56 protein-coding genes (1 of these 56 running past the window's edge) are annotated in these 54,968 nt (G+C 62.7%); 19 read left to right on the top strand and 37 right to left on the bottom strand.

What is annotated here, in order from left to right; all coding sequences use genetic code 11:
• Positions 1 to 182: 182 nt before the first annotated feature.
• From nosR to ACZ5KU_RS25700, 3 genes are all read left to right on the top strand, one after another.
• Positions 183 to 1,523, top strand: a complete 1,341-nt coding sequence (gene nosR / locus ACZ5KU_RS25710; RefSeq protein WP_054057449.1) for a response regulator c-di-GMP phosphodiesterase, NosR family — start codon at positions 183 to 185, stop codon at positions 1,521 to 1,523.
• Positions 1,524 to 1,613: 90 nt separating this feature from the next.
• Positions 1,614 to 2,042: an NUDIX hydrolase gene (locus ACZ5KU_RS25705; RefSeq protein WP_054057450.1), complete on the top strand. Its 429-nt coding sequence runs from the start codon at positions 1,614 to 1,616 to the stop codon at positions 2,040 to 2,042.
• 23 nt (positions 2,043 to 2,065) lie between these two features.
• A complete protein-coding gene (locus ACZ5KU_RS25700) occupies positions 2,066 to 2,704 on the top strand; it encodes a LysE family translocator (protein ID WP_054057451.1) in 639 nt (212 codons plus the stop codon).
• 60 nt (positions 2,705 to 2,764) lie between these two features.
• On the opposite strand, the gene metR is transcribed toward ACZ5KU_RS25700, so the two are convergent.
• Entirely contained in the window at positions 2,765 to 3,682 is a 918-nt protein-coding gene (metR, locus tag ACZ5KU_RS25695; protein ID WP_054057452.1) for a transcriptional regulator MetR, read from the bottom strand.
• Between the two features lie 226 nt (positions 3,683 to 3,908).
• Between metR and ACZ5KU_RS25690 the strand changes: the two genes are divergently transcribed.
• Positions 3,909 to 4,916 (top strand): alpha/beta fold hydrolase, encoded by a 1,008-nt coding sequence (locus ACZ5KU_RS25690; protein ID WP_054057453.1) that lies wholly within the window; start codon positions 3,909 to 3,911, stop codon positions 4,914 to 4,916.
• A gap of 135 nt (positions 4,917 to 5,051) precedes the next feature.
• Here ACZ5KU_RS25690 and ACZ5KU_RS25685 read toward each other — a convergent pair whose 3' ends face one another.
• Genes ACZ5KU_RS25685 through ACZ5KU_RS25660 form a run of 6 tightly spaced genes read right to left on the bottom strand, consistent with a single transcriptional unit; the run spans position 5,052 to position 12,328 of the window.
• Entirely contained in the window at positions 5,052 to 6,452 is a 1,401-nt protein-coding gene (locus ACZ5KU_RS25685; protein WP_054057454.1) for a sigma-54-dependent transcriptional regulator, read from the bottom strand.
• A complete protein-coding gene (locus ACZ5KU_RS25680; RefSeq protein ID WP_054057455.1) occupies positions 6,442 to 8,235 on the bottom strand; it encodes a sensor histidine kinase in 1,794 nt (597 codons plus the stop codon). The genes ACZ5KU_RS25685 and ACZ5KU_RS25680 overlap by 11 nt, the downstream gene beginning before the upstream one ends.
• Positions 8,235 to 9,359, bottom strand: a complete 1,125-nt coding sequence (locus ACZ5KU_RS25675; RefSeq protein WP_464736438.1) for a GNAT family N-acetyltransferase — start codon at positions 9,357 to 9,359, stop codon at positions 8,235 to 8,237. The genes ACZ5KU_RS25680 and ACZ5KU_RS25675 overlap by 1 nt, the downstream gene beginning before the upstream one ends.
• 11 nt (positions 9,360 to 9,370) lie before the next feature.
• Positions 9,371 to 10,225 (bottom strand): alpha/beta hydrolase, encoded by an 855-nt coding sequence (locus tag ACZ5KU_RS25670; protein WP_054061673.1) that lies wholly within the window; start codon positions 10,223 to 10,225, stop codon positions 9,371 to 9,373.
• Positions 10,222 to 11,616, bottom strand: coding sequence for an aspartate aminotransferase family protein (locus ACZ5KU_RS25665; protein ID WP_054057458.1), 1,395 nt, complete (start codon positions 11,614 to 11,616; stop codon positions 10,222 to 10,224). Before ACZ5KU_RS25665 ends, ACZ5KU_RS25670 begins: the two co-directional genes overlap by 4 nt.
• Positions 11,609 to 12,328, bottom strand: a complete 720-nt coding sequence (locus ACZ5KU_RS25660; protein WP_054057459.1) for an MtnX-like HAD-IB family phosphatase — start codon at positions 12,326 to 12,328, stop codon at positions 11,609 to 11,611. Before ACZ5KU_RS25660 ends, ACZ5KU_RS25665 begins: the two co-directional genes overlap by 8 nt.
• Positions 12,329 to 12,555: 227 nt before the next feature.
• On the opposite strand from ACZ5KU_RS25660, the gene ACZ5KU_RS25655 reads away from it, so the two are divergent.
• Positions 12,556 to 13,329 (top strand): MipA/OmpV family protein, encoded by a 774-nt coding sequence (locus ACZ5KU_RS25655; protein ID WP_054061671.1) that lies wholly within the window; start codon positions 12,556 to 12,558, stop codon positions 13,327 to 13,329.
• 114 nt (positions 13,330 to 13,443) lie between these two features.
• The gene (locus ACZ5KU_RS25650) at positions 13,444 to 14,304 is read left to right on the top strand and encodes a fatty acid desaturase family protein (RefSeq protein WP_054061670.1); all 861 of its coding nucleotides are present in this window, start codon (positions 13,444 to 13,446) and stop codon (positions 14,302 to 14,304) included.
• A 28-nt stretch (positions 14,305 to 14,332) separates the two neighbouring features.
• Here ACZ5KU_RS25650 and ACZ5KU_RS25645 read toward each other — a convergent pair whose 3' ends face one another.
• The 13 genes from ACZ5KU_RS25645 to ACZ5KU_RS25585 form a co-directional block, all read right to left on the bottom strand.
• Positions 14,333 to 14,734, bottom strand: coding sequence for a DMT family transporter (locus tag ACZ5KU_RS25645; RefSeq protein WP_054057462.1), 402 nt, complete (start codon positions 14,732 to 14,734; stop codon positions 14,333 to 14,335).
• Between the two features lie 19 nt (positions 14,735 to 14,753).
• Positions 14,754 to 15,128, bottom strand: a complete 375-nt coding sequence (locus tag ACZ5KU_RS25640; RefSeq protein ID WP_054061669.1) for a DMT family transporter — start codon at positions 15,126 to 15,128, stop codon at positions 14,754 to 14,756.
• On the bottom strand, positions 15,125 to 16,045 hold the full coding sequence (locus ACZ5KU_RS25635) for an arginase family protein (RefSeq protein ID WP_273820152.1): 921 nt from the start codon (positions 16,043 to 16,045) through the stop codon (positions 15,125 to 15,127). The genes ACZ5KU_RS25640 and ACZ5KU_RS25635 overlap by 4 nt, the downstream gene beginning before the upstream one ends.
• Before the next feature lie 151 nt (positions 16,046 to 16,196).
• Entirely contained in the window at positions 16,197 to 17,474 is a 1,278-nt protein-coding gene (gene aauR, locus ACZ5KU_RS25630) for a two-component response regulator AauR (RefSeq protein ID WP_241494274.1), read from the bottom strand.
• A 44-nt stretch (positions 17,475 to 17,518) separates the two neighbouring features.
• On the bottom strand, positions 17,519 to 19,420 hold the full coding sequence (gene aauS, locus ACZ5KU_RS25625) for a two-component sensor histidine kinase AauS (protein ID WP_464736437.1): 1,902 nt from the start codon (positions 19,418 to 19,420) through the stop codon (positions 17,519 to 17,521).
• A gap of 140 nt (positions 19,421 to 19,560) precedes the next feature.
• A complete protein-coding gene (locus ACZ5KU_RS25620) occupies positions 19,561 to 20,295 on the bottom strand; it encodes an amino acid ABC transporter ATP-binding protein (protein ID WP_054057467.1) in 735 nt (244 codons plus the stop codon).
• On the bottom strand, positions 20,292 to 20,963 hold the full coding sequence (locus ACZ5KU_RS25615) for an amino acid ABC transporter permease (protein WP_054057468.1): 672 nt from the start codon (positions 20,961 to 20,963) through the stop codon (positions 20,292 to 20,294). Before ACZ5KU_RS25615 ends, ACZ5KU_RS25620 begins: the two co-directional genes overlap by 4 nt.
• Positions 20,963 to 21,709 carry an amino acid ABC transporter permease gene (locus ACZ5KU_RS25610; protein WP_054057469.1) on the bottom strand — a complete coding sequence of 249 codons (747 nt, stop codon included), beginning with the start codon at positions 21,707 to 21,709 and terminating at the stop codon, positions 20,963 to 20,965. Before ACZ5KU_RS25610 ends, ACZ5KU_RS25615 begins: the two co-directional genes overlap by 1 nt.
• Positions 21,710 to 21,911: 202 nt before the next feature.
• Positions 21,912 to 22,826: a glutamate/aspartate ABC transporter substrate-binding protein gene (locus ACZ5KU_RS25605; protein ID WP_464736436.1), complete on the bottom strand. Its 915-nt coding sequence runs from the start codon at positions 22,824 to 22,826 to the stop codon at positions 21,912 to 21,914.
• Between the two features lie 420 nt (positions 22,827 to 23,246).
• On the bottom strand, positions 23,247 to 24,785 hold the full coding sequence (gene glpD / locus ACZ5KU_RS25600; RefSeq protein WP_054057494.1) for a glycerol-3-phosphate dehydrogenase: 1,539 nt from the start codon (positions 24,783 to 24,785) through the stop codon (positions 23,247 to 23,249).
• Positions 24,786 to 25,075: 290 nt separating this feature from the next.
• Positions 25,076 to 25,831 carry a DeoR/GlpR family transcriptional regulator gene (locus ACZ5KU_RS25595; RefSeq protein ID WP_054057471.1) on the bottom strand — a complete coding sequence of 252 codons (756 nt, stop codon included), beginning with the start codon at positions 25,829 to 25,831 and terminating at the stop codon, positions 25,076 to 25,078.
• 297 nt (positions 25,832 to 26,128) lie between these two features.
• Positions 26,129 to 27,634: a glycerol kinase GlpK gene (gene glpK, locus ACZ5KU_RS25590; RefSeq protein ID WP_054057472.1), complete on the bottom strand. Its 1,506-nt coding sequence runs from the start codon at positions 27,632 to 27,634 to the stop codon at positions 26,129 to 26,131.
• A 93-nt stretch (positions 27,635 to 27,727) separates the two neighbouring features.
• On the bottom strand, positions 27,728 to 28,576 hold the full coding sequence (locus tag ACZ5KU_RS25585; protein ID WP_054057473.1) for an MIP/aquaporin family protein: 849 nt from the start codon (positions 28,574 to 28,576) through the stop codon (positions 27,728 to 27,730).
• A gap of 372 nt (positions 28,577 to 28,948) precedes the next feature.
• On the opposite strand from ACZ5KU_RS25585, the gene ybaK reads away from it, so the two are divergent.
• Both ybaK and ACZ5KU_RS25575 read left to right on the top strand, forming a co-directional pair.
• Positions 28,949 to 29,419 carry a Cys-tRNA(Pro) deacylase gene (ybaK, locus tag ACZ5KU_RS25580; protein WP_017902750.1) on the top strand — a complete coding sequence of 157 codons (471 nt, stop codon included), beginning with the start codon at positions 28,949 to 28,951 and terminating at the stop codon, positions 29,417 to 29,419.
• Positions 29,420 to 29,512: 93 nt separating this feature from the next.
• On the top strand, positions 29,513 to 30,295 hold the full coding sequence (locus ACZ5KU_RS25575; RefSeq protein WP_054057474.1) for a PhzF family phenazine biosynthesis protein: 783 nt from the start codon (positions 29,513 to 29,515) through the stop codon (positions 30,293 to 30,295).
• A 233-nt stretch (positions 30,296 to 30,528) separates the two neighbouring features.
• Here ACZ5KU_RS25575 and ACZ5KU_RS25570 read toward each other — a convergent pair whose 3' ends face one another.
• From ACZ5KU_RS25570 to ACZ5KU_RS25560, 3 genes are read right to left on the bottom strand one after another with little or no spacing between them, the layout of a single operon-like run.
• Positions 30,529 to 31,572 (bottom strand): ABC transporter ATP-binding protein, encoded by a 1,044-nt coding sequence (locus ACZ5KU_RS25570; protein WP_054057475.1) that lies wholly within the window; start codon positions 31,570 to 31,572, stop codon positions 30,529 to 30,531.
• A complete protein-coding gene (gene argF, locus ACZ5KU_RS25565; RefSeq protein WP_054057476.1) occupies positions 31,569 to 32,489 on the bottom strand; it encodes an ornithine carbamoyltransferase in 921 nt (306 codons plus the stop codon). Before argF ends, ACZ5KU_RS25570 begins: the two co-directional genes overlap by 4 nt.
• On the bottom strand, positions 32,479 to 32,742 hold the full coding sequence (locus ACZ5KU_RS25560; RefSeq protein WP_464736435.1) for a hypothetical protein: 264 nt from the start codon (positions 32,740 to 32,742) through the stop codon (positions 32,479 to 32,481). Before ACZ5KU_RS25560 ends, argF begins: the two co-directional genes overlap by 11 nt.
• Before the next feature lie 177 nt (positions 32,743 to 32,919).
• Between ACZ5KU_RS25560 and ACZ5KU_RS25555 the strand changes: the two genes are divergently transcribed.
• From ACZ5KU_RS25555 to grxD, 3 genes are all read left to right on the top strand, one after another.
• Entirely contained in the window at positions 32,920 to 33,210 is a 291-nt protein-coding gene (locus ACZ5KU_RS25555) for a type 1 glutamine amidotransferase family protein (protein WP_054057477.1), read from the top strand.
• 135 nt (positions 33,211 to 33,345) lie between these two features.
• The gene (locus tag ACZ5KU_RS25550; RefSeq protein ID WP_416770381.1) at positions 33,346 to 35,451 is read left to right on the top strand and encodes a molybdopterin oxidoreductase family protein; all 2,106 of its coding nucleotides are present in this window, start codon (positions 33,346 to 33,348) and stop codon (positions 35,449 to 35,451) included.
• Between the two features lie 135 nt (positions 35,452 to 35,586).
• On the top strand, positions 35,587 to 35,925 hold the full coding sequence (gene grxD / locus ACZ5KU_RS25545) for a Grx4 family monothiol glutaredoxin (protein WP_017902756.1): 339 nt from the start codon (positions 35,587 to 35,589) through the stop codon (positions 35,923 to 35,925).
• 131 nt (positions 35,926 to 36,056) lie between these two features.
• On the opposite strand, the gene bfr is transcribed toward grxD, so the two are convergent.
• Positions 36,057 to 36,530: a bacterioferritin gene (gene bfr / locus ACZ5KU_RS25540; RefSeq protein ID WP_054057479.1), complete on the bottom strand. Its 474-nt coding sequence runs from the start codon at positions 36,528 to 36,530 to the stop codon at positions 36,057 to 36,059.
• A gap of 200 nt (positions 36,531 to 36,730) precedes the next feature.
• Positions 36,731 to 36,949, bottom strand: coding sequence for a bacterioferritin-associated ferredoxin (locus ACZ5KU_RS25535; RefSeq protein WP_054057480.1), 219 nt, complete (start codon positions 36,947 to 36,949; stop codon positions 36,731 to 36,733).
• Between the two features lie 291 nt (positions 36,950 to 37,240).
• On the opposite strand from ACZ5KU_RS25535, the gene ACZ5KU_RS25530 reads away from it, so the two are divergent.
• Positions 37,241 to 37,843 (top strand): peroxiredoxin, encoded by a 603-nt coding sequence (locus tag ACZ5KU_RS25530; protein ID WP_054057481.1) that lies wholly within the window; start codon positions 37,241 to 37,243, stop codon positions 37,841 to 37,843.
• A gap of 72 nt (positions 37,844 to 37,915) precedes the next feature.
• On the opposite strand, the gene rnt is transcribed toward ACZ5KU_RS25530, so the two are convergent.
• Together rnt and pyrC are read right to left on the bottom strand one after the other, a co-directional pair.
• On the bottom strand, positions 37,916 to 38,593 hold the full coding sequence (rnt, locus tag ACZ5KU_RS25525; RefSeq protein ID WP_054057482.1) for a ribonuclease T: 678 nt from the start codon (positions 38,591 to 38,593) through the stop codon (positions 37,916 to 37,918).
• Positions 38,590 to 39,636 carry a dihydroorotase gene (gene pyrC / locus ACZ5KU_RS25520; protein WP_464736434.1) on the bottom strand — a complete coding sequence of 349 codons (1,047 nt, stop codon included), beginning with the start codon at positions 39,634 to 39,636 and terminating at the stop codon, positions 38,590 to 38,592. The genes rnt and pyrC overlap by 4 nt, the downstream gene beginning before the upstream one ends.
• A gap of 156 nt (positions 39,637 to 39,792) precedes the next feature.
• Between pyrC and ACZ5KU_RS25515 the strand changes: the two genes are divergently transcribed.
• Both ACZ5KU_RS25515 and ACZ5KU_RS25510 read left to right on the top strand, forming a co-directional pair.
• Complete coding sequence (locus ACZ5KU_RS25515) at positions 39,793 to 40,758, top strand: flagellar protein MotY (protein ID WP_054057484.1); 966 nt, start codon at positions 39,793 to 39,795, stop codon at positions 40,756 to 40,758.
• Positions 40,759 to 40,887: 129 nt separating this feature from the next.
• Positions 40,888 to 42,105 (top strand): argininosuccinate synthase, encoded by a 1,218-nt coding sequence (locus ACZ5KU_RS25510; RefSeq protein WP_054061663.1) that lies wholly within the window; start codon positions 40,888 to 40,890, stop codon positions 42,103 to 42,105.
• Between the two features lie 164 nt (positions 42,106 to 42,269).
• Here the strand turns inward: ACZ5KU_RS25510 and ACZ5KU_RS25505 are convergent, their stop codons facing one another.
• Entirely contained in the window at positions 42,270 to 42,809 is a 540-nt protein-coding gene (locus tag ACZ5KU_RS25505; protein WP_054057486.1) for a hypothetical protein, read from the bottom strand.
• A gap of 921 nt (positions 42,810 to 43,730) precedes the next feature.
• Here ACZ5KU_RS25505 and ACZ5KU_RS25500 point away from each other — a divergent pair.
• Positions 43,731 to 44,357, top strand: a complete 627-nt coding sequence (locus ACZ5KU_RS25500; protein WP_010445030.1) for a response regulator transcription factor — start codon at positions 43,731 to 43,733, stop codon at positions 44,355 to 44,357.
• A 122-nt stretch (positions 44,358 to 44,479) separates the two neighbouring features.
• Here the strand turns inward: ACZ5KU_RS25500 and ACZ5KU_RS25495 are convergent, their stop codons facing one another.
• The 8 genes from ACZ5KU_RS25495 to metG form a co-directional block, all read right to left on the bottom strand.
• A complete protein-coding gene (locus ACZ5KU_RS25495; RefSeq protein WP_054057487.1) occupies positions 44,480 to 44,659 on the bottom strand; it encodes a PA3496 family putative envelope integrity protein in 180 nt (59 codons plus the stop codon).
• Between the two features lie 107 nt (positions 44,660 to 44,766).
• Positions 44,767 to 45,405, bottom strand: a complete 639-nt coding sequence (gene nth, locus ACZ5KU_RS25490; protein ID WP_054057488.1) for an endonuclease III — start codon at positions 45,403 to 45,405, stop codon at positions 44,767 to 44,769.
• Between the two features lie 7 nt (positions 45,406 to 45,412).
• Positions 45,413 to 46,018, bottom strand: coding sequence for an Rnf-Nqr domain containing protein (locus tag ACZ5KU_RS25485; protein WP_054057489.1), 606 nt, complete (start codon positions 46,016 to 46,018; stop codon positions 45,413 to 45,415).
• Positions 46,015 to 46,611: an RnfABCDGE type electron transport complex subunit G gene (locus ACZ5KU_RS25480; protein ID WP_464736433.1), complete on the bottom strand. Its 597-nt coding sequence runs from the start codon at positions 46,609 to 46,611 to the stop codon at positions 46,015 to 46,017. Before ACZ5KU_RS25480 ends, ACZ5KU_RS25485 begins: the two co-directional genes overlap by 4 nt.
• Positions 46,608 to 47,600 carry an RnfABCDGE type electron transport complex subunit D gene (locus tag ACZ5KU_RS25475; RefSeq protein WP_054061659.1) on the bottom strand — a complete coding sequence of 331 codons (993 nt, stop codon included), beginning with the start codon at positions 47,598 to 47,600 and terminating at the stop codon, positions 46,608 to 46,610. The genes ACZ5KU_RS25480 and ACZ5KU_RS25475 overlap by 4 nt, the downstream gene beginning before the upstream one ends.
• Positions 47,587 to 48,792 carry an electron transport complex subunit RsxB gene (rsxB, locus tag ACZ5KU_RS25470; RefSeq protein WP_416770368.1) on the bottom strand — a complete coding sequence of 402 codons (1,206 nt, stop codon included), beginning with the start codon at positions 48,790 to 48,792 and terminating at the stop codon, positions 47,587 to 47,589. The genes ACZ5KU_RS25475 and rsxB overlap by 14 nt, the downstream gene beginning before the upstream one ends.
• Positions 48,789 to 49,367, bottom strand: coding sequence for an electron transport complex protein RnfA (locus tag ACZ5KU_RS25465; protein ID WP_464736432.1), 579 nt, complete (start codon positions 49,365 to 49,367; stop codon positions 48,789 to 48,791). The genes rsxB and ACZ5KU_RS25465 overlap by 4 nt, the downstream gene beginning before the upstream one ends.
• A gap of 115 nt (positions 49,368 to 49,482) precedes the next feature.
• Positions 49,483 to 51,534 carry a methionine--tRNA ligase gene (gene metG, locus ACZ5KU_RS25460; RefSeq protein WP_054061657.1) on the bottom strand — a complete coding sequence of 684 codons (2,052 nt, stop codon included), beginning with the start codon at positions 51,532 to 51,534 and terminating at the stop codon, positions 49,483 to 49,485.
• 177 nt (positions 51,535 to 51,711) lie between these two features.
• On the opposite strand from metG, the gene apbC reads away from it, so the two are divergent.
• Positions 51,712 to 52,806 carry an iron-sulfur cluster carrier protein ApbC gene (gene apbC, locus ACZ5KU_RS25455; RefSeq protein ID WP_054056611.1) on the top strand — a complete coding sequence of 365 codons (1,095 nt, stop codon included), beginning with the start codon at positions 51,712 to 51,714 and terminating at the stop codon, positions 52,804 to 52,806.
• Between the two features lie 131 nt (positions 52,807 to 52,937).
• Here apbC and ACZ5KU_RS25450 read toward each other — a convergent pair whose 3' ends face one another.
• Positions 52,938 to 53,147 carry a cold-shock protein gene (locus tag ACZ5KU_RS25450; protein WP_054056612.1) on the bottom strand — a complete coding sequence of 70 codons (210 nt, stop codon included), beginning with the start codon at positions 53,145 to 53,147 and terminating at the stop codon, positions 52,938 to 52,940.
• Positions 53,148 to 53,534: 387 nt separating this feature from the next.
• On the opposite strand from ACZ5KU_RS25450, the gene dcd reads away from it, so the two are divergent.
• The 3 genes from dcd to ACZ5KU_RS25435 all read left to right on the top strand — a co-directional run.
• Positions 53,535 to 54,101, top strand: a complete 567-nt coding sequence (gene dcd / locus ACZ5KU_RS25445) for a dCTP deaminase (protein WP_010445012.1) — start codon at positions 53,535 to 53,537, stop codon at positions 54,099 to 54,101.
• A 107-nt stretch (positions 54,102 to 54,208) separates the two neighbouring features.
• The gene (locus tag ACZ5KU_RS25440) at positions 54,209 to 54,415 is read left to right on the top strand and encodes a hypothetical protein (protein ID WP_416770361.1); all 207 of its coding nucleotides are present in this window, start codon (positions 54,209 to 54,211) and stop codon (positions 54,413 to 54,415) included.
• Positions 54,416 to 54,536: 121 nt separating this feature from the next.
• On the top strand, positions 54,537 to 54,968 hold the 5' portion of the coding sequence (locus tag ACZ5KU_RS25435) for a transporter substrate-binding domain-containing protein (protein WP_416770359.1). It continues 405 nt past the right edge of the window; only the first 432 of its 837 coding nucleotides appear in the window; it begins with the start codon at positions 54,537 to 54,539; its stop codon lies off the right edge, out of view.

Below are 54,968 nucleotides of genomic sequence, written 5' to 3'. Positions count from 1 at the left end.
GGCTACACAGCGAATGCGCGCTCGACTGCTTGCAGCATAGATGGAGTTTTGCACCAGTGCTGGCAAAGTTATGTCGCTCACCGTTCATGTGGCGCAAAAGCATCTACCCTTAGGGCGAACACAGGGATCGCCAGCCATTCGGGGTCCCGCAATTTGCAGCCCACGACGACATGAGGTGCGCCATGGATGAATCCGCCGTCAGACCCCGTATCCTGCTGGTCGATGACGAGGAGTCGATTCTCAACAGCCTGCGGCGCCTGCTGCGCAGTCAACCCTATGAACTGGTGCTGGCCGACAGCGGGGCGCGGGCGCTGGAGATCCTGGCCGAGCAGCCCGTCGACCTGGTCATCAGCGATGCGCGCATGCCGAACATGGATGGTGCGACCCTGCTGGCACGCATCCATGATTTGTATCCGTCGACCCTGCGGATCCTGCTGACCGGCTATGCCGACCTGGACATGATCACCAAGGCGATCAACGAAGGGCGGATCTACCGCTATCTCAGCAAACCCTGGAATGACGAGGAACTGACGCTGACGGTACGCCAGGCCCTGGCCTTCCAGCACTCCGAGCGCGAGCGCCAGCGCCTGCAGGCGCTGGCACGGGAGCAGAACAAGCAGTTGCAACAGCTCAACGCCACCCTGGAAAAACGCGTGCTGGCGCGTACCAGCGAAGTCCAGCAGACCGCCGACATGCTCGACCTGGCCTATGAAGAGCTCAAGCGCAGCTACGCGGTGACCGCCGAGGTGTTTTCGCGGATGGTCGAGTGGCGCCTGCCCAAGGACAAGCAGACCAACCGGGCGGTGATCGACCTGGTGCGGGCCTGGTGCAAGGCCACCGGCCAGGACGAGACCGACAGCCGCAACCTGGCCATGGCCGCGGCCCTGCACAATATCGGCAAGATGGGTTGGACGGACGGCATGATGGGCGCACCGGCCGACCAGTTGCACCATACCGAGCGTGAGCGTTATCGCGGTTATCCCAAGCAGAGCGAATCGCTGCTGATGACGCTGGAGCCGATGCAGGACGCGGCCCGGCTGATCCTGCACCATCAGGAACGCTGGGATGGCACCGGTTTTCCCGATCATCTCAAGGGCGAGGCGATTCCCCTGGGCTCCCGGGTGCTGAAGCTGGCGGTCGATTTCGTCGAGCTGCAGCACGGGCTGATTCTCGAGCGGCGGCTGAACAGCGACGAAGCCCTGCTGTTCATCCGCAAGTATGCCGGGCGACTCTACGATCCCGGGCTGGTGGAGGAATTCGTCCGGGTCTGTGCCGAGCACCTGAGCGATGTCACCACCGGCGATCCGACGGTCAAGGTGCTGGGCACACGCGAGTTGGAGGCGGGCATGGTCCTGGCCCGCAACCTCAATGCCGACAACGGCATGCTGTTGCTCAATGCCGGCAAGGTCCTGAGTGCGCCACTGGTGGAGAAACTGATCGGTTTCGAGGCCATGGAGGGCGCCAAGTACAGCGTGTTCGTCAAGGTGCCCGAGGAGGTCTCGCCACTGGAGCAGGCCACCTGAACCCGGCCTGGCAAGCCTGCTTTCGGTGGGCTTGCCAGTTTCCCGCACGGGTGTGATCCTGCCGGCTTTTGCCAGGATCGCGTTGACGCCATGACTGTTTCTGCTGCCTCCAAGACTATCCGTATCGCCGCGGCCCTGCTGATCGGCCCCGATGGCCGTACCCTGCTGGTGCGCAAGCGTGGCACCCAGGCCTTCATGCAGCCGGGTGGCAAGATCGAACCCCATGAGCAGCCGGCGCACGCCCTGGCCCGCGAACTCGAGGAGGAACTGGGGTTGCGGGTCGATCCCGCTGACGCCCGCTACCTCGGCCGGTTTTCCGCTCCCGCGGCCAACGAGCCGGGCTTCGAGGTGCAGGCCGAGCTGTTCCAGTTGCACGTCGCCGAAACCGTGGAACCTGCGGCCGAGATCGAGGAAGTGGTGTGGATCGATCCGGCGGGCGACGGCAACCTGTGCCTGGCGCCATTGACACGGGACCTGATCCTGCCGTTCTATCGGGCTTCGCTGGAACCCACCGCCTGATCGACACCGCACAGGGACTGCCCATGATTGCGCTTCAAGACCTGCTGATCTTCGCTGCCGCTTCGCTGTTGATGGTCCTGACCCCGGGACCGAACATGATCTACCTGATCTCCCGCTCGATCTGCCAGGGGCCCAAGGCCGGGGTGGTGTCGCTGTTGGGCGTGGTGGGCGGCTTCTTCGTTCACCTGTTTGCCGCGGCACTGGGTTTGACCGCAGTGTTCATGGCCGTGCCGCTGGCCTATGAGGTGCTCAAGTGGGCCGGTGCGCTGTACCTGCTGTGGCTGGCCTGGCAGGCGCTCAGGCCCGGCGCGCGCTCGCCGTTCGAGCCGCGCCAGTTGCCGCCGGACTCCCCGTTGCGGTTGATGACCATGGGGTTTCTCACCAGTGCCCTGAACCCGAAGATCGCGGTGTTCTACCTCTCGGTGTTTCCGCAGTTCATCAGCCCGGAGCACGGCTCGGTGTTCGCCCAGAGCCTGATTCTCGGCACCACCCAGATCAGCGTGAGCTTCACGGTCAACCTGCTGATCGCGCTGTTTGCCGGCGGCCTGGCCAGCTGGTTCAAGCACAACCCGCGCTGGCTGGCGCTGCAACGTTATGTCATGGGCTTCGTGCTGGGCGGCCTGGCCGTGCGGCTGATGTTCGAGCAGCGCCGTTCGGCCTGAGCCGGGAAAGCCCGTGGTGGAAAGCGACGGGGTGAGCGCAAGGCTCGCCCCGTTGTCGTTTCAGCGTACCGCGCTGACGCCGTCGAGGGTCGAGAACGAGGTGTCCTTGGCTGTCAGCAGGAAGTCGCGCATGTAGGGCACCTCCAGCATGTCCGTACGAATCGCCGCGTAGAGTGTGGCGAACAGGCCCTTTTCGCCCAGGCGCTTGGCCCTCACGTAGCCGCGCGAGCTGTACTCGTGCAGCGCCCAGTGGGGCATGCCGCAGACGCCTCGGCCACTGGCCACCAACTGCATCATCATCACCGACAGTTCCGAGGTGCGCACCTGCGCCGGCTCGACGTCGGCCGGTTCCAGGAAGCGGGTGAATATGTCCAGCCGATCGCGTTCCACCGGGTAGGTGATCAGGGTTTCCCGGGCCAGGTCCTCGGGGACGATATAGGGCCTGCTCGCCAGGGGGTGCTGGTTGGCGACCGCGAGCATCGCCTCGTAGGTGAACAGCGGCACGTAGGTCAGGCCTGGCAGGTCCAGCGGGTCTGAGGTGACCACCAGGTCCAGGTCGCCGCGGGCCAGGGCGGGCAGCGGGGCGAAGGCGAAGCCGGAGGCCAGGTCCAGCTCGACTTCCGGCCAGGCGTCGCGGAACTGGTCGATGGTCGGCATCAGCCACTGGAAGCAACTGTGGCACTCGATCGCCATGTGCAGGCGCCCCGCGGTGCCGCCGGCCAGCCGGGAAATGTCCCGCTCCGCCGCGCGCAGCAGCGGCAGGGTGGCATCCGCCAGTTGCAGCAGGCGCAGGCCGGCGCTGGTGAAGCGTACCGGCTTGGTCTTGCGCACGAACAACGCCATGCCCAGGCGTTCCTCCAGTTCCTTGAACTGATGGGACAGGGCCGACTGCGTCAGGTGCAGGCGTTCGGCGGCCTCCACCAGGCTGTCGGCCTCACGCAGGGCATGCAGGGTTTTCAAGTGACGGATTTCCAGCACCTGGGGCTCCATGAGAAAACTTTGGTAAGAAGTGCAATGTGAGTGAGTTTGTCTCATGTTGAGCCGGCTGTCGACCGGCGCGCCGAGCAGAAATGCCTTCACCTGCCTGATGGGACGAAGCCGCTGGAGCAATCTTCATCAAACTGTCACCGAACTGTGGCAGCGCGCTTGCACAAATATCATCAGACTCGCGCTCCACTGGGGTTCTGCGTTTCGGTATTTTTTCATGCGTGTACGTTTTCTTTCAGCGGCAGTCCTGCTGGCCGCCTTGCTGTTCGGCTTGCCGGCGTTTGCCGCGGGTCGCTGCGATGTCAATGTTCCCACCGAGCATGTCGACCTGGATCAGGTCAGCCTGGCCTACCAGAGCATCGGTCGTGCCTCGGATCCGGCGCTGCTGCTGATCATGGGCCTGGGTGGCCAGTTGATCCACTGGCCGGACGAGGTGGTGGTTGCCCTGTGCCAGCAGGGCTTCCGGGTGATCCGTTATGACAACCGCGACGTCGGCCTGTCGATCTGGCGCCAGGCGCCGGCGAGCGCCAACCTGACGTTCGAGGTGTTGCGCTACAAGCTCGGCCTGCCGGTGGCGGCGCCCTACAGCCTGAGCGACATGGCCGGCGATGCGCTGGGATTGATGGATGCGCTGCAGGTCGAGCGGTTCCACGTGCTGGGCGCCAGCATGGGCGGGATGATCGCCCAACGGCTGGCGGCCATGGCGCCGCAGCGGGTCGAGAGCCTGACGCTGGTGATGACCAGCTCCGGTGCCGAGGGTTTGCCGGCGCCGAGTGCGGCGCTGGTGCAGTTGCTGTCGCGGCGCAGTGCGCCGAACCGTCAGGTGGCGATCGAGCAGCAGGCCGACCTGCTGGCGGCGCTGGGCAGCCCCGAGGTGAAGGATGATCGGCACAAGCTGCTGCAACAGGCGGCGACGGCCTATGACCGGGCGTTCAATCCGGAAGGGGTAAAGCGCCAGATCATGGCGATCCTGGCCGAACCGAGCCGGGTGCCGCTGCTCAATCAGCTGCGGGTGCCGACCCTGGTGGTGCATGGCACGGCCGATCCGTTGTTGCCGGTGATGCATGGGGTGCACCTGGCGGCGCATATCCAGGGTAGCCAGCTGGTGCTGATTCCGGGGTTGGCCCATCGGTTCCAGGAGGCGTTCAAGGCGCCGTTGCTGGCGGCGGTGTTGCCGTACCTGCGGGCGCAGCAGCAGGATGTCGGCCATGTGGCGCAGCTCTGAGGCGAGCAGGACTGCCCCCCGCTGTAGGAGCGTGACTTGCCCGCAAAGTTTCTATGGCCCTTGAGGTCGCTAAAAGCTTCGCGGGCCAGCCACGCTCCTACAGTTGATGGGGCGCTTCTGAAAACTCCCTGGTGCTCAGCGAATGATTTTTTCCACCTGGATCGCCAGTTTCTTCAGGCGGTACCAGAAGCTGCGCTCGGAAATCCCGATCATCTGCGCGGCGGCGGCCTGGACACCGTTGGCCTCGTGCAGTGCCGCCAGGATGTAGCCCTTTTCCACTTCCGCCAGGGCCGCGTCGAGGTCCTTGGGGATCGCCGGGCCGGCGTGCAGCGCCACGGTCGGGTTGCCCGGCTCCGATGGCTGCGGGGTGAACAGGTAGGCCGGCAGGTCGCTTTCCTCGATCACCGGGCTGGTGGCGACGATGGTCGCCCGTTCCACGCAGTTCTGCAGTTCGCGTATGTTGCCCGGCCAACTGTAGTTGGCCATCGCCTGCAGGGCCTGCGGGCTGAAGCCGGTGATGCGCTTGCCGGCACTGGCGCCCAGGGCGTGGGCGAAATGCCGGGCCAGCGGGGCGATATCCTCGACCCGCTCGCGCAGGGCGGGCAGGGGAATCGGGAAGACGTTCAGGCGGTAGTACAGGTCTTCGCGAAACTCCTTGTTCGCCACCGCTTCGAGCAGGTTCTTGTTGGTCGCGGCAATCACCCGCACATCGACCTTGCGTTCGCGCGGATCGCCCACCGGCTCGATCACCCGCTCCTGCAGCGCGCGCAGGATCTTCGCCTGCAATGCCAGCGGCATGTCGCCGACCTCGTCGAGGAACAGCGTGCCTTTGTCCGCCTGCATGAAGCGCCCGACCCGGTCCGAGACGGCACCGGTGAAGGCACCCTTGCGGTGGCCGAACATTTCGCTTTCCAGCAGGCCCTCGGGAATCGCCGCGCAGTTGACCGCGACGAAGGGTTTGTCGGCGCGGCTGCCGTGCTGGTGGATCGCCCGCGCGACCATCTCCTTGCCGGTGCCGCTTTCGCCGGTCAGCAGGATGGTGGCGCTGCTCTCGCGTACCGAATCGATGGCTTGCAGTACCCGGCGAAACGTCGGGCTGTCGCCCACCAGGCTGTCGATCTGCCGGTGTTCGTCGAGTTCGGCGCGCATCCGCGCGTTGTCGCGCAGGATGTCGCGGAACTGCAGGGCCTTGCTGACGGTGATGTCCAGCTCGTCGATGTCGAACGGCTTGGCGATGTAGTCGAAGGCACCGTTGCGCATGGACTGCACGGCGTTCTTCACCGTGCTGTAGGCGGTCATCACGATCACCGGCAACTGCGGGAAGCGCGACTTGATCTCGGCCAGCAGTTGCGGGCCGTCCATGCCGGGCATGCGCCAGTCGCTGATGACCAGGTCGATCTCTTCCTGGTCCAGCACCACCAGGGCCTGCAGGCCGTTGCCGGCGGTGAACACCTGGATATCGTTCTGGCTCAGGGCCGAGCTGAGCAGGTCGCAGAGCTTGGGTTCGTCATCGACCACCAGGACCTTATGCGTCATCGTCGTGTTCCTCGTCATCTCCGGCGTCCAGGTCTTCGCCATGGGCCGGAATGTACAGCTTGAAGCACGCGCCTGCATCTTTCTCGCTGGTGCATTCGATCCGCCCGTCGTGGTTTTCCATGATCGAGAAGACCTTGGCCAGGCCCAGGCCGGTACCCGAGGCCTTGGTGGTGACGAACGGGGTGAAGATCCGCTCGATCATGTCCGGTTCGATGCCCTGGCCGGTGTCGCTGACGCTGATGATGGTGTAGTCCTGGTCCTTGCCGATGCCCAGGGTCAGGCGCCCGCCGTTGGGCATGGCGTCGATGGCATTGAGGATCAGGTTCAGGCAGGCCTGTTTCAACTGGCCGGCATCGGCGTACAGGGTGACGCCGGGGGCCTGGTCGTCGATCCGCGCGTCGATGTTGTGGGTCGCCAGTTCCGGGGCGCAGAAACCGAGAATCTCCTCGGCCAGGGCCCGGGCCGGCTGAATGGCGCGGATCGGTGCGCTGGGCTTGGCGAAGTCGAGGAACTCGGTGATCAGGTCATTGATCCGCGACACTTCGCTGATCACGTATTCCAGGTGGCGCTTGTCGTTGTCCGGCAGGCTGGCCCGGCGGTGCAACAGTTGGGTGGCGGTCTTGATGATGCCCAGCGGGTTGCGGATTTCGTGGGCCAGGCCCATGGCGACTTCGCCCAGGGCGTGCAGGCGGTCGCGGCGGCGCAACTGGGCTTCCAGGTGATGCAGTTCGCCCAGGCGCTCGGTCATGTGGTTGAAGGTGTGGCTGAGCTCGGCCAGCTCGTCGCTGCCGATCACCGGAATGCGCTTGTTGTAGTTGCCGGAAATGACCGCCCCGACGCCCTCGGCCAGGCCACGCAGTGGCAGGGTCAGGCGTTGCGAGACCAGCCAGCCGACACTCAGGGACAGCGCCGAGCCGACCAGGAAGATCAGGATGAACAGGTTGCTCTGGTTGACCAGCCCGACCAGGCTGGTGTGGCGCAGCAGGCCACTGAAGATCACCCCCTGCAGGTCGCCGGTATCGTTGAAGATCGGCCAGTACAGGCCGCTGTAGCGGCTGGTGAACAGCTCGCTGGGCAGGCGGGTCTCGCGCAGGTTCTTCTCGATTTTCGCCGGTACTTGCAGCGGGTGGTCCTCGAAGCGCTGGGTCGAGAAGATTTCGGCGAAACCCTTGGCGTTCGCCAGGTACAGACGCAGGTCGAGGGAGTGCACGTCGGCCACGCTGTTGAGGAAGCTGCTGTCCAGGTAGGTGGCGATCAGCAACTGATAATCGACCCCTTCCTGGGTGCTCTGGAACGTTGAGACCACCACCCCGGTCGGTACCTCGGCGACCTTGATGGTCTGCAGCACGGCATTGGGCGCGGTGTTGATCTGTTCGACGATGTCTTGCGAAGCGGTGCTGAACACCACCTTGTGATCCTGGGTGCGGATCAGTGCGACGACGTCGATGCCCATCGCGTCGGCGATATCGGCGGTCAGCTTGTCATGCTTGGCCGCCTGGCGTGAGGTCGGCGGGCGGGTGTAGAGCAGGAACAACTGCGCGACCCGCGCGTTGTCGCGCTGGATCTCGCTGATCTCGTCCTTGACGATCTTGGTCGATTCCTGCAGCCAGATGCGCACGTTGCTGTCGAAGATCTGCGACAGGGTGGTCGCCGCCAGCTCGGCGGCGATCATGGTCGGCACGACGCTGACCAGCCAGAACGCCAGCAACAGTTTGCGCTGCACGCTCCAGCGCGAGATCGAGAAGGGGCGGCGTTTACGGCGGCGTTCTGGATTGGAGTTCATCAGGTTTCGTTTATCGCTGCAGCCATGGCGGGGTCGAATCGATCCGGTCGGACAACCCATTTGACCAGTTTCAGGACATTGTTGACCAGCCGGTTTCGATGGTGAAAGAACAGGTTGTTGCCCTGGAAGGTGCAGCCCAGGCGAATCTTGCTCGCATAGCCGGCCTGACCGCATTCGTACAGGGCGATACCCTGCTCGATACAGTGCTCGACATTGGCCAGCCAACTGCGGAAATAGAGGTTGTGTTGACGGGTTTCGTTCAGGTCGTGGCCGAAAAATTTATCGATCAGCCGTTCCTTGTCCAGCAGGATCAGGTTGAACGCCACCAGCCGCTCGTCGATCCAGTACAGGACGCAGGCGGCGCGTTCTTCCAGCTGTTCGAGCACACCGGTGAAGTAGTCCGCCGGCAGGCGTTCGAACTGGGTTTCGCTGCGAGACAGGGTCGACTCGTACAGGCGCATGACCTGTGGCAGCACATCGTCGATGTTGCGTCGCCACTCGATCCGCGGACCGGGAGCGCGCAGCTTGCGCCGCAGGTCCTTGCGGGTGGACTTGCCCAGGGCGCCCAGGTAGGCGTCGATCGAGCCGAAGGCCACCGGCAGTGTCGAGCCGGGCAGGCTCGGCAACTGCTGGAAACCGGCCATTTTGCAGGCGCTGTTCCAGTCGTTGTCGGCACTGGGCGCGTCCTTGACCGCCGTGAGGCTGATGTTCAGGCGGGCGGCGTCTTCCCGAGCGAGCAACAGCAGGCGCTCCAGCAGGGCCTGGCGGCGTTGCGCCGGCACCTGGCTGGCGATGCCGGCATGGCACTGTTCCGCCACCGGCGAGCCAATGGCGTAGAGCCCCAGTTCCAGAAGCCCCGGTAGCGCCCGGTTGACCCAGCCAGTGATGCGCTTGGCCACGCCTTGCACCGTGGTGTCGAGCTTGTAGCGGGTAGTGAAGGCGGGGGCGACGGCCAGCAGGCAGCCGTCTTCGAACAGCGCCAGGTAGCGCCATTCGAAGTCGTCGATGCCGGCCTTTTCCACCGCCAGGTAATACTCCCAATTCTCCAGCGCACCCGGGAAACAGTCGTTCCAGGCTGCGCGTTCAATGGCCTCGATGCTGGAGAAGGCTTGGGCGTCAATCACGTGGTCTGTCCTTAGGCCCGTTGCCGATAGTCTTCGCGTACGCTCAGGCGCTCGATGAAACCGGCACTCAACTCGATCACCTCGCGGTACTGCAGGTCGACGGTGATCATGTGATAGCAGTTGTCGAGCATGACCTTGGTCACCGGGCCACCCAGGTGCTTCTCGACATAGTTGGCGTTCCACGGGCTGGTGATATCGTCCTCGACGGAGTGAATCACCAGCGCCGGGGTCCGGATCGACGGCATGCGGCGCATCACCACGGCGTTCATCCGGTGCAGTTCGCGCACCGTGATGCCCTCCATGGTCAGCAGCCCGGCATCGCTGCTCTGGCCGGCCTTCATCTGGCGCTCGACGATCGCCCGCAGGCGCTCGTTCTTGATGCCGTACGGCGGCTTCTCCTCGAACCGACAGATATGCACGCCGAACGGGATCTTCATCAGCAGCGGCGTCAGGAACGCCAGCTTGTTGATGCTCCAGCCGTCGTAGCGCAGGGTGGTCGAATACATCAACAGCCCTGTGACCTGGCCGGGGAACTCGGAGGCCAGGTACATGGACATGACCGCGCCCATGGACAGGCCGCCGACGAACACCTGTTCGTGGCGCTGCCTGATGCCGACGAAGGTCTTGCGCACGCCCTCGTACCAGTCCTGCCAGCCGGTGGCCTGCAGGTCGGCATTGCCGCCGCAATGACCGGGCAGGGTCGGTACGTACACCGTGCACGTACCGTCCTTGACCAGGCCCTGGGCAACCTTGCGCAGTTCCGTCGGGGTGCCGGTCAGGCCGTGGATCAGCAGGACCCCGACCGGACCGTCGCCGAGGACGAAGCCGGCATCGCCTTCGCCCAGATCGATCGCTGCGCTGTTCACCGCTTCATGGCCCGGTTCAGCAACTGCTCGAGCAGTTTCAGGCCCAGATCGATTTCTTCGTAGGTGATTTCCAGCGAAGGCGCCAGGGTGATCACGTTCTTGTAGTAACCGCCCACGTCCAGCACCAGGCCCAGCTTGCGGCCGTCGACGATCATGTCGCCCTTCATGCCTTCCTCGACCATGAAGTCCAGGGTCGCCTTGTCCGGGGTGAAACCGTCCGGGCCGCAGATTTCGCAGCGCAGGGCCAGGCCCAGGCCATCGACGTCGCCGATGATCGGGAAGCGTTTCTGCAGGTCCTGCAGGCCTTCGAGGAAGTACTTGCCCTTGGCCATGACCATCGCACCGTAGTCGATTTCGCTGGTCATCTTGAACATTTCCAGGCCTACCGCCGTACCCAGCGGGTTGGAGGCGAAGGTGGAGTGGGTCGATCCTGGCGGGAACACGGTCGGGTTGATCAGTTCCTCACGGGCCCAGATGCCGCCCAGCGGGTTCAGGCCGTTGGTCAGCGCCTTGCCGAAGACGATCACGTCCGGCTGCACGTCGAAGTGCTCGATCGACCACAGCTTGCCGGTCCGGTAGAAGCCCATCTGGATTTCGTCGACCACCAGAAGGATGCCGTGCTGGTCGAGGACCTGCTTGAGTTCGCGATAGAAGTTCATCGGCGGGATCACGTAGCCACCGGTGCCCTGGATCGGCTCGGCGTAGAACGCGGCGTATTCGCTGGCGCCGACCTTGGGGTCCCACACGCCGTTGTATTCGGTTTCGAACAGGCGGGCGAACTGTTTCACGCACTCGCTGCCGTATTCTTCCTTGGTCATGCCTTTCGGGCCGCGGAAGTGATACGGGAACGGGATGAACTGCGCGCGCTCGCCGAAGTGGCCGTAGCGGCGACGGTAGCGGTAGCTCGAAGTGATCGACGAAGCGCCCAGGGTACGGCCGTGGTAGCCGCCCTCGAAGGCGAACATCAGGCTCTTGCCGTTGCTGGCGTTACGCACGACTTTCAGGGAGTCTTCGACCGACTGCGAACCGCCGACGTTGAAGTGTACGCGACCGTCGAGGCCGAATTTCTTCTTGGCGTCGACCGCGATCATTTCCGACAGCTCGATCTTGCCCTTGTGCAGGTACTGGCTGGCGATCTGCGGCAGGGTATCGATCTGCTGCTTCAGGGCGTTGTTCAGGCGTGGGTTGGCATAGCCGAAGTTCACGGCCGAGTACCACATCTGCAGGTCGAGGTAGGCCTGGTCTTCGGTGTCCCAGACGTAGGAACCTTCACAACGGCTGAAAATGCGCGGTGGCTCGATGTAGTGGACGGTATCGCCGTAGGAGCAGTACTTGGCTTCTTTATCCAGAAGCACGCGGTCTTCGGCGCTAGCGATGCGAATCTCAGACATGGTGGAAGAGTTCCTGAGTTTGGGAAGGGTTTTCGGCGCCGTCGAGCGCGAAAGTGGTGGCGTTGGCGGCTTCGCTGCTGGGCAGCAGGGCCAGCAATGCCGGAAGTTCGCCGAACGATTCGAAACGCGCATGCGCGATGCCGTTGCGTTCGCAGTGATCGGCCAGGCGGCCCTTGGCGAATACGAAGTCGGCGGTGCCGGCCACGCACATGTCCGATTGACCGTCACCGATCACCAGCACACGCTTGCCCTTGGGCGTGGATTTGCACTTGCAGTTGCCGGAGGCCGCACGGCAGGCGTCGCTCGCATGTGGGAAGTCGATGCGCCAGCTGTTCTGGTCGACCTGGCGCAGGCGGTTGGCCAGGATCGGCAGCAGGGTCACGTAGTTGCGCGACAGAATCCGCGCGATGCCTTGCTCGATGCCGTCGCTGACCACTTCGATGGTCGCGCCCAGGCTCATCACGTGGTCGACGAAGTCGGGGAAGTCCGGGTCGATATCGATGGTGTCGAAGTAGGCCAGCAATTCGGCCGGCGTTGCCTTGACCAGGGCCAGTTGGCGGCTGAGGCATTCACGCGAACCGATGTGACCGTCCAGCCATTCCTGCTCGATCGCTTCCCAGCTCGGGTCGGCGAAACGTTCCAGGATGTTGTCGATCGCGTCGGTGCGGGAAATGGTCCCGTCGAAATCACACACGATATGCCAGTGCATCATCTGCAGTTACCTGTTGAATAAGAGCGCACCTTGCGCATGTCAGGGCTAGAGCACGGAGCGTGCCAAAGCGCTGAAGGCCCTGTATTCACGGGGTTTGCCGGATGTTTGTATGAAATTGGCTACAAGGAGCTACAATTTTTGTAGCTTGCTACAAACAAGATCAGTGCTTGCCTAAGGCAGGCGCTCTGGTGATTGATGCGCGCATGTTCAAAACAAGGAAACGTCTCATGGCCAGGTTTACCCCCACATTGCTGCTTGCCGGTCTGCTGGCCCTGGGCGGCTGGAGTGCTGCTGCGCTGGCCGAGGAAGGGCTCGGCGGGCAGATCGGTCTCGGTATCGGCTATCAGCCCCATGACCCTTCGGGCAGCAGTTACGACACTGTGCCGTTGCCCTATCTGGACCTGGATTGGGGGGACGTCAGCCTCAGTGGCGACGATGGCCTGACCTGGGATGCCTTCAAGGGCAGCGGCTTCACGGCCGGGCCGTTCATCAACTACCTGCCGGGGCGCAACGCCGACGGCGACCTGCGCGGCTTGCGCAATGTCCCGGACATGGCCCAGGTCGGCGGTTACGTGCAGTATGCGCCGGCCGACTTCTGGCGGGTATTCGTGCAGGTCGGCAGTGCGGTCGGTGGTGGCAATGCCCAGGGTGGCCTGCTCGGCAAGGTCGGCGGCGAACTCGGCTATCCGCTGGGCCTGGGCATCATCGGCAGCAGCAACCTGAGCGCCCATTTCGCCGATGCCCGGCAGACCCGGACCTTTTTCGGCGTGACCGCCGAAGAGGCCCAGGCTTCGGGGATCGAGCAGTACAAGCCGGGTGGCGGGCTGCAGAACTTCACCCTGACCCAGAACTTCGCGGTTCCGCTGGGTGGCAGCTGGTCGCTGATGACCAGCGCGAGCTGGATTCGCCTGGTGGGCAACGCGGCTGACAGCAGCATCGTGAGGGAACGTGGCAACAGCAACCAGGGCCAGGTGCAGACCGCGATCAGCTACAAGTTCTGACAGGAAGGGGGCGATCGGCTGGCTGAGGGCCCCGGCGGGTTTTGCCCGGGCGGGCAAAACTGGTCTGCCGTTTGCAATGGACCTCCCGGTAATCACTGTCCGGGAAACTTTCAGATGGCTCGTCCTGCTTATCGCCTGTTGGCCTATTCGCTCTGGGACCTGGTGCCCATTGTCATGGCGCTGGCCCATTTCGCCTTCGTACTCTGGCTGGTACTGGGTTTTCACGACCACTCCTGGTGGCTGATCATCCCGACGGCACTGCTCTATGCGGTCAGCCTGTCGTGGAGCATCAACAGCATCTCCCACAACCAGATCCACAATCCCTATTTCACCCCGCACTGGATGAACCGCGGCTTCGACCTGCTGCTGTCGCTGACCATCGGTTTTTCCCAGACGATGTATCGCGATATCCACAACCGCCACCATCGCGGCAACTCCGACCTGCCGCGGGAGGACGGGACCACCATCGACCCGCTGTCGATCTACCTGCATGGCAAGGACGGCCAGCCGGACAACGTCTGGGCCTACACCTTCCTGAGTTTCTTCCGCGATGATCCGAAGGCCTACTACGAGGAAATGCAGCGCAAGCATCCGGCGGATGCGCGCTGGGTCAAGGTCGAGATCTGTGCGACGGTGGCGTTCTACCTGGCTCTGGCGGCCTATGACTGGCACGCGGTGCTGGTGCTGCTGCCGTTCTGGTACCTGGGGCAGTCGCTGTCCTCGCTCAACGGCTACTACGAGCACCTGGGTGGCAACCCGGACCTGCCGATCGCCTGGGGCGTGAGTTCCTACAGCCGGCTCTACAACCTGATCTGGATGAACAACGGTTATCACGCCGAGCACCACTACCGGCCGAAGATGCACTGGACCAAGGTCAAGGCGTTTCATGCGCAGATCAGGCAGCAGCAGCGCGAGGCGGGGGTGAAGGTGATTCCACTGGCCCATGGCCTGGGCTTTCTGCTCAGGCACCGCTGAAGGGTGGAGCCGCGGGCCTGGAGTTGTCTCAGTTCTCCTCGCCCTCGGCAAGCAGGGCGATCCCGCCGATGATCACCAGCACGCCGATCCAGTGCAGCGGGCTGATCTGTTCGCCCAGCCCCAGCCACGAGCCGAGCAGCACGGCGATGAACACCAGCGAGCTCAAGGGGAAGGCCAGGGACAGGCTGCTGCGCCGCAGGATCAGCATCCACACGAAGAACGCGCCGATGTAGCAGGCGATCGCTACCCAGACGCCCGGGTTGACCAGCACCGCAGTGAGCCACTGCAGGTTGAAATCCACCTGGCCCAACTGGTCGCCGCCGACCTTGGTGGCGATCTGGCCGGCGCTTTCGAAGAGGATCAGCAGGGCCCAGAGGACGATGGTGCCCAGGCGGCCGTGAAGCCAGTCGATGTGTTTGACATTACTCATAATCAGGTTCCTTCAACTCTCAACTGCCAGCGATGGCAACCAGCATGACGCCCAGGGTAATCACCAGGGTGCCCATCCAGCGACGGCGGCTGACGGTTTCCCCCAGCACCACCTTGCCGGCCAGCACCACCCCGCAGTAGCCCAGCGCGGCGGCCGGGAACAGCAGGCTCAATGGCGCCCGGGACAGGGCCTCGAGCCAGACCAGGAATTCCACGGCATACGCGCCGATCCCGCACCACAGCAGCGGTGCGTTGAATACCTGGCCCCAGAAGGCGTTCAGGCGAAAGCCGCCTTCCAGCTCCGGCAGGCGGTCCAGGCCGATCTTGAAGCAGAGTTGGCCGACCACGTCGAGGACAATGGAGAAGGCCACCAGTAGAACAACGGTCAGGGTCACGGAAACAGCTCCTCGAACAGCGAGATCAATGCCTGGTTGGTGGTCGCGTTGCGTTGCAGGTCGGCCGCGCTCCAGCGTTCGGCCGGCGGCTGGTCGGACCTGGCTTCCCAGCGCTTGAAGGCGTTGCTGAAGGCCGGCTGGGCGAACTCGCCGCAGATATCGATGCCCAGCACGCGTTTGCGCGCCGCCAGGGCGCGGAGGGCGTCGAGCAGGTGGGTCAGGCGCATGCCGCCCTGGTCCCAGTTGGTGGCGGCATCCTCGCTGGCCAGCACGTCCTTGTCGATGGTGATCCAGATCGCTTCGGTGGGCAGGCTCTGGATCAGTTGTTCGAGGAAGTCCGGCCAGTGCTCGTCGGCCAGGTTGCGCCAGTGCAGCTGGTTCTCCTGCTGCTGGTGGCCGGCACCGTCGCCGATCCGCCCCCAGACCTTGGACGGTGCGTGCTGCCAGGGGAACAGTTGCAGGACGCCGCGGCGCAGGGCGCCGAGGTTGCCACCGCGCAGTTGCGGGGTATCGAGGTCCTCGCTGCAGGGGCCGAGGGTGACGATGCGCTGGATGTTCGGCAGCTTGAGTGCGCGGTTGACCCACGAGCCGCAGTGCCGGCGCGGGGCCAGGTGGACCCAGTCGGGGTGGTTGTCGAAGTGGATCAGGCTGACCGGTTCCGGCAGGTTGTCGAGGAAGGCCGGGGTCAGGTGATGGTAGTCGCCGGAGCCGACGAAGATGATCTGTGGCTTGCCTGTCGCTGGCGCGACGAGCTGGCGCAGGCGTTCGGTGAAGCGCCGGTACTGGCGTTCGGTGGTCCACAGACGCAGTTTCGGGCCGAGGTCGAGCAGGTCCAGGCGCCGGGCGCGACCGCTGTCGAGCAGGTTGCGGATCGGCGCCTGGACCGTGAGGCTGTGGTCGAGATCTAAGATGTTCAAAACGTCGTTTTTCCCGTGGCAGCGCCCGTGCATCGGATGCCCTGCCCAGGCTGGAGGGCAGGTGTTTCGGGCTTTGGCGGGGAAATGCAAAGGGCGGGCCAGACAGCTGTGCCGCCGTCATGGGAGCGCCGCCTTGATCAGCAGGCGGCTGTCAGTGACTCAAACCGTACTTCTTCACCTTGTCGAACAGGGTGGTCTTGGCCATGCCCAGTTCCTGGCTGGCCTGGGTCAGGTTGCCGCCACTGCGTTGCAGGGCTTCGTTGAGCAGGTTGCGCTCGAAGGCTTCCACCGCTTCGGCGAAACCCAGGCCGCCAGCGCTCTGTGCGCCGGGCTTCTTGAAGGCCGGCAGGCCGAGGGCGAAGCGCTCGGCGACGTTGCGCAGCTCGCGTACGTTGCCCGGCCAGTCGTGGCTCATCAGGCTCGACAGGGTCTGGTTGTCCAGCTCCGGCGCGGCACGATCGAAACGCAGCGACGACTGCTGCAGGAAGTGTTCGAACAGTTGCAGGATGTCCTCGCGCCGCTCGCGCAGTGGCGGCAGTTCCAGGGTCACCACGTTCAGGCGGTAGTAGAGGTCGCTGCGGAACTCGCCGGCCTTGCCCAGTTCGTCGAGGTCGGATTTGGTCGCGGCGATCACCCGGCAGTCCACCGCGACGCTCTGGTTCGAGCCCAGGCGCTCCAGGGTGCGTTCCTGCAGGACCCGCAGCAGCTTGATCTGCAGCGGGATCGGCATGCTTTCCACTTCATCGAGAAACAGCGTGCCGCCGTGGGCGTGCTCGATCTTGCCGATCCGCCGCTTGCCGGCGCCGGTGAAGGCGTTGGCCTCGTGACCGAAGATCTCGCTCTCGAAGAGGTTTTCCGGCAGGCCACCGCAGTTGAGGGCGACGAACTGTTGCGACTGGCGCCGGCTGAAGTCATGCAGGCAGCGGGCGACCAGTTCCTTGCCGGTACCGGTTTCGCCTTCGATCAGCACGTTGGCCGACGTGTCGGCGACGTTGGCGATCAGCTCCCGCAGGTTCTGCATCGCCGGCGAGCGGCCGATGATCCGCCCTTCCAGGCTGTCGCGCTCGGCCAGTTGCCGGCGCAGCGACCAGACTTCCCGCGACAGGCCACGTTGTTCCAGGGCGCGGCGGGCGACCTCGACCAGGCGTTCGGGCGAGAAGGGTTTTTCCATGAAGTCGTAGGCACCGTTGCGCATCGCCCCGACCGCCATGGAGATATCGCCGTGGCCGGTGATCAGCACCACCGGCAGGCTGCGGTCGCGGGCCTTGAGGCGGGTCAGCAGTTCCAGGCCGTCGATGCCCGGCAAGCGGATATCGCTGATGACGATACCGGGAAAGTTGTCGCCGACCCGTTCCAGGGCCGCTTCGGCGCTGGAGACACCTTCGCAGGGAATGTCTTCGAGGGACAGCGCCTGCTGGCAGCCGAGCAGTACATGGGGATCGTCTTCGACGATCAGGACGGTCAGGTCGTTGTTCATATCGGCTCGGCCTTGGCAGGGATGACCCGCGGTAGATGGAGGACGAAGGCGGTGCCGCCGCTGGCCGGGTGCTCCACGCCCAGGTTGCCGCCGGCCGCCGCCGCCAGGCTCGCCGAGAGCGTCAGGCCCAGGCCGAGGCCTTGTGCGCCGGGCTTGGTGGTGAAAAAGGGTTCGAACAGGTGCTTGCGCGCTTTCAGGCCAATGCCGTGGCCGTTGTCGCGCACTTGCAGGCGGTACTTGCCTTCGGCGAAGTCGCCCTCCAGCCACAGTTCCGGCAACGGCTGTGCCTGCATGGCGTCGAGGGCGTTGCCGAACAGGTTGACCAGGATCTGCTCCAGGCGGGTCGGATCGATCGCCAGCTGGACGTCGTCATGGTCGCGGTGGATTTCCAGGTGCATGGCCTCGATGCGGCCGCTCAACAACTGCAGGGCGGCATCGATGGATTTGCCCAGGTTGGCCTCGCCCTTGTCATCGCCCCGGCGGGCAAAGGCGCGCAGGCTGGCGGTGATGCGGCCCATGCGGTCGATCAGGTCGTTGATGGTGCGCAGGTTGGTGCTGGCCACCTCCAGCTCGCCGCGTTCGAGAAACCGAATGGTGTTGCCGGACAGGGTACGCAAGGCTGCCAGGGGCTGGTTCAGCTCGTGGGCGATGCTGGTGGACATCTGGCCGATGGCGGCCAGCTTGCCGGCCTGCACCAGTTCATCCTGGGCCCGGCGCAGGGTTTCCTCGGCCTGGCGCCGCTCGCGGATCTGGTCCTTGAGCCGGTCGTTGCTGGCGCGCAGGTCGGCGGTGCGTTCGGTGATGCGTCGTTCCAGCTGGTTGTTGGCCTCCTGCAGGGCTTCCCGTGCGGCCAGGCGGGTGGCGAGCACCTTGCGCCGCTCGTTCCAGGCGATCAGCAGGAACGCCACCAGGGCAAAGGCCACCGCGACCAGGATGCCCTGGTTGGCCGCTTCCCGCCGCAGGTCCTGCAAGGGCGTGAGCAGGGTGAAGTTCCAGGGGGTGTCGGCCAACTGGCGGGTCTGGGCCAGGTAACTGACATTGTCGCCGTCCTTGACCAGGTCGGGGTTGGCGGGGAAGGTCAGGGTCTCGACGCCATCGCCGAGGCGTTCGCGGGCCAGCGGCTGCAGCTCGTTGAGCGGCCACCAGTAGTATTGCAGGCTGCGCGCCAGGCGATCCTTGGTCTCCGAGTTGAGCGGGCGGACCGACTTGAGGCGTCGGCTCGGGTCGCTGGAGAGAATGATGATGCCGTTCTCGTCGCTGACGAAGGCTTCCAGCCGGGCACGCTGCCAGCGTTCCTCAAGGGCTTCGAGGCGCACCTTGATCACGGCCACGCCGATGATCTTGCCTTGTTCCTCAAGGCCGTGGGCCAGGTAGTAGCCGGGTTCGCCGAGGGTGCTGCCGATGCCGTAGAAGCGTCCCGGCTGGCCGCGTACGGCGTCCTGGAAATAGGCGCGGAACGACAGGTCTTCGCCGAGGTAACTGTCGCTGTCGCGCCAGTTGCTGGTGGCCAGCACCCGGCCGGAGGTGTCCAGCACATAGATCGCCCGGCTGCGGCTGCGGCGGTTGAGGCCTTCGAGATATTCGTTGACGGTCTGGCGATGGTCGGCGTCGGGCTCGCGCAGCAGGTCCGAGACGCTGGACTCAAGTTCCAGCAGGCTGGGCAGGTAGGTGTACTTGCTCAGTTCGCTTTCGACGGTGCGCGCATGCAGTTCCAGTGCGCGCTGGCCATTTTCGCTGAGGGTGCGGATGCCGTAGTGCTCGCTGATGCGATAGCCGGCATAGCCGAGGCCGATCATCAGCAGGATGATCAGCGGCGGCAGGAACAGGTGACGGATCAGGCGGGGTTTCACGGCGAGTGATGGCGGCGTCGCACGATAGAGATTGGGGTCGCATTTCATCACAGATGCCTTGGGTCAACCAGATCGTCTTGGTGGGAGCGGCGCTGCTGCCCGCGAGGGCAGCGAGTGCGCTGAAGGCTTCGCGGGCAAGCCCGCTCCCACAAGACTGCGCAGTCCGCGGATACTGCGGTCCGGCCCTGTCAGTGCTGCAGGATTTTCTCGAGGAAGTGCTGCGCACGGTCGGAGCGGGCGCTGATGTCGCCGAAGAACTCTTCCTTGTTGCAGTCTTCGATGATCTTGCCCTGGTCCATGAAGATCACACGGCTGGCGACCTTGCGGGCGAAGCCCATCTCGTGGGTCACGCACATCATGGTCATGCCTTCCTGGGCCAGCTGGACCATCACGTCGAGCACTTCGTTGACCATTTCCGGGTCGAGGGCCGAGGTCGGTTCGTCGAACAGCATGACGATCGGGTCCATCGCCAGCGCCCGGGCGATCGCCACGCGCTGCTGCTGGCCGCCGGAGAGCTGGCCGGGATGCTTGTGCGCATGGGCCGACAGGCCGACGCGATCGAGCAATTGCAGGCCTTTTTTGGTGGCTTCTTCCTTGCTGCGGCCCAGCACCTTGATCTGCGCGATGGTCAGGTTCTCGGTGATGGTCAAGTGCGGGAACAGCTCGAAGTGCTGGAACACCATGCCCACTCGCGAGCGCAGTTTCGGCAGATCGGTCTTCGGGTCGGCGATGGAGGTGCCGTCGACCACGATGTCGCCTTTCTGGAACGGTTCCAGGGCGTTGACGCACTTGATCAGGGTCGACTTGCCCGAGCCCGATGGGCCGCAGACCACCACCACTTCACCCTTTTTGACTTCGGTGCTGCAATCGGTCAGCACTTGGAAGTCGCCATACCACTTGTTGACGTTCTTGATAGAGATCATACGGCAAACCTTTTTTGCAGACGCTTGACCAGCAGCGAGGCGGCGAAGCTGATTGTGAAGTAGACCAGGCCGGCGAAAATCAGGAACTCGTTGGAACGGCCGACGATGTCGCCGCTCGAACGTGCCGAGTTGAGGAAGTCCACCAGGCCCACGGTGTAGACCAGCGAGGTGTCCTGGAACAGGATGATACTTTGCTGCAGCAGCAGCGGGGTCATCTTGCGGAAGGCCTGGGGCAGGATGATCAGGCGCATGGTCTGGCCATAGCCCATGCCCAGTGCCTGGGCGGCGCCCATCTGGCCCTTGGGAATCGACTGTACGCCGGCCCGGACGATTTCACAGAAGTACGCCGCCTCGAACATCATGAAGGCGACGATACAGGAGGTGAATGCACCGATCGGCGTGTCTTCGCCGGTGATCCAGCGCAGCACGAACGGTACCGCCAGGTAGAACCAGGTGATCACCAGCAGCAGCGGGATCGAGCGGAAATAGTTGACGTAGGCACCGGCGATCGCCGACAGCAGCTTGTTGTGGGACAGGCGCATGAGTGCCAGCAGGGTACCGATGATGATCCCGCCGACGACGCCCAGGGCCATCAGTTGCAGGGTCATCAGCATGCCGTTCCACAGGCCGGGGATGGCCGGGACGATGTCGCTGAAATCGAATTCCATTATTTACCCCCCACGGAGATCAGGCCGGGCACCGAGACTTTCTTCTCGACCAGGCGCATGAGCAGCATCAGGCTCATGTTCAGGGTGAAGTAGATCAGCGTCGCCAGGGTGAAGGCTTCGAACAGGTTGGCGGAGAACTCGGCGGTCTGCTTGGTCTGCGCGAGCAGTTCCATCAGGCCGATCAGCGAGGCGACGGACGAGTTCTTGAAGATGTTGAGGAATTCCGAGGTCAGCGGCGGAATGATGATCCGGTAGGCCTGGGGCAGCAGCACGTGCCAGTAGATCTGCGGCAGCTTGAAGCCCATGGCGCGGGCGGCCGATTCCTGGCCGCGGGGCAGCGCCTGGATACCGGTGCGCACCTGTTCGCAGACCCGTGCGGCGGTGAACAGGCCGAGGCAGATCACCACGCTGATGTAGGCCGAGGTGGTCGGGTTCAGGTCCTGCTTGAACCATTCCTGCAGGTTCGGCGGCAGCAGGTCGGGTACCAGGAAGTACCAGATGAACAGTTGCACCAGCAGTGGCACGTTGCGGAACAATTCCACGTAGCAGGTCGCGATACCGGCTACCAGACGGTTGGGTACGGTGCGCATCACGCCGAGTATGGAACCCAGGACCAATGCAATGATCCAGCCCACGATGGCGATCGCGATGGTCCAGCCCAGCCCGGAGATGAACCAGTCGAGATAGGTCTCGCTGCCCACGCCGGTGGTCTTGAAGAACACGCCCCAATCCCAGTTGTAATTCATTCGGGTCTCCCCTCAGGTCGATCGATGTACGAGCACGTGCTTCCCGGGACTCCGCCCCGCCCGCCAGTGTCTGTCGGGCACACCGGTACCGCTCGCGGTCCGAGTGTTGTTCCAGTTCGATTCAGAAGAAGCCAGTACAGCAGGTGTTCAACAGACTTCCCGGGCCGTGCTGGCGGCCCCGGGAAGTCAGGTTAGCTGTGACTCAGATCTTTGCATCCGGCGCTGGCTTGTCGTTCGGATTCTCGATCAGGGCCTTGAGCTCCTTGCTCATCGGGAACTGCAGGTTCAGGCCTTTTGGCGGAATCGGCTGGGTGAACCACTTGTCGTAGATCTTGTTGATCTCGCCGGACTTGTAGAGGCCCACGATGGCGTCATCCACGGCTTTCTTGAACGCCGGGTCGTCCTTGCGGACCATGCAGCCATAGATTTCGTAGGACTGTGGAGTACCGGTCACTTCCCAGTCGGTCGGCTTCTTGGCCTTGGCCATTTCGCCGGCCAGCAGTGCGTCGTCCATCATGAAGGCCACGGCACGGCCGCCTTCGAGCATCTGGAAGGACTCGCCGTGGTCCTTGGCGGAGATGACGTTCATGCCCATCTGCTTGTCGGCGTTCATCGCCTTGAGGATGCGCTCGGAAGTGGTACCGGCGGTGGTCACCACGTTCTTGCCCTTGAGGTCGGCGAAGTCCTTGTAGGTGGAGTCCTTCTTCGACAGCAGGCGGGTACCGATCTCGAAGATACCGACCGAGAAATCGACCTGCTGGGCGCGTTCGGCGTTGTTGGTGGTGGAGCCGCACTCGACGTCGACGGTGCCGTTCTGCACCAGCGGGATACGGGTCTGGGAGGTGACCAGGTTGTACTTGACCTTCAGGTCAGGCAGGTTCAGGTCTTTCTTGATACCTTCGACGATGGCCAGCTGGATATCGTGGGAGTAGCCGACCGGCTTGCCGGAAGCATCAGCGATGTAGGAAAACGGAATGGAACTGTCGCGATGGCCTAGGGTGATGGTCCCGGACTCTTTGATCTTCTTCAGGGTGCCGGTCAGTTCGGCAGCGGAAACTGGAGTGCCGATCAGAGCGGCAGCGATTGCGGCGCCCAGGATGTGGGGAACGATGCGCATCGGTTACTTTCCTCGAGATTGTTTTTCTTATGGAGCCTTTCAGTCGGCTCGGGTACTGCGAACGGCCCGCAGGGCCCAAGGGGCTGAGTGAGCATTCGGTAATGGAAGTATAGAGCACGACTCGTGCCACACCCGGCGATGTGGGCTTCTCTATTGATTTATAAGGGTTTTTTGTGGTTTTCGAGCGAAGGGGGAAGGGACTGGCGTCCGGTTCGCCGAATGCTGGCCGAACGGGCGTTCGGAAAACCGAATGGTAGAGGGGGGAGCGGGGGCGCTATTCGCGGCGGTGCGCCGCTCCTACCGATCCCGACCCCGGTTTCTGGAGCCCCATGAACCGCAGGAGCGGCCGGCCGACGCTCGGTTGCCCGCGAATAGGCCGGCCGCCCTGCCCGGAATCCTGAAGCAGCCCAGGCAGGAAAGTCAGGCCGCCTCGATCTTGCTGCGCGCCTGCTCGACCTTGTCCAGGTAGTCCTGCAGTTTCTGCTGCTGCTCAGGGCTGGTGAACAGCCCCAGCTTGCTGCGCCGCCAGAGAATGTCCTGGGCGGCGGTCGCCCATTCTTCACTGCACAGGTAATCGACTTCACGGCTGTAGAGGCCAGCGCCAAGGTGTTCGCCGAGGTCGCCGAGCGTCTGTACGCCTTCCAGCAGGCGCCAGGCACGGCTGCCGTAGGTGCTGGCCCAGCGCCGGGCGATTTCGCTCGGCACCCAGTCGAAGCGTTTGCGGATCGCCTCGGCCAGGGCCTGTGGCGTGGTCATGTCTTCGCCACCGGGCAGGGTCGAGGCGGCGGTCCAGCTCGGCCGCATCTGGGTGAAGAACGGGGCCAACTGGCTCATCGCCGACTCGGCCAGCTTGCGGTAGGTGGTCAGCTTGCCACCGAACACCGACAGCAGTGGGGCTTCCTCGGTATTGCCCGACAGCGCCAGGGTGTAGTCGCGGGTCACTGCCGATGGGTTGTCGGATTCGTCGTTGCACAGCGGGCGCACGCCGGAATAGCTGTGCAGGATATCGCCACGGGCCAGTTGTTTCTTGAAGTGCGCATTGACCACCTTCAACAGGTAGTCGGTTTCCGCCTCGGTGATCGCCACCTTGGCCGGGTCGCCCTGGTATTCGCGGTCGGTGGTGCCGATCAGCGTGAAACGGTCCAGGTAGGGGATGGTGAACACGATGCGCTGGTCCTCGTTCTGCAGGATATGCGCGTGTTCGCCTTCATACAGCCGAGGCACGATCAGGTGGCTGCCCTGGATCAGGCGGATGCCGTAGGGCGAGTCGAGCTTCAGGTCATCCTTGATGAACTTGGCGACCCAGGGGCCGGCCGCGTTCACCAGGGCCTTGGCCTGGATCGAGAAGCGTGCGCCATCGGCGCGCTCCATCTCCAGGTGCCACAGGCCCTTGGCACGGCGGGCGCTGGTGCAACGGGTGCGGGTGTGGATATGCGCACCCTTCTCCCGGGCAGCCATGGCGTTGAGCACCACCAGGCGAGCGTCGTCGACCCAGCAGTCGGAGTATTCGAAGCCCCTGCCGATTTCCGCCTTGAGCGGGCTGTCGGCGCCGAACTTGAGGCTGCGCGAACCGGCAAGCTTTTCGCGTTTGCCCAGGTGGTCATAGAGGAACAGGCCGGCGCGAATCATCCAGGCCGGACGCAGGTGCGGGCGATGCGGCAGGACGAAACGCATCGGCTTGACGATGTGCGGGGCCTTGGCCAGCAGGACTTCCCGTTCGGCCAGGGCTTCGCGCACCAGGCGGAACTCATAGTGTTCCAGGTAGCGCAGGCCGCCATGGATCAGCTTGCTGCTGGCCGACGAGGTGTGGCTGGCCAGGTCGTCCTTTTCGCAAAGGAACACCGAAAGACCGCGACCGGCTGCGTCCGCGGCAATCCCGACACCATTGATGCCACCGCCAATCACGGCGATGTCATAGATCTCGGCAAGGGGTGGTGCAGGCAAGGTGGTGGAAGTCATCGGCGAGCCTCGCATGGCGGTTGCTATATTTGAATTCGAACATTTATGTTCATTTTCGAAAATATTAGCTGATATGTACGCACGCAGCTACCCGCTTCCGATTGAAAAAATTCATCAGAAAGGTCTGAAAGGAAAATTATCGAACATCGAGGCGGCGTGGGGGAGGGTAGTGCGGTAGCGGGCTTGCGCGCGCAGCTCTGAGGGGCTGCGCTGGCCCTTCGCGGGCAAGCCAGCTCCCGCAGCGGTTGTCAGTGTCCCGGGCTCTGCCGGGGCAGGGATGTGGCAGCCGATCAGACTACGTCGAGGCGGATCTTGTGCTGGTTGAGCAGTTGCGCCAGGGCCGGAACCGGGGCCTGGTCGGTGACCAGGCAGTCGATCAGGGTGATCGGGCCCAGGCGCACCATGGCATTGCGGCCGAACTTGCTGGAGTCGGCGGCCAGGATGACCTGGCGGGCGTTGGCGATGATCGCCTGGGACACCCGCACTTCCTGATAGTCGAAATCCAGCAGGCTGCCGTCCTCGTCGATGCCGCTGATGCCCACAAGGGCGAAGTCGACCTTGAACTGGTTGATGAAGTCGACACTGGCCTGACCCACCACGCCACCGTCGCGACGGACGTTGCCGCCGGCCAGTTGCACTTCGAAGTCGTCCTTGGCGCTGAGGATCGACGCCACGTGCAGATTGTTGGTGATGATCTTCAGGTGATTGTGATTGAGCAGGGCGCGGGCAATCGACTCGGTGGTGGTACCGATATTGATGAACAGCGAGGCATGATCGGGAATCTGCCGGGCGATGGACTCGGCGATCCGCTGCTTTTCGTCGCGCATCTGGTCGGCGCGCATGGCGTAGGCGGTGTTTTCCACGCTGGAGTCATAGGCGGCTCCGCCGTGGTAGCGGCGCAACAGGTTGGAGTCCGCCAACTGATTGATATCGCGGCGGATGGTTTGCGGGGTCACGACGAACAGCTGGGCCATTTCCTCGATGCTGACATAGCCGCGTTCGCGGACCAGTTCGAGGATTTGCTGCTGGCGGGGAGGCAGATTCATGGGGCGTCCTTTGGGCTGCCATACAAATTCCACCATGATGCCGCAGGAAGAACCGGTCTGCCACTTGCAGGGCCGCTGAAACGATTCTCAGGTCGCAAACCGGGCGAGTGCCGGTCGCTCGGCGTGGGCAGTCGGATACGACTGGATTGTTGCGGGGGGATTGCGTGATTGTGGTCAAGCGTGGAGCCGTATTCGCGGGCAAGCCACGCTCCTACAGAAAACGGTGTCGTACACGACACGCGTCCTGCAGGAGCGGGGCTTGCCCGCGAATGGGCCCTTAAACCCGGCTCATCCGACTCAGTGGCTCTCTTCGTGCGGTTCCCAGTCGCGGGTACGGCTCACGGCCTTTTTCCAGCCACCGTAGAGTTTTTCCTTCTCGGCTTCGGCCAGTTGCGGTTCGAACTCGCGCTCGATGACCGCCTTGCCGCGCAACTCTTCCAGGCTGCCCCAGAAGCCGCAGGCCAGGCCGGCCAGGTAGGCGGCACCGAGGGCAGTGGTTTCACGCATTTGCGGGCGTTCGACCTGGGTGCCGAGGATGTCGGCCTGGAACTGCATCAGGAAGTTGTTGGCAACCGCGCCGCCGTCCACGCGCAGGGCCTTGAGGCGTTCGCCGGCATCCTGCTGCATGGCGTCGAGCACGTCGCGGGTCTGGTAGGCGATCGACTCCAGGGCAGCACGGATGATGTGGTCGACCTTCACGCCACGGGTCAGGCCGAACAGCGCGCCACGGGCATAGGGGTCCCAGTACGGGGCTCCCAGGCCGGTGAAGGCCGGGACCAGGTAGACGCCGTTGCTGTCCTTGACCTTGTTGGCGAAGTATTCGGTGTCGTAGGCGTCGTTGACGATCTTCAGCTCGTCACGCAGCCACTGCACGGTGGAACCGCCGTTGAACACCGCGCCTTCCAGGGCATAGGCCACTTCGCCGCGGGGGCCGCAGGCGATGGTGGTGAGCATGCCGTGGTTGGATTTCACCGCCTTGGTGCCGGTGTTCATCAGCAGGAAGCAACCGGTGCCGTAGGTGTTCTTGGCCTGGCCCGGCTCCACGCACATCTGGCCGAACAGCGCGGCCTGCTGGTCGCCGGCGATACCGCCGATGGCGATGCCGCTCTTGGTGCGACCGTAGATTTCCGAGGACGACTTCACTTGCGGCAGCATTTCCCGCGGAATGTCGAGGATTTCCAGCATCTTCGAATCCCACTCCAGGGTGTGGATATTGAAGAGCAGGGTGCGCGAGGCGTTGGTGTAGTCGGTGACGTGGGTCTTGCCGCCGGTGAATTTCCAGATCAGCCAGCTGTCGACGGTGCCGAACAGCAGCTCGCCATTGCGCGCACGCTCGCGGCTGCCTTCGACGTTGTCGAGGATCCACTTGAGCTTGGTGCCGGAGAAGTAGGGGTCGGTGACCAGGCCGGTGGTTTCGCGGATGTAGTCTTCATGCCCGTCGCGCTTGAGCTGCTGGCAGATCTCGGTGCTGCGGCGGCATTGCCAGACGATGGCGTTGTAGATCGGCCGGCCGGTGGTCTTGTCCCAGACCACGGTGGTTTCGCGCTGGTTGGTGATACCGATGGCGGCGACCTGGTCATGGTGCAGGCCGGCTTGTGCCAGGGCCTCGACCATCACTGCGCTCTGGGTGGCGAAGATTTCCATCGGGTCGTGCTCGACCCAGCCGGCTTGCGGGTAGTGTTGCTGGAATTCGCGTTGGGCGGTGCAGACCACGTTGGCGTCGCGGTCGAAGATGATCGCCCGGGAGCTGGTCGTACCCTGATCGAGGGCAATGATGTAGTTCTTATTCTGAATGTCGGTCATTTTCGATTGCCTTGGACTGGTATAGGGAAAAATGTTCAGGCGGGTCCCATCAAGGGAAGACGATACCCGCCGGGTCTGGCGTGACGCGGTGGATCAGGAAGCGCGAACCTTCTTGGCAGCGGTCGCAGGCTCTTCCTCTACGGCGGTGGTGCTGGGCAGGTGGCGGGCGATCATCCCGCGATACAGGGCGGCCCCGAGGCTGGCACCGAGAATCGGCGCGAAGATCGGAACCAGGAAGTACGGAATGTCGCGCCCGCCAGTGAAGGCTATTTCACCCCAGCCGGCAACGAAGGTCATCAGCTTGGGCCCGAAATCCCGTGCCGGGTTCATCGCGAAGCCGGTCAGTGGGCCCATGGCGCTACCGATCACCGCGATCAGCAGACCGATCAGCAGGGGCGCCAGCGGGCCGTTGGGCAGGCCGTTGTTGTCGTCGGTCAGGGACATGATCACGCCCATCAGGATGGCGGTGATCACCACTTCGACCAGGAAGGCCTGGGCCGTGGTCAGGGCGGCATTCGGGTAGGTGGAGAACACCGAGGCCAGCTCCAGGCTGGCTTGCGAACCGCGAACCATGTGGTGAGCCTGTTCGAAATCGAAGAACAGGTTGCTGTAAAGCGTGTAAACCAACGCAGCCGCGCAGAAGGCGCCGGCGATCTGGGCGATGATGTAGAACGGCAGTTTGCGTTTTTCGAAGTCGGCGAACAGGCACAGCGCAATGCTGACGGCCGGGTTGAGATGCGCACCGGAAACGCCGGCGGTCAGGTAGATCGCCATGCTCACGCCGACCCCCCAGATGATGCTGATTTCCCACAGGCCAAAACTGGCACCCGCGACCTTGAGCGCGGCGACGCAGCCGGTGCCGAAGAAAATCAGCAGGGCAGTCCCGAGGAATTCGGCAATGCATTGTCCCGATAGCGATGGTTGTTTCAGAGCGGTAGTCATTGGATACCTCGATTTTTGTTGTTGTGTGACGCCAGACCCGGTGGTTGGCGTGGTCTTCACATCGACTGTCGGGGATCCCCATCCCTGAAGTCGACTTACCGCTGGGTATTGCTGGATTAGGACTATGATCTTCAGATTCGAAAAAATATAGACAAGAAACACTGCTGTCAAAGGTCGAAAGTGAACGGTTATCCACATTGTGACTATTGATTGAGTGAATGAGGTTGTTTGGCTTGTAGGAATATGGCGAGCTTGCAGGTGCCTCCTGAGATTTCTGACCCTTGAACTAGAGGGTTTCGTGCCGCCAATAGAGCCTTTTGCGCAGGGATGACCTAAAATCCGCGCTTACCTACCCGTCTGCCAGGATTGATCATGACGCCTGCCTTGGATCTGCTGAAAAAAGTTCGTGCCGAACATCGTGTGCACAGTTACGAACATGATCCGAAAGCCGCCTCCTATGGCCTGGAGGCCGCGGAAAAGCTCGCGCTCGCGCCGGCCCAGGTGTTCAAGACGTTGCTGGCGAGCAGCGAAAAAGCCGAATTGCTGGTGGCGGTGGTACCGGTCGTCGGAAGTCTGGATCTGAAGGCTCTGGCCCACGCCGCCGGGGTGAAGAAAGTCGAGATGGCCGACCCGGCTGCCGCCCAGCGGGCGACGGGCTATCTACTCGGTGGCATCAGCCCGTTGGGGCAGAAGAAGCGCTTGCGCACGTTCATCGACCAGAGCGCCCAGGGTTTCGCGACCATCTTCGTCAGTGCCGGACGCCGTGGCCTGGAGGTCGAGCTGGCCCCGGCGCTGCTGGCCGAGCATACCCAGGCGAAGTTCGCGGACATCGGCCGCGCCTGAGCGGTCTGTATGGCGTAAATTCAGCGGTTCTGTCACTGGGCGACGATGGGGGAACGAGCACACTGACGCTCTTGGACAAGGAGAGAGGACGTCATGCAGCTTGAATTTCACCAGGTCGATGCTTTCAGCGAACGGCCCTTCAGCGGCAATCCGGCGATGGTCTATCGGCTCGACACCTGGCTGGCCGATGAGTTGATGCAGAAAATCGCCGCCGAGCATAATCTGGCGGAAACCGCCTTTCTGGTCCGCGAGGGCGCTGCCTGGCGTATCCGCTGGTTCACCCCGACCACCGAAGTGCCGCTCTGCGGCCATGCCACCCTGGCCAGCGCATTCGTATTGTTCGAGGTCTACGGCGAACGGCAGGAGACCCTCGAGTTCGTCTGCAAGGCCGGTGCACTGAGTGTCAGTCGTGAGGCTGATCGGCTGTGGCTGGATTTCCCGGTGAGGGTGCCAGGTGGAGTCGGTGTCACCGTCGAGGTCGAACGGGCACTCGGTACGCCGGTGATCGATGTACTGGGGGCCAATGAGTTGTTCGTGGTGCTGCCCTCCGAACAGGCCGTGCGCGACTGCACGCCTGACTGGGCGGCGGTGGCCAGGCTGCCCTGGCCGGGCGTGATCGTCACCGCGCCGGGCGAGCGGCATGATTTCGTCTCGCGCTATTTCGCCCCGGCCATCGGTATCAACGAGGATCCGGTTACCGGCTCGACCCATTGCGCGCTGATTCCCTACTGGGCGCAGCGCCTGGACAAGACTGCGCTGACGGCCTATCAGTGTTCGCCGCGGGGCGGGGAGCTGTTCTGCCGGCTGGAAGGCGAGCGGGTGAAGATCGGCGGCCAGGCCACCCTGGTGGCCAGTGGGCGGCTGACACTGGTCTGAGTCGGCAGAGCGGCGTTGTGGCCGCTTGCTCGCGAAAAACGCGCAAGTCCCTGTGGGAGCGGGCTTGCCCGCGAAGAACGATGACGCGACCTAGGCTGTGTACGAAATTGTTTGAAACGCAGGTTAGGCAAGGCAAAAACCGGCGAGGAAGCGCAGTTGACTGGTTGTCAATGAGCATTCCGAGCCGGTTTTTAACGCCGCATAACCAAGTTTCAAGCGATTTCGTACATAGCCTAGGCCTGAAACAGCACCAGGTGCTCGGCGGCCACGCGGATCCCGACTTCCTCGCCCGGCTGGTGATCGGCATGGCTGGGGAAGATCGACTCCAGTTGGCTGCCGCTGGGCAATTGCAGGCGATAGAGGGTCGCGGCACCGAGGAACGTCCTGCTGGTGACCCGTGCCTTCAGCGAACTTTTCGGCGCCGGGACGATGTCGTCCGGGCGCAGCAGTACATCCACCGCCGTGCCCGCCGGCCAGGCATAGGCGCGGTTGCCACGCAGCACACCCAGTTCGGTCTGCACCGATTCGTGCGTCTGCAACTGCCCGCGGATGAAGTAGCCCTGGCCGATAAAGCTGGCGACGAATGGCGACGCCGGCTCGTGATAGAGGTTATAGGGCGTATCCCACTGCTCCAGCCGACCTTCCTTGAAGACCCCGACATGATCGCTGACGGCGAAGGCCTCTTCCTGATCATGGGTGACCAGGATCGCACTGGTGCCGCGCAGCTTGAGAATGTCGCGGACTTCGTGACTGAGCTTGCGGCGCAATTCGCCATCGAGGTTGGAGAAGGGTTCGTCGAGCAGCAGCAACTGCGGCTCCGGTGCCAGCGCCCGGGCCAGGGCCACCCGTTGCTGCTGGCCACCGGAAAGCTCATGGGGATAACGCTGGCCCAGGCCCTTGAGGTTCACCAGCTCCAGCAACTCGGCGGTGATCCGCTCCAGGTCCGGGTGCCTGCGAATGCCGAAGGCGATGTTCTGCGCGACGCTCAGGTGCGGAAACAGCGCGTAGTCCTGGAATACCATGCCGATTCGGCGTTTCTCCGGGGCCAGGGTGAAACCGGCCCTGGAGATGACCTCGCCGGCCAGCTGGATCTCGCCCTGGTGGACCGGCTCGAAACCGGCAATGGCGCGCAGCGTGGTGGTCTTGCCGCAACCCGAAGGGCCCAGCAGGCAACCGATGTCGCCGGCATTGAGATGCAGGTTGAGGTTCTGCACGACTCGCTGGTCCTGGTAACCGCAAACCAGGTCGTGCAGATTCAGCAGTAGCGAATGGCTCATGCAGGGCGGTACGCCGGCTTGACCAGGAACTCGAGCAGGGCCTTTTGCGCATGCAGGCGGTTCTCGGCCTGGTCCCAGGCGACCGAGCGCTTGTCGTCGAGCAGGTCGACGCTGATTTCCTCGCCGCGGTGGGCGGGCAGGCAATGCATGAACACGACGTCCGGGGCTGCCAGGTCGAGCAGTTCACGGGTGACCTGCAGGGGTGCGAACAGCTCCAGGCGCTTGGCGGTTTCCTCTTCCTGGCCCATGGAGGTCCAGACGTCGGTACTGACCAGATGTGCACCGCGCACCGCTTCCCGTGGGTCGCGGACCAGGCGTACCCGCTCGCCGGCCTGGGCCAGCAACGCCGGGCTCGGGTCGTAGCCTTCGGGGCAACTGATACGCAGCTGGAAGTCGAACTGGATCGCCGCTTCGATGTAGCTGTTGCACATGTTGTTGCCGTCGCCGATCCAGGTCACGGTCTTGCCCTGGATCGAGCCGCGATGTTCGAGGAAGGTCTGCATGTCGGCGAGCAACTGGCACGGGTGCAGTTCGTCGGACAGGCCGTTGATCACCGGTACGCGGGAGTTGGCGGCGAACTCGGTCAGGGTGCTGTGCTTGAACGTGCGCAGCATGACCACGTCGAGCATGCTCGACAGCACGATGGCGCTGTCGCCGATGGGCTCGCCACGGCCCAGTTGGGTGTCGCGCGGCGACAGGAAGATCGCCTGGCCGCCCAGCTGGATCATGCCGGCTTCGAACGAGACCCGGGTACGTGTCGAGGATTTCTCGAAGATCATCCCGAGAATACGGCCCTTGAGCGGCTCGAACAGGACACTTCGATCACGCAGGTCCTTCAGCTCGATGCCTCGACGAATCAGCCCGGCCAGTTCAGCGGGCGTGCAATCCATCAGGGAGAGAAAGTTCCTAGCGCTCATCATTGACTACCTTTTTTGCAACAGACCGCAGATGCTCAAAACCGGGTTTTTCGGAAAAACGGGTGAGACCTGCGGCGTAAGCCGCACGGGGCGACGAAATAGGGGGAGACGCGATCGTATAAGAAAATGTCGCGTGATACCAATAGGAGGCTTCGTTTTGGAATGATGAAACGAGGGCGCGAGGGTTATTTCCGCGCTTTTTGCTACAGTTTTCCAAGCCGGTACCGATAATCGCAATGTGCCATTTGTACACGGCTGCCACCGCCTTTGGCAATTGACGCGGCGGCGGCAGGCGGCTGCGGGTCGTTTTCTGAACCGGTGGTCGAATCTTTTGCGGTCATGCTCGCGTGGCCAGGCAAAAGCGGAAACATTTCCTAAACTATGTGGCTAGGTTATAAATGTGTCATTGCAGACACACAGAGGCTTTGGAATGGAATCGAAAGAGCAACAGCTCATGGAATTGCTAAGGCTGACTGCACAGGCGCTGACGCATATGACTGCCTCTGTGACCGCAATGTCTTTCGAATTGTTGCGCAGTGACGACGAAGTCACGCGTGCGTCCGGACGACGAATGATCGATCGCATGGCCACCATCAGCTCCGGCCTCGACGAACATTGGCGCTTGATCGGCGAGCTGACCGGCGTGCAGGTGGCCCACGAGCAGGTCCAGACCGTCCAGGAAATCCAGATGCAGTCCACCCCCAGGTTGCCCCTGTCCTGATCCCCGCAGGCGCCATCGGCTCGCCTGATACTCCCCGATTCACAAGACGAACGTCGCTGGCAGGCCTGTCCGCCACGGGCCATAGTTCTGTTTCCGCAGCCTGTCGGGCTGCCCAGAACAAGACAGAGACTGGCCATGACCAAGACTCTTCACCACCGTGCCTGCCATCTGTGCGAAGCCATTTGCGGCCTGACCATCGAAACCACCACCACTGCCGATCAGGTTCAAATCACCTCGATCAAGGGGGATGCCCTGGACACGTTCAGTCGTGGCCATATCTGCCCCAAGGCGGTGGCGTTGCAGGATATCCAGAACGACCCTGATCGCCTTCGCCAGCCGATGCTGAGGGTGGGTGAGCAATGGCAGCCGATCGGCTGGGAGCAGGCCTTCGACCTGGTGGCCGAGCGCCTGGCCGCGATCCAGCAACAGCATGGGCCGAATGCCGTGGCGACCTACCAGGGCAACCCGAGTGTGCATAACTACGGGCTGATGACCCACAGCAACTACTTCCTCGGGCTGCTCAAGACCCGCAACCGCTTCTCCGCGACTTCGGTCGACCAGTTGCCGCAGCACCTGAGCAGTTACCTGATGTACGGCCACGGACTGCTGCTGCCGATTCCCGACATCGATCACACCGACTTCATGCTGATTCTCGGTGGCAATCCATTGGCCTCCAACGGCAGCATCATGACCGTGCCCGATGTGGAGAAGCGCCTGAAGGCGATCCAGGCGCGTGGCGGCAGGCTGGTGGTGGTCGATCCGCGGCGCAGTGAAACCGCAGCCATCGCCGACCAGCACCTGTTCGTGCGTCCGGGAGGCGATGCGGCCTTGCTTTTCGGTCTGCTCAACACGTTGTTCGAGGAAGGTCTGACCCGTGGCAGCCATCTGCCGGTGGACGGCCTGGATGAGGTGCGGGCCGCAGTGGCGCCGTTCACGGCGCAGGCGATGAGCCCGCTGTGCGCCATCCCTGCCGAGCAGATCCGGCAGTTGGCGCGGGATTTCGCCGCGGCGGACAAGGCGGTCTGCTATGGGCGGATGGGCGTTTCCACCCAGGCCTTCGGCACTCTCTGTCATTGGCTGGTGCAACTGCTCAACCTGGTGACCGGCAATCTTGACCGGGTGGGTGGTGCCTTGTGCACCGAGCCGGCGCTGGATCTGGTGGCCTCCACCGGCGGCGGGCATTTCAATCGTTGGCAGAGCCGGGTTTCCGGCTTGCCGGAGTATGGCGGTGAGTTGCCGGTATCGGCGCTGGCCGAGGAAATGCTCACGCCCGGCGAAGGGCAGGTGCGGGCACTGGTGACGGTGGCCGGCAACCCGGTGCTGTCGACGCCCAATGGCCGACAGTTGGAACAGGCGCTCGCCGGTCTGGAGTTCATGGTCAGCATCGACCTGTACATCAACGAGACCACCCGGTACGCCGATCTGATCCTGCCGTCGACCTCGGCGTTGGAGAACGATCACTACGACACCACGTTCAACCTGTTCGCCGTACGTAACGTCACGCGCTTCAATCGGGCGATCCTGGCCAAGCCCGAAGGGGCCTTGCATGACTGGGAGATCTTCGTTGGCCTGGCCAGGGCGTTTGCCGCCCGTACCGGCAAGGAACTGAAGCCGACGCTGCCACCGGCGCAGATGATCGATATGGGCCTGCGCCTGGGGCGCTATGGCGACGGCTCCGAGTACAAACTGTCGGTACAGCGGCTCGCCGAGCACCCCCACGGGCTCGACCTTGGCGCGCTCAGGCCCAACCTCGGCAAGCGCTTGAAGACACCCGAACAGCGTGTTCGGGCCGCGCCACCGGAAATTCTCGCCGACCTGGAGCGTTTTGCCGCGCAACAGCTGCCGCAGGCGGGGGAGTTGTTGATGATCGGGCGCCGCCATGTGCGCAGCAACAACTCCTGGATGCACAACTACCATCGCCTGGTGAAGGGCAAGCCGCGGCACCAGTTACTGATGCACCCGGATGACCTGGCCAGCCGCAGGCTCGAAGACGGGCAGCGGGTGCGGGTCAGTTCACGGGTCGGGACGATCGAGGTCGAGGTGGTTGCCAGCGTCGAGATGATGCCGGGGGTGGTGAGCCTGCCCCATGGCTGGGGGCATGCGCGCCCGGGCGTGCAGATGGCGATCGCCAGCGGCCAGCCGGGCTCCAGCGCCAATGACCTGACCGATGAGCGGCAGGTGGACCGGGTATCGGGCAATGCGGCGTTGAATGGCGTACCGGTACGGGTGGTCGCGGCTTGAGGGCCGTGCTGTCTGGCCACAGGCGGCCAGGCTCATGCGATTATCATCGGGGAGACCGAGCAGCGCGCTCGGCTTTCCGATACAATGCCTCACCGTGCCGACAACCGAGTCGGAAAGTTTTTGCCGAGGTGTTCCATGGATATCATCGAAACGATTAAAGAGCAGATTGCCAACAACACCATTCTGCTTTACATGAAAGGCTCGCCGAATGCCCCTCAGTGTGGCTTCTCCGCGAAAGCCGCGCAGGCGGTCATGGGTTGTGGCGAGAAGTTCGCCTACGTGGACATCCTGCAGAACCCGGAAATCCGCGCCAACCTGCCCAAGTACGCCAACTGGCCGACCTTCCCGCAGCTGTGGGTAGCCGGTGAGCTGGTCGGCGGCAGCGACATCATGGCCGAGATGTTCGCCAACGGCGAACTGCAGACCCTGATCAAGGACGCTGCCCAGAAAGCCGCGGCCAAGACCGAGGCCTGATCGGCGGTTGCGGCGTCGGGCTTGCCGAAGCCAGCCGCTTGGCGCGCAAGCCCTGACCGCACCGTTTCTGACGCCCAATAAAAAGCCCCGCCTCTCGACAAGAGGGCGGGGCTTTTTATTGGGTGACGTTTTTACTCGTCGCCCATCTGCGATTGCAGGTAGTTTTCAAGCCCGATCTTGTCGATCAGGCCCAGCTGGGTTTCCAGCCAGTCGATATGCTCTTCTTCGGATTCGAGGATATCTTCCAGCAGTTCGCGGCTGCCGAAGTCATTGTGTTTCTCGCAGCAGGCAATCGCTTCCTTCAGATCCTTGTGGCCTTGTCGTTCGAGCCTCAGGTCGCACTCAAGCATTTCCCGGGTGTGCTCGCCGATGAGCAGCTTGCCCAGATCCTGTACGTTGGGGATGCCTTCCAGGAACAGGATGCGCTTGATCAGCTTGTCCGCGTGTTTCATCTCGTCGATGGACTCGTGGTACTCGTGCTTGCCCAGCTTGTTCAGGCCCCAGTCCTCATACATCCGCGCGTGCAGGAAGTACTGGTTGATCGCGATCAGCTCATTGGCAAGGATCTTGTTGAGCTGCTGGATGACTACTTTATCGCCTTGCATGATGGGGTCCTGCCCTGTAATCGCTGTCTATAGGGCGGAGTTTGATCCCGGCAACTTCGAGTGTCAAACCTAAGTTATTGAATAATATATGAAAATTAATCGGAATAAGAATGTTTTTATTCTGCGTTATGCCGCTAAGCAATTGAATTGCGGACATAAAAAAACCGGACACCAAGTCCGGTTCCTTAAAATTCGCTGTTTTATGCGGCAGAAAATTCTACGGCATAGGGCAGGGCGGCCTGGCTGCTTTGCAGTTCGGTCAGCGTTTCACGCACCACCTGCTTGGCCAGGCAGGCACACTTGCCGCATTGGCTGGCAACGCCGGTCGCCTGGCGTACTTCACGGTAGCTGCAGCAGCCTTCGAAGATCGCATCGCGGATTTGTCCGTCGGTAACGCCATTGCAGAGGCAAACGTACATAGGGTGGGAACCGTCGCTGGTTGGAACTCGATTGCCGTTGATCTTAATGTTAACGAGAATGATTGTCAAAGTGGTTTGGGCGGGCATTTCGGCGATTCGAATACCGTCTGACGAATGGCGTGCGGGCCATAGGGGGACGGCTTTGCAAAAACCGTTTAGGAGCGTCAAAAAACGCGGTGTATGATGGTGGGTTCCAAGGACACGAGGTCGTCGCGTCATAGGCTTGTCGCTTAGAGGGGGCATCCTTGCACCGACCTCGTTCTGAACGTGACTATCACCAGGAGATATCCAATGAGCGTACTCGTAGGCAAACCAGCCCCCGACTTCACCGTGCCGGCCGTACTGGGCAATGGCGAAATCGTCGACAGCTTCACCCTGTCCTCGGCCATCAAGGGCAAATACGGCCTGGTGTTCTTCTACCCGCTGGACTTCACCTTCGTCTGCCCATCCGAGCTGATCGCCCTGGACCACCGCATGGCGGACTTCCAGGCGCGTAACGTCGAAGTGGTTGCCGTGTCCATCGACTCGCACTTCACCCACAACGCCTGGCGCAACACCGCCATCAACGACGGCGGCATCGGCAAGGTCAAGTACACCATGGCTGCCGACCTGAAGCACGAAATCGCCCAGGCCTACGACGTCGAGTCCGAAGGCGGCGTGGCTTTCCGTGGCGCCTTCCTGATCGACGACAAGGGCATCGTCCGCTCGCAGATCGTCAACGACCTGCCACTGGGCCGTAACATGGAAGAGCTGATCCGTCTGGTCGACGCCCTGCAGTTCCACGAAGAGCACGGCGAAGTCTGCCCAGCCAACTGGAAAAAAGGCGACAAGGGCATGAACGCCTCGCCAGAAGGCGTTGCCGCCTACCTGACCGAGAACGCCGGCAAGCTGTAAGCCGCCGCTTCACGGACAAAAAAACCGGCCTCAGGGCCGGTTTTTTCATGGGCGCGATTCGTTCGGGCGGGATCAGTCGTTGAAGTCTTCCCAGCCGCCCATTTCCTTCCAGCGGTTGACGATGCCGCAGAACAGCTCGGCGGTCTTCTCGGTGTCGTAGCGCGCCGAGTGGGCCTCGCGACCATCGAAATCGATACCGGCGGCCTGGCAGGCCTTGGCCAGTACGGTCTGGCCGTAGGCGAGGCCGGCCAGGCTGGCGGTGTCGAAGCTGGAGAACGGGTGAAACGGGTTGCGCTTCATGTCCAGGCGCGCCACGGCGGCGTTGAGGAAGCCGAGGTCGAAGCTGCTGTTGTGGCCGACCAGGATCGCCCGCTTGCAACCGTTGGCCTTGAGTGCCTTGCGTACGCCGCGGAAGATGTCGGTCAGCGCGGTTTCCTCGCTGACTGCCATGCGCAGCGGGTGATCGAGCTTGATCCCGGTGAACTCCAGGGCCGCCGCCTCGATGTTGGCACCTTCGAACGGCTCGACCCGGAAGAAGTAGGTGTGCTCGGGGAACACGAAGCCATCTTCGTCCATGCCGATGGTGGTCGCGGCGATTTCCAGCAGGGCGTCGGTGGCGGCGTTGAAGCCACCGGTCTCTACGTCGACGACCACTGGCAGGTAGCCGCGAAAGCGTGCGGCCATCGGGTGGCGGGGGCCACCTGAAGCACCGTTGCCTTCCAGTTCGTCGTCGAAATGATCATCACTCACAGGGTTTCCTCCAGCAGGCGCCAGCGCAGTTTTTCACCGGCGCGCAGCGGGATCACGGACAACTCGCCAAACGGCAGGCTGGCGGGGACGGTCCACTCTTCGCGAACCAGGGTGATGCGCTCGCTGTTCGGCGCCAGGCCGTAGAAGCGCGGGCCGTGCAGGCTGGCGAACCCTTCGAGCTTGTCCAGGGCATTACGCTGCTCGAACGCCTCGGCATACAGCTCGATGGCCGCATAGGCGGTGTAGCAACCGGCGCAGCCGCAGGCGGCTTCCTTGGCGTGCTGGGCGTGGGGCGCCGAGTCGGTGCCGAGGAAGAACTTCTCGCTGCCGCTGGTGGCGGCGTCGAGCAGGGCCGACTGGTGCGTATTGCGCTTGAGGATCGGCAGGCAGTAGTAATGCGGCCGAATGCCACCCACCAGCATGTGGTTGCGGTTGTACAGCAGGTGGTGGGCGGTGATGGTCGCGCCGACGTTGCCCGACGCCGCGTTGACGAACTGGACCGCGTCGGCCGTGGTGATGTGCTCGAACACCACCTTCAGCGTCGGGAAGCGCTCGACCACACGACTCATGTGCTCGTCGATGAATTGTTTCTCGCGGTCGAACACGTCGACCTCGCTACGGGTCACTTCACCGTGCACCAGCAGCGGCATGCCGACTTCGGCCATGGCCTCCAGGACGGGGAAGATCTTGTCCACGCTGGTCACGCCGGAGTCCGAGTTGGTGGTCGCGCCAGCCGGGTACAGCTTGGCCGCGTAGACGAAACCACTGGCCTTGGCGGCGCGGATCTGCTCGGGTTGGGTGCGGTCGGTGAGGTAGAGCACCATCAGCGGCTCGAAACGGCTGCCGGCTGGCCGCGCCGCGAGAATGCGCTGGCGATAGGCGTCGGCTTCGTCGGCATCGCGCACCGGTGGCACCAGGTTTGGCATGATGATGGCGCGACCAAAGGTGCGCGCAACATCCGCAACAGTGTGGGGTAACGCAGCACCATCGCGAAGATGGATATGCCAGTCGTCGGGACGCAGCAGGGTCAGGCGGTCGGACATTGGGGATTCCAGGCGGGTCGAACTCAGGGGAATGCTACCGGAAAAGACTCTCTCAGGCACTCGCTATCAAGTTTTGCCGGATGCAACCGATATCCCGAAGGTATGGCGTAGAACCGGTACGTCAGTCTCACAGCCGTAGAACCATTGGAGCCTCCCGTGCGCCAGCGTTATTTAGCCCTGCTCAGTATGTTTGCCAGCCTGCCGGCCATGGCGTTGACTTTCCAGACCCGTCTGGAAAGCATCGAATGGAAGGTGGAAGGGGACAAATTCGAGTGTCGGCTGACTCAGCCGATCACCGACTTCGGTGCCGGCGAGTTCGTGCGACGTGCGGGCGAGCAGGCGATTTTCCGGCTCAAGTCCAATAACCACATGTTCGGCGGCGGTTCGGCGACCCTGCTGGCCGCGGCGGCGCCCTGGCAGCCCGGGCGCGGCGACATCAACCTGGGCTCGGTGAAAATCGGCAATGGCGATGTGCTGTTCAACAGTTCCCAGGGCCAGGCCGGCGGCCTGTTCCATGGGCTGCTCGAAGGCCGTAGCCCGTTGGTCCGTCACTATTCCCGTGAGGGCGGGGTTTCCGAGGTGCGCCTGTTGCCGGTGAAGTTCAACCAGGCCTACAGCGACTTCCAGAGCTGTACCGCCAAGCTGCTGCCGAAGAATTTCGAGCAGATCAAGCAGGCCGAGGTCGGTTTTCCGGATGGCGGCATCGAGCTCAACGCCCAGGCCAAGGCCCAATTGCAGGTGATGCTGGACTTCATGAAGGCCGATCCGACCGTCAATCACATCGAGCTCGACGGCCATTCGGACAACAGCGGCAACCGCCTGACCAACCGCGACCTGTCACGTCGACGTGCGCTGGCGGTGATGGATTTCTTCAAGGCGGCCGGTATTCCGGAGTCGCAGATCGTCATGCGTTTCCATGGCGAGCGTTACCCGCTGGTGCCCAACACCAATCCCGCCAACCGGGCGAAGAACCGTCGGGTCAACATCCACCTTGAACGTGCCCCGGAGGCTCCCGCCGCACCCGCTCCCGCCGCGGCAGCGCCCGCTGCGCCGACGCCCGAGAAGCCAGCCGAAAAGCCGGCACCGACCGCAGCGGCTGGCAGCGCGGCGAAAACTTCCTGAAACGGCTGTTCTCGTCGCGCTCCCGACAGTATCTGTCGCATTGACATCCTTGGCTGTCGCGCCTCTGTAAAACCACGAACCGGGTCGGTAGAATCGGGCCTTTCCGTACAACCCCCGTGGAGTGATGGCATGGCCGACGTAAAAAAGGTCGTTCTCGCGTATTCCGGCGGCCTGGACACTTCGGTGATCCTCAAGTGGCTGCAAGATACTTATAACTGTGAAGTGGTGACCTTCACCGCTGACCTGGGTCAGGGCGAAGAGGTCGAGCCGGCTCGTGCCAAGGCGCAGGCCATGGGCGTCAAAGAGATCTATATCGACGACCTGCGCGAAGAGTTCGTACGCGATTTCGTCTTCCCGATGTTCCGTGCCAACACCGTCTACGAAGGCGAGTACCTGCTGGGTACTTCCATCGCGCGTCCGCTGATCGCCAAGCGCCTGATCGAAATCGCCAACGAAACCGGCGCCGACGCCATTTCCCACGGAGCCACCGGCAAGGGTAACGACCAGGTGCGTTTCGAGCTGGGCGCCTACGCGCTCAAGCCGGGTGTGAAAGTGATCGCTCCGTGGCGCGAATGGGACCTGCTGTCCCGTGAGAAACTGATGGATTACGCTGAAAAGCACGCCATCCCGATCGAACGTCATGGCAAGAAGAAATCGCCGTACTCGATGGATGCCAACCTGCTGCACATCTCCTATGAAGGCGGCGTGCTGGAAGACACCTGGACCGAGCACGAAGAAGACATGTGGCGTTGGACCGTCTCCCCGGAGAACGCTCCCGACAAGCCGCAGTATCTGGAACTGACCTACCGCAACGGCGACATCGTTGCGCTGGATGGCGTCGAAATGACCCCGGCCACCGTGCTGGCGACCCTGAACCGTATCGGTGGCGCACACGGTATCGGTCGTCTCGACATCGTCGAGAACCGCTACGTGGGCATGAAGTCCCGCGGCTGCTACGAAACCCCTGGCGGTACCATCATGCTGCGCGCGCACCGGGCGATCGAGTCGATCACCCTGGACCGCGAAGTCGCTCACCTCAAGGATGAGCTGATGGCCAAGTACGCCAGCCTGATCTACACCGGCTACTGGTGGAGCCCTGAGCGTCTGATGCTGCAACAGATGATCGACGCTTCGCAGGTTCACGTGAACGGCGTGGTTCGCCTGAAGCTGTACAAGGGCAACGTGATCGTGACCGGCCGCAAGTCCGACGAGTCGTTGTTCGATGCCAACATCGCAACCTTCGAGGAAGATGGCGGCGCCTACAACCAGGCCGATGCTGCCGGCTTCATCAAGCTCAACGCGTTGCGCATGCGCATTGCCGCGAACAAGGGCCGCAAGCTGTTCTGATCCAGTGCCTGCCTGAAAAGAACCCGGCCATGCAGGCCGGGTTTTTTTGCGTCGTGAACAGTAGGCGGAGTGCGCCTCGGGGGCATCTTCTCGTTCGGCCTGCTGGTTGAGGTATGCGGCGGGAGAGATAAGGCTGATCTGGCGCGAACAGGCGGTGCCAGGGGTCAATCCGGGTGCTCCTCCCGTTGATGGTGGAGCCCGAAGCGGTAGTTCTTCGCCAGTTCCCACACCTGGCGCACACTCAACTCCAGCGTCTGGGCAATCTCCTGGGCGGTGTATCCCAATGCCGCGTAGTGCATGGCATGGCCGGCGATCACGTCATCATCCTGCAGGCCGCCAACGTCCGGCTGGGGATGGCGGTACCTCCTGGCAGCCGCCAACGGGCGTCGCTGGGCGATTTTCAGCCCCTGATCCCGGGCCATTCTTTTTATTTCTTCCTTGTTCATCTTCAACGAATATTGCAAGGCATAAATGCCTGCGCCCTTCGTTATCAGGTCTTTCAGAAGTTCAACTTTCCTTGTGTAGTCCTCCTCTGTTTCAGTGGTTTTTTCCGAACAGCCTGCTGCTGTTCGATTGTTGGCGGGTGACTCTTTTTTTGCGCTGGTATCTATCGTTCCACCGCTTTTGATGAACTCGCTGATGGCCAGTTCCAGTTCGTGAGGTTTACAGGGAGTATTCTCTTTGTTTATTTTTGCGTTTTTCATGATATATAGCCTGCTCGTGGAAGTGGATAGGCTGTAATGGATTTTCCTGCGAGGGGACCGGGTCGAGGCGGTTCCTGTTTTCAAAGAAGCTAGCGGGAGAAATTTTTGCCTGCAAGGGAAAAGCATGTTGCTCAGTTGTCGGTAATTTTTTCGGTTGGCAAGTTTTAATGTTTTGGTAAGCGTTCTTTTGGTGATGTAGTCCGTTTCTTTAAGTTGAGGTTGGTGTGGATGTAAATTGTCTTGGTGCTGTTTTGTTATGATTTTTCTTGAATGTTTTTAATTATCCTTTTGCAAAGATTTATCTGGTGCCGGAGCACAGTCTTTTCTGTCGGGCCTCGCCGAGGCTCGTCCAGCCGGGTTCCTGATTGACAGATAAACGCTTTTTGGCCGGGCTTGTGTCATCAAATGATAAACATGTTTATTGCGTGGCCCAGGCCCTGGCGCGACATCGATTCAGGTGTGACGGTCGACTGTGGTGCCCGAGGCAAGGCCGGTTGGCACTGGAAACGGTCTTGTGAGAGGGCGCGTGGGGGGTTGCCGCAGGTGAGTGGGTTATTTCTTGTTGCAGAAAACCAATAGACATTCAATGCCTGGTATCTCTAAGGTTGATGTGTAATAAGCAAGGTGTCGTGAGTCGTATGTTTGTTCATTTTGTTTATTGGTTTCTTTTTCCGCTTCATGAGGCGATATCCATGCAGCGAGCCAGGGGCTTGTAGCGCAGAATCTCCGAATGGGGGTGTCATCACCTCGTTCCTGAAAACGGTACTTTTCTTGTGGTGCTTTTTTTGTAGGGCAATTCCTTGTTGTTTGTAGGGAAGGTCTTTGGCTGATACTGCCTGGGGTAGGTGCTATGCCCAGGAGGTTGTGACTAGGCTATTGTGCTGATTCTGAAAATTCGAACAGCGAAATTTGGACTTGCCCATGAATAAAGTGCTGATCGTGGATGATCATCCCGTCATTCGTCTTGCCGTACGTATGCTGATGGAACGGCATGGATACGAAGTCATCGCGGAGACGGATAACGGCGTGGACGCCTTGCAACTGGCGCGAGAGCATACGCCGGACATAGTTATACTCGATATAGGAATTCCCAAGCTGGATGGGCTTGAAGTGATTGCCCGTCTAACTTCCATGGGGCTCTCTTTCAAGGTGCTGGTGTTGACTTCGCAGGCTCCCGGTCATTTCTCCATGCGTTGCATGCAGGCGGGAGCTGCCGGTTACGTGTGCAAGCAGCAGGACCTGACCGAGATGCTCAGCGCCATCAAGGCCGTTCTATCCGGCTACAGTTATTTCCCCAACCAGGCATTGCATACCGTGCGTTCCAGCATGGGCAATGCCAGTGAGGCGGATATGGTCAACCGGTTGTCCGGCCGCGAGATGATGGTGCTGCAACAACTGGCCAGGGGAAAGAGCAACAAGGAAATCGCCGATGGCATGTTCCTGAGCAACAAGACCGTGAGTACCTACAAGACACGTCTGCTGTTGAAGCTCAATGCCCGTTCCCTGGTCGACCTGATCGAACTCGCCCAGCGTAATGGTCTGGTTTGAGCGCCGTTCCGGCAGTGTGGGGGAGGCGTTGGCAAGGTCGGAGTGATGAGGGCGGAACGGCACGCCTGTCGTCATAGCCAAAAGCCTCCGAACAGGAGGCTTTTGATGGGAGGGGCACGTTACTACAGGTCGAAATCGTAATCAGCCAGCTGCTTTTGCAGGCGGCGTTCTTCCAGCAGGTTGTCGATGGTACGACGCTTGCTCAGATTGGTCTTCGCCACCTCTACTTGAGGCTCCGTTTCGTCCGGATCGACCTGCATCAGGTCGTCCTCTATATCCAGCGCTTCTTTATCGGTACTCATAAAGTCAACTCCGGGCTAAGACTGCCGTTGGCGCTCCTTATATCGATAATTAACGATCGGGTAAAAAAGATTTTTTCAATCGACTTATCAATAATAGTAATGGAGGCTCAATCGTCGGATGTCTTGTGCTTGTATTCGCACAGATCCTCGATTCGGCAACTGCCACAGCGCGGCTTTCGGGCCTGGCAAACGTAGCGGCCGAGCAGGATCAGCCAATGATGGGAGTCGAGCAGGTACTGTTTAGGCACGAATTTCATCAATTGTTTTTCCACTTCCAGCACGTTCTTCCCGGGTGCCAGCCCCGTGCGGTTGCTGACCCGGAAAATATGCGTGTCGACCGCCATGGTCGGCTGCCGGAAGGCGGTATTGAGCACCACGTTGGCGGTCTTGCGGCCAACCCCGGGTAATGCCTCCAGGGCTTCACGGGTTTGCGGCACCTCGCTGCCATGCAGCTCGATCAGCCGTCGGCAGGTTTCGATGACGTTTTTTGCCTTGCTGTTATACAGGCCGATGGTCTTGATGTACTCGGACAGCCCTTCGACCCCCAGCGCGTAGATCGCTTCGGGGGTGTTGGCGACCGGGTACAGCCGTGCCGTCGCCTTGTTCACGCCGACGTCGGTGGCCTGGGCGGAAAGAATCACGGCAATCAGCAACTCGAACGGTGACGAGTACGCCAGTTCGGTCTTGGGTTCCGGATTGTCTTCGTGGAGCCGACGGAAAATTTCCAGGCGTTTGGCGGCATTCATGGGGCAGTCATTTCCTTGGAAGCACTCGGTGTGAGGTTGAACGCAGGGTCCAGGCTTGTTTCAGGGCCAGCAGCAGACCGAGCAGGAGAAACGCCCCTGGCATCAGCCCGGCCAGGCGCAAGCCGCTCGCTGCGGCGAATACCCTGACAGGCTCTGGGGGCGCCGAGCCGATCCACCATTGCAGGTGGGCGAACAGCGTGCCGTCCGCCAGCAGTTCGCGCAGCAGCCCCAGGCAGATCGACAGGGCGCCGAAGCCGGCGAACAGATGAACATTCTCTCTCAACCCGCCTGCGCGGAAAAAGCCCAGATGTTCCAGCGCCAGGCATTGCACGCCAAGCAGGGCCAGGTAGAAGCCAAGGGCCTGCTGCAATTCCCAGGACCAGACCTGCAGTCCCAGCGAGACCAGGCTGGCGCTGGCAGCGGCGAGCAGGGTCTGCGCCGGCCACGCCAGGGCTGGATTGAGCCAGGGTTTCAGGGCGCGGCTCGATGCGCCATAGAGTACGGCCACCAGCAGACTTGCCAGCCACAGGGACGCGGCCTTGATCAGCGAGTCGCTGGCTCCGAGCAGGGGGGCGAGCATCAATGAGCCGGGCAGCAGTGTGCTTCTATTCATTGGTCCGGCTCTCCCAGCAGTTGCCCGCGGTGCTCGTCGAAGTAGCGCAGGGCGTCATGGGTCGCATCGACCGCCGCCCGCGAGGTGATCGTGGCACCGGCCATCTGGTCGAACTGGCCACCGTCCCTTTTCAGCTTCCACGCCGTGTCGGGAGTATCCGTGCGTGACTTGCCGAGAAAGGTGCCCAGCCAGGCGCCGCCGTCCTCGGCGATCCTGGCACCCAGCCCGGGCGTTTCCCGCTGCGACAGGGTTTTCACGCCCAGCAGTCTGCCGTTCGTGTCGATACCGACCAGCAATTCGAGCGGCCCGCCGTAACCCCGGGTTCTGCTCTGGAGCACGATGGCCACCGGCTTTCCGTGCAGCCGCATCCGATAGCCTTGAGTCAGGCTGCTATGGGCCAGCTCACTGGCCTCCAATGCCAGCGACTGGCGCTCGTATTCACCGGGCGGGAGCACCTGGGACAGCGCTCGCGTCTGGACTGCCAGTTGCTGCGCCTGGATGCGCGGTGTCACCTGTCGCTGCAGATCCCAGACCAGGCCCGCAAGCAGCGCTGCCAGGGCGACCACCATCACCAGCGAGCCGGTTCTGTTCATGGCGTGCTGCGCTCGTCACGAGGGACCGACCAGCGCTCCACAGCCGGCACCGCCAGGTTCATCAACAGCACGGCGAAGGCCACGCCATCGGGGTATGCACCCCAGGTGCGGATAAGGTAGGTGAGCAGCCCGACCCCGGCACCAAACAGCAGGCGGGCCCTGGCACCAGAAGGGCCTGAGACCGGTTCGGTGACGATGAAGAAGGCTGCGAGCATGGTCGCGCCGCTCAACAGGTGAAACAGCGGCGAGCCGTTGGAATCCGAACCGCTGCCGTTCCAGCCGATCAGGCTGGCGAGGAACAGACCCGCCAGCATCCCGACCGGGGCATGCCAACTGAAAACCTTCTGTTTCAACAGCAACAGGCCGCCGGCGAGAAAGGCCAGGTTGACCCACTCGGTGCCCTTGCCGCCCCAACGGCCGAAAGCGGCATGGCTGGCGAACAGTTCTTCCATGGTCAGGCTTTTATTGAGCCGCAGGCTGTCGAGGGCGGTCGCCTGGGCCCAGGCGTCGGGCTGGCCGGGCAGATGCAGGCCGAATACCTGCTGCAGGCCGCCGAGCAGGTCCAGGCCATGGGGCGCCGGCCAGTGTGTCATCGGCTGCGGGAAACTCACCAGCGCCAGTGCATAACCGAGCATCGCCGGGTTGAAGGGATTCCTGCCGATGCCGCCGTACAGGTGCTTGCCCGCCAGCAGGGCGCCAGCGCTGGCGAACACCGCCAGCCACCACGGCGCGTAGGGTGGCAGCGCCAGGCCGAGAAGGGTGGCGCTGACCAGCGCGCTGCCGTCCTGCAACGCGGGCCTTAGCGGACGTGCGCGCAGCCGCAGCACAGCGGCTTCGGTCAGCAGTGCGGTGCTCGCGCACAGCAGCAGATTGATCGGCACGCCCCAGCCATACAGCCCGAACAGCACCAGCGCGCCGGGCAACGTGGCGAGCAGCACCCACTGCATGGCCTGCCGGATGCGCCTGTCCGGCTGGTCAGGGCGCAACATGGGCATTGACCTGGCGCTGGGCCTCCTCGAGCCTGCGTTGGGCGTCACTCAGCGCCTGTGCCGAGGTATCAGGGCGGCGCTGCAGTTTGCCAAGTTCGGCACGGGCATAGGCCAGTTCAGTTTTAAGGGCCCTGAGCTGCTGATCGATCGGCCTTTTTTCGATACGAACCAGATCGGGGGCGGGCTTCCCGGAGGCATCCTCGGCGGCATGCAGGTCGCGCTCGGCCTGTGCGAGCGCGGCGCTGAGGAGGGCGACCTGCTCGGCTGGCGCCGCATTCGCCTCGGCCTTCTTCAGCTCGGCGCGGCGCATGGCCAACTGGATCTTGGCGCGCTTGAGTTCGGCATCCTGGGGCATCGCGGGCGCCGGGGTGGCGGGAGCGGCGCTTTCCAGGCGGGCAAGGGCCAGCTCCGCGGCTTCGAACTGTTGCTGCAGCACCACCAGTTGTGCGGCCTGCTCGGCAGTCGGTGGATGGCCGAAGGCCTTCAGGGATTTGTTCAATTGCGCACGGCTCATGGCCACGTCGATCCTGGCCTTTTTCAGCGCGGCATCGGAGTCCAGGGCCTTTTGCGCCTTGACCCGTTCCAGGGCGGCCTTGACCGGATCGTTCGCCGTGTGGTCGGTTTGCGCCGGGCGCGCCGCCCTGGCCTGGCGCTCGGCATTGCGTCGTTGTTCCTCGCCCTGCAGCCGGGCGTTGTGCCGGTCGAAGCGGCGCCGGGCGCGGGCGCGTTTTTCGCTGCGAGCCTGCTGTTGCCCGGCGTCATGGGCCAACCCGCCGATAATGGGGACGACATTGGCCGGCAGCGGGCGCATTTCGATGCAGTCCACCGGACAGGGCGCCACGCACAGATCGCAACCGGTGCATTCGTCGAGGATGACCGTGTGCATCAGCTTGGCGGCACCGACGATGGCGTCCACCGGGCAGGCCTGGATGCACTTGGTGCAGCCGATGCACTCGGCTTCGCGGATGAACGCGACCTGGGCCGGTGCGGTGCCGCGTTCCGTATCCAGTTCCAGGACCGGTACGCGCAACAGGCTGGCCAGGGCGGCGATGGTTTCACTGCCGCCCGGCGGGCACTTGTTGATCGCTTCACCGTTGGCGATGCCTTCGGCGTAGGGTTTGCAGCCCTGGTGGCCGCATTTGCCGCATTGGGTCTGCGGCAGCAGCGCGTCGATGTGTTGAATCAGACTCATGACTTGAACAGTCCGTTGAAACCGAGAAAGGCCAGGGCCATGAGGCCGGCGCTGATCAGTTCGATCGGCAGCCCGCGAAACGGCAGGGGCACTTCTTCATGATAGGTACGCCGGCGCAGGTCGTGGAACAGGACCAGGACCAGCCAGAAACCCAGGCCGCCACCCAGGCTCGACAGCGCCGCCTGCCCTGGGCCGTGGTCGTCCTGCGTGGCGATCAGGGCCACGCCGAGAATGCCGGCGTTGGTCAGCAGCAGCGGCCACAGCCGTTCGAACGGCAGGTCGGGCAGCCAGCGCGCCAGCAGCTTCAGGCTCGGGCCGATCAGGGCGAAGCTGACGGGCAGGAACACCAATACTTGCAAGGCGCCCAACTGCAGCGGCAGCAATACCAGGTGATAGAGGCCATGGTTCAGCAGGGTGGCGACCAGCATCACCCAGGTGGTGGCGATGCCCAGGGCATGCAGCCGGCGGCGCTCGCCCCGGGTGTCCTGCAGCAACGGATCGACGCCCAGCGGCCAGTGCAACACGACGTTGTTGATCAGGGCGGCGCTGACGAGTGTGAGAAGGAGGTCGGTCATTGATCTTGCCGGGCAAGCGTATGGCGTGAATTATCCGGCAAGCGAACGGGCCGTACTAGCTATGAAACGTCGCGGGCCACGAAGATCGTGGCCCGCGAGGTCAGGCAGGACAGCGTTACTTGATCCGCTGGCCAGGCTTGGCACCGCTGTCCGGGCTCAGCAGGTAGATTTCCTCGCCGCCGGGGCCTGCGGCCATGACCATGCCCTCGGAGATGCCGAAACGCATTTTGCGCGGCTTGAGGTTGGCGATCATCATGGTCAGGCGACCTTCCAGCTCGGCCGGATTCGGGTAGGCGCTCTTGATTCCGGAGAACACGTTGCGCTGTTCGTCACCGATGTCCAGGGTCAGGCGCAGCAGCTTGTCCGCACCCTCGACCGCCTCGGCCTTGACGATCAGCGCGACGCGCAGGTCGACTGCGGCGAACGTGTCGAATTCGATCTCCGGCGACAGCGGGTCCTTGGCCAGTTCGCCGTTGCCCTTCGGCGCGGCGCTGCCCGTGTCGGTCTGGCTGGCGGCGAGATCTTCCTTCGAAGCGTCGGTCATCGCCTGCACTTTTGCCGGGTCGATACGGGTCATCAACGGCTTGAACGCGTTCAGTTGATGGTTGGCCAGCAGGTTGGCGTGATCGTTCCAGGTCAGCGGCGGGACGTTGAGGAACGCCTCGGCATCGGCGGCCAGCAGCGGCAGCACCGGCTTGAGGAAGATGATCAACTGGCGGAACAGGTTGATACCCGCGGCGCAGACGGCCTGGACTTCATCCTGCTTGCCTTCCTGCTTGGCCAGGGCCCATGGCGCCTTGTCGGCGATCCAGGCGTTGGCGCGGTCGGCCAGGGCCATGATCTCGCGCATGGCGCGGGCGAAGTCGCGGCTCTCGTAGGCATCGGCGATGCTCGGGGCCGCAGCGCGGAAGGCCTCGGTCAGCTCGGGAGCGGCATCGCCCGCGACCAGCACACCGGCGTTGCCCTTGTGGATGAAACCGGCGCAACGGCTGGCGATGTTCACCACCTTGCCGACCAGGTCCGAGTTGACCTTCTGCACGAAGTCGTCGAGGTTCAGGTCGAGGTCGTCGACGCCCTTGCCCAGCTTGGACGCGTAGTAGTAGCGCAGGTACTCGGGCGACAGGTGGTCGAGGTAGGTCCGGGCCTTGATGAAGGTGCCGCGGGACTTGGACATCTTCTGGCCGTTGACGGTCAGGTAGCCGTGCACGTTGATCCCGGTAGGCTTGCGGTAGCCCGCGCCTTCGAGCATCGCCGGCCAGAACAGGGCGTGGAAGTTGACGATGTCCTTGCCGATGAAGTGGTACAGCTCGGCCTTGGAGTCCTTGCCCCAGAACGCGTCGAAGTCCAGTTCCGGACGGCGGGCGCAGAGATTCTTGAAGCTGGCCATGTAGCCGATCGGTGCGTCCAGCCACACGTAGAAGTACTTGCCCGGCTCATCCGGGATCTCGAAGCCGAAGTATGGCGCGTCGCGGGAGATGTCCCACTCCTGCAGGCCGCTGTCCAGCCATTCGGCGATCTTGTTCGCCACGGCATCCTGCAGCGTGCCGCTGCGGGTCCAGCCTTGCAGCATGGCCTGGAAGTCCGGCAGCTTGAAGAAGAAGTGCTGGGATTCCTTCAGTACCGGCGTGGCGCCGGAAATCGCCGACTTCGGATCCTTCAGGTCGGTCGGGGCGTAGGTGGCGCCGCATTTTTCGCAGTTGTCGCCATACTGGTCCTCGGTGCCGCATTTCGGGCAGGTGCCCTTGATGAAGCGGTCGGCCAGGAACATCTGCTTTTCCGGGTCGAAATACTGGGTGATCGCCCGGTTGGCGATGTGCCCCGCGTCGCGCAGGCGCAGGTAGATCTGCGTCGACAGCTCGCGGTTCTCCTCGGCGTGGGTCGAGTGGAAGTTGTCGAAGTCGACCAGGAAGTCGGCGAAGTCGCTGCTGTGTTCGAGCTGGACGTTGGCGATCAGCTGTTCCGGCGTGATGCCTTCCTTCTCGGCACGCAGCATGATGGCCGAGCCATGGGCGTCGTCAGCGCAGACATAGATGCATTGGTTGCCGCGGTGCTTCTGGAAACGCACCCACATGTCGGTCTGGACATACTCGACCATGTGGCCGAGGTGGATGGAACCATTGGCATAGGGCAGGGCGCTGGTGACGAGAATCTGGCGTGGCTCGGACATGGGGCTCGGCTACTTGAAGTGAAACGGAGACCGGACACTATAAAGCGCCGGGAAATATATTTCACCTGTGGCGGTTTCCCCCTCGTAGTCGCGACAAATCAATGTCTGGCATGTCGCATCGGCCCAGAACGGTTACGATAGCCGTCTGTTTCACTCAGCCTTTTTCGGGAGTTGCCCATGAGCGCAGTCAATCGCGCAGCGGTGGAGGCCGTCCTTCGCCAGTACACCGATCCTTATCTGAATCAGGACCCGCTCAGCGCCGGGTGCGTGAAGGCCATCGACATCCAGGCCGACCGAGTCAGCGTCCGCCTCGAACTGGGTTATGCCGCCGGGCTGTTCAAGAACGGCTGGGCACAGATGCTGCAACTGGCTATCGAAGGCCTGGACGGCGTGGCCTCGGCCAGGGTCGAGATCGACTGCGTGATTGCCGCCCACAAGGCCCAGGCGCAGATCCCGGGGCTGGCCAACGTGAAGAACGTGGTGGCGGTGGCGTCCGGCAAGGGCGGGGTGGGCAAGTCGACCACCGCCGCCAACCTGGCCCTGGCGCTGGCCCGCGAAGGGGCCCGGGTGGGAATTCTCGATGCGGATATCTACGGCCCGAGCCAGGGCGTGATGTTCGGGATCGCCGAAGGCACCCGGCCGAAAATCAAGGAGCAGAAGTGGTTCGTGCCGATCGAATCGCTGGGCGTGGAAGTCATGTCCATGGCCTTCCTGACCGATGACAACACGCCGATGGTCTGGCGTGGGCCGATGGTCTCCGGCGCCCTGCTGCAACTGGTGACCCAGACCGACTGGGGCAACCTGGACTACCTGGTGATCGACATGCCGCCGGGCACCGGCGATATCCAGCTGACCCTGGCGCAGAAGGTCCCGGTGGCCGGCTCGGTGATCGTCACCACTCCGCAGGACCTGGCTCTGCTCGATGCGAAGAAGGGCGTGGAGATGTTCCGCAAGGTGAACATTCCGGTGCTGGGTGTGGTGGAAAACATGGCGGTGCACATCTGCTCGAACTGTGGCCATGCCGAGCACCTGTTCGGCGAGGGCGGTGGCGAGAAGCTGGCTTCGCAGTACGGCGTCGAGTTGCTGGCCTCGCTGCCGTTGTCGATGGTCATCCGCGAGCAGGCCGACGGCGGCAAGCCGACCGTGGCGGCCGAGCCGGATGGGCAGATCGCCATGGTCTATCAGGAACTGGCGCGCCATGTGGGCGCGCGGATCGTGCTGCAGGAAGCGGCAAGCCAGGCGTTGCCGAACATCACCATCAGCGACGACTGACCGGTAGGGTTGCTTGTGCCGGGCTGTCCGCCCAGTACAAGCAACCTTCGGCGCGGCCCGGGAAAACATCCGGGCACAAAAAAGCCCCGCATCTCGTCAGAGAGCGGGGCTTTCTACTGAATCAACAGAAGTTAGATAACTTCTACTTCTTCAGCTTGCATGCCTTTCTGGCCGCGGGTAGCGACGAAAGAAACCTGCTGGCCTTCTTTCAGGGTCTTGAAACCGTCAGCCTTGATAGCTTTGAAGTGTACGAACAGGTCGTCACCGGATTGTGGGGTGATGAAGCCGAAGCCTTTTTCATCGTTGAACCACTTGACGGTACCGGTTTGGCGGTTAGACATTTGATGTCTCCTTGGACAAAGTTAACTGCGGCTCAGGAAACGCCCTGGCCGAGACTGAGTGCAAAGAGCAGGAAAAATTCTTGGAGATGGTTGGATCGAAATTCAACATCGTGGAGAGATTCTCAGTGACACAAGCAGCACAGTGATGCCACCTTAACCCTTTTTCCAGAACGTGCCAATGGTCTTTGCCAAGGTTTCGCCTATTTCGTGACTGACGGTGTCCCGGCCGGCCAGCAGGCGCCCGCCACAAAGGTTTTTGCGGGGTTTGGCGGGGTGATCCGGGTTAGCTATTTTGTGGCAAATCGAGCCCCGGACTTTGAACCGGGCGATGCGCCCCGGTAAGATGCCGGGCAGAATTTCTCCACCTCGCTATTCAGGACACCCGCCATGAGCATCAAATCGGACAAGTGGATTCGCCGCATGGCGCAAGAGCACGGCATGATCGAACCCTTCGTCGAGCGCCAGATGCGTGGCGAAGGCGCCGATCGGCTGATTTCCTTCGGCGTGTCGAGCTATGGCTACGACGTGCGTTGCGCCGACGAGTTCAAGGTGTTCACCAACATCAACTCGGCGACCGTCGATCCGAAGAACTTCGATGCCGGCAGCTTCGTCGATATCAAGAGCGATGTCTGCATCATTCCGCCGAACTCCTTCGCCCTGGCCCGTACCGTCGAGTACTTCCGCATTCCACGCAACGTGCTGACCATCTGCCTGGGCAAGAGCACCTACGCGCGCTGCGGGATCATCGTCAACGTGACCCCGCTGGAACCGGAGTGGGAAGGCCACGTGACCCTCGAGTTCTCCAACACCACCACCCTGCCGGCGAAGATCTACGCCAATGAAGGCGTGGCGCAGATGCTGTTCCTGGAGTCCGACGAGGAGTGCGAAGTCTCCTACAAGGACCGCGGCGGCAAGTATCAGGGCCAGCGTGGCGTGACCCTGCCGCGCACCTGACGAAGGGCGGCAAGTCCGAGGGAATTCCTGGGCGCCGGTGCACTCTACAGAGTGTACCGCCCTGGTTGGCGCAAGGCTGGCCGGGTCATTTCGCCCAGGAGTCACCCATGAAGATCGATCCAAGCATCAGTGCCGAACTGGCAAGACTGGAACCCAATCAAGTGGGCCTGCTGGCCTGGTCATTGCTCGCCCATCCACAGAGCCTTTCCGGTGGTATTCCCGGCCAGCCGGATCCCGATACCCCCAACGAACAGCCCACCGAACCGGGTGAACCGGTGCTGCCCGACGAGCCACCACCGGCGCCGGTGGCCTGATCCGTGCCCGACTGGACGGCCGCGTGCCGTCCAGGGGTCGCCTGTTTCAGTCCTTGCAGGTAGTCTGCGCCAGTGCCATCAACGCGCACTCACGGATATCAGACAATAAGAAGGGCTGCCCATGACGTTTTCCATTCCCCTGGGATTTTCCCGGCTCCTGCTGTCGGCGCTCCTGGTCGCCACCCCGTTGGCCGAGGCTGCCGAGCTGGCGCAGGGTGCTGCGCCGGTGCAGGTGGTCGGTCGGCTCGACCGGATCATCCAGCAGGGTGTACTGCGAGTCGGCACCACGGGTGACTACAAGCCCTTCAGCTACAAGAGTGGCGAGCATTTCATCGGCCTGGACATCGAGCTGGCACAGGAGCTGGCGCAATCGATGGGGGCGAAGCTGCAGTTGGTGCCGACGACCTGGCCGACGCTGATGAACGATTTGCAGGCGGACCACTTCGACCTGGCGATCAGTGGCATCTCGGTGAACATGGAGCGCCAGAGAAAGGCATTTTTTTCACAGCCTTACCAGCGTGATGGCAAGACACCGATCACCCTGTGCTCCCGC

Source organism: Pseudomonas sp. Tof1 (genome assembly GCF_055390395.1).
This window is presented reverse-complemented; position numbering and strand designations above follow the sequence as displayed.

Coding starts and splice junctions, on each gene's coding strand:
- ACZ5KU_RS25680 (WP_054057455.1), bottom strand. CDS start 8,235: ATGAACTCCAATCCAGAACGCCGCCGTAAACGCCGCCCCTTCTCGATC.
- bfr (WP_054057479.1), bottom strand. CDS start 36,530: ATGCAAGGCGATAAAGTAGTCATCCAGCAGCTCAACAAGATCCTTGCC.
- ACZ5KU_RS25665 (WP_054057458.1), bottom strand. CDS start 11,616: ATGTCTGAGATTCGCATCGCTAGCGCCGAAGACCGCGTGCTTCTGGAT.
- metG (WP_054061657.1), bottom strand. CDS start 51,534: ATGTCCGAGCCACGCCAGATTCTCGTCACCAGCGCCCTGCCCTATGCC.
- ACZ5KU_RS25655 (WP_054061671.1), top strand. CDS start 12,556: ATGGCCAGGTTTACCCCCACATTGCTGCTTGCCGGTCTGCTGGCCCTG.
- ACZ5KU_RS25650 (WP_054061670.1), top strand. CDS start 13,444: ATGGCTCGTCCTGCTTATCGCCTGTTGGCCTATTCGCTCTGGGACCTG.
- ACZ5KU_RS25700 (WP_054057451.1), top strand. CDS start 2,066: ATGATTGCGCTTCAAGACCTGCTGATCTTCGCTGCCGCTTCGCTGTTG.
- ACZ5KU_RS25575 (WP_054057474.1), top strand. CDS start 29,513: ATGCAGCTTGAATTTCACCAGGTCGATGCTTTCAGCGAACGGCCCTTC.
- ACZ5KU_RS25570 (WP_054057475.1), bottom strand. CDS start 31,572: ATGAGCCATTCGCTACTGCTGAATCTGCACGACCTGGTTTGCGGTTAC.
- ybaK (WP_017902750.1), top strand. CDS start 28,949: ATGACGCCTGCCTTGGATCTGCTGAAAAAAGTTCGTGCCGAACATCGT.
- pyrC (WP_464736434.1), bottom strand. CDS start 39,636: ATGTCCGACCGCCTGACCCTGCTGCGTCCCGACGACTGGCATATCCAT.
- grxD (WP_017902756.1), top strand. CDS start 35,587: ATGGATATCATCGAAACGATTAAAGAGCAGATTGCCAACAACACCATT.
- ACZ5KU_RS25705 (WP_054057450.1), top strand. CDS start 1,614: ATGACTGTTTCTGCTGCCTCCAAGACTATCCGTATCGCCGCGGCCCTG.
- ACZ5KU_RS25510 (WP_054061663.1), top strand. CDS start 40,888: ATGGCCGACGTAAAAAAGGTCGTTCTCGCGTATTCCGGCGGCCTGGAC.
- ACZ5KU_RS25620 (WP_054057467.1), bottom strand. CDS start 20,295: ATGATCTCTATCAAGAACGTCAACAAGTGGTATGGCGACTTCCAAGTG.
- dcd (WP_010445012.1), top strand. CDS start 53,535: ATGAGCATCAAATCGGACAAGTGGATTCGCCGCATGGCGCAAGAGCAC.
- glpD (WP_054057494.1), bottom strand. CDS start 24,785: ATGACTTCCACCACCTTGCCTGCACCACCCCTTGCCGAGATCTATGAC.
- aauS (WP_464736437.1), bottom strand. CDS start 19,420: ATGAAATGCGACCCCAATCTCTATCGTGCGACGCCGCCATCACTCGCC.
- nosR (WP_054057449.1), top strand. CDS start 183: ATGGATGAATCCGCCGTCAGACCCCGTATCCTGCTGGTCGATGACGAG.
- apbC (WP_054056611.1), top strand. CDS start 51,712: ATGAGCGCAGTCAATCGCGCAGCGGTGGAGGCCGTCCTTCGCCAGTAC.
- argF (WP_054057476.1), bottom strand. CDS start 32,489: ATGAGCGCTAGGAACTTTCTCTCCCTGATGGATTGCACGCCCGCTGAA.
- ACZ5KU_RS25465 (WP_464736432.1), bottom strand. CDS start 49,367: ATGACCGACCTCCTTCTCACACTCGTCAGCGCCGCCCTGATCAACAAC.
- ACZ5KU_RS25535 (WP_054057480.1), bottom strand. CDS start 36,949: ATGTACGTTTGCCTCTGCAATGGCGTTACCGACGGACAAATCCGCGAT.
- ACZ5KU_RS25495 (WP_054057487.1), bottom strand. CDS start 44,659: ATGAGTACCGATAAAGAAGCGCTGGATATAGAGGACGACCTGATGCAG.
- ACZ5KU_RS25605 (WP_464736436.1), bottom strand. CDS start 22,826: ATGCGCATCGTTCCCCACATCCTGGGCGCCGCAATCGCTGCCGCTCTG.
- ACZ5KU_RS25450 (WP_054056612.1), bottom strand. CDS start 53,147: ATGTCTAACCGCCAAACCGGTACCGTCAAGTGGTTCAACGATGAAAAA.
- ACZ5KU_RS25585 (WP_054057473.1), bottom strand. CDS start 28,576: ATGACTACCGCTCTGAAACAACCATCGCTATCGGGACAATGCATTGCC.
- ACZ5KU_RS25660 (WP_054057459.1), bottom strand. CDS start 12,328: ATGATGCACTGGCATATCGTGTGTGATTTCGACGGGACCATTTCCCGC.
- nth (WP_054057488.1), bottom strand. CDS start 45,405: ATGAATGCCGCCAAACGCCTGGAAATTTTCCGTCGGCTCCACGAAGAC.
- ACZ5KU_RS25690 (WP_054057453.1), top strand. CDS start 3,909: ATGCGTGTACGTTTTCTTTCAGCGGCAGTCCTGCTGGCCGCCTTGCTG.
- ACZ5KU_RS25550 (WP_416770381.1), top strand. CDS start 33,346: ATGACCAAGACTCTTCACCACCGTGCCTGCCATCTGTGCGAAGCCATT.
- ACZ5KU_RS25615 (WP_054057468.1), bottom strand. CDS start 20,963: ATGGAATTCGATTTCAGCGACATCGTCCCGGCCATCCCCGGCCTGTGG.
- ACZ5KU_RS25595 (WP_054057471.1), bottom strand. CDS start 25,831: ATGAATCTGCCTCCCCGCCAGCAGCAAATCCTCGAACTGGTCCGCGAA.
- ACZ5KU_RS25505 (WP_054057486.1), bottom strand. CDS start 42,809: ATGAAAAACGCAAAAATAAACAAAGAGAATACTCCCTGTAAACCTCAC.
- ACZ5KU_RS25610 (WP_054057469.1), bottom strand. CDS start 21,709: ATGAATTACAACTGGGATTGGGGCGTGTTCTTCAAGACCACCGGCGTG.
- ACZ5KU_RS25475 (WP_054061659.1), bottom strand. CDS start 47,600: ATGTTGCGCCCTGACCAGCCGGACAGGCGCATCCGGCAGGCCATGCAG.
- ACZ5KU_RS25485 (WP_054057489.1), bottom strand. CDS start 46,018: ATGAATAGAAGCACACTGCTGCCCGGCTCATTGATGCTCGCCCCCCTG.
- ACZ5KU_RS25555 (WP_054057477.1), top strand. CDS start 32,920: ATGGAATCGAAAGAGCAACAGCTCATGGAATTGCTAAGGCTGACTGCA.
- ACZ5KU_RS25685 (WP_054057454.1), bottom strand. CDS start 6,452: ATGACGCATAAGGTCCTGGTGGTCGATGACGAACCCAAGCTCTGCGAC.
- ACZ5KU_RS25500 (WP_010445030.1), top strand. CDS start 43,731: ATGAATAAAGTGCTGATCGTGGATGATCATCCCGTCATTCGTCTTGCC.
- glpK (WP_054057472.1), bottom strand. CDS start 27,634: ATGACCGACATTCAGAATAAGAACTACATCATTGCCCTCGATCAGGGT.
- ACZ5KU_RS25645 (WP_054057462.1), bottom strand. CDS start 14,734: ATGAGTAATGTCAAACACATCGACTGGCTTCACGGCCGCCTGGGCACC.
- ACZ5KU_RS25530 (WP_054057481.1), top strand. CDS start 37,241: ATGAGCGTACTCGTAGGCAAACCAGCCCCCGACTTCACCGTGCCGGCC.
- ACZ5KU_RS25440 (WP_416770361.1), top strand. CDS start 54,209: ATGAAGATCGATCCAAGCATCAGTGCCGAACTGGCAAGACTGGAACCC.
- rsxB (WP_416770368.1), bottom strand. CDS start 48,792: ATGAGTCTGATTCAACACATCGACGCGCTGCTGCCGCAGACCCAATGC.
- ACZ5KU_RS25480 (WP_464736433.1), bottom strand. CDS start 46,611: ATGAACAGAACCGGCTCGCTGGTGATGGTGGTCGCCCTGGCAGCGCTG.